Raw genomic sequence first — 45,251 nt, 5'->3', positions numbered from 1 at the left:
TTCCTAATCCCTTCAACTTTTTAGTGGGAATAGTTGCGATCGCACCCTTCCTTTCGCTACGATCTGTAAGCTTTAGGGTGTAGGCAAAGAAGCTTGGAATAAAGCAGTGACATTGTGAGCTATCAAGCCAAACCCAAATTAATCAGATTTTACAGGAAAAACGATGGCGAAACGCGTACAGTTAGTTTTAAATCAAGATATCAGCAAGCTGGGGAAATCTGGCGACTTAGTGGAAGTAGCTCCTGGCTACGCTCGTAATTATCTGATTCCCCAGAAATTGGCAACTAATGCCACTCCTGGTATTCTCAAGCAAGTAGAACGCCGTCGTGAGCAAGAGCGTCAACGGCAATTAGAACTCAGACAACAAGCTCTTGAGCAAAAAGAATCTCTTGAAAAAGTTGGTAGCTTGACAATTGCCAAGCAAGTTGGTGAAAACGAAGCAATTTTCGGTACTATCACCAGCCAAGATGTTGCAGATGCAATTAAGGCAGCCACCGGTCAAGAAGTGGATCGGCGTGGAATTACCATCCCTGATATTAACCACCTTGGTACTTATCAAGCCGAAATCAAGCTGCATTCTGATGTAGCGGCACAAGTCGATATTCAAGTCGTCGCTAGTTAACTCAGAAGGGGGACGAGGGAGCAGGGGTAATAATTCCTAACTCTGCCAATTTTAGATTTAGAATTTTGGATTTTTGATTGAAGAAAAAATCTAAAATCTAAAATCTAAAATTGCATAACTCCCATACTCCCGGCTAGCAAAATCGTCAAAACTAAAATCGTTTATGGCTGAAGAACTGAATTTTAAAGGCGATGGTAGCGATCGCCTCCCCCCACAAAATATTGAGGCCGAAGAAGCGATTTTGGGGGGTATTTTGCTAGATCCAGAAGCGATTAGTCGAGTTAGCGATCGCCTCCTTCCCGAAGCTTTTTATATTAGTGCCCATAAAGATATTTATCAGGCAGCTGTAAGGCTCCACACCCAAGGGAAGCCCACAGATTTGCTTTCAGTCACAAGTTGGCTGACTGACCATGAGATGCTTACCCGCATAGGCGGCAGAAATAAATTAGCAACTCTGGTAGACCGCACAGTGTCAGCCGTGAACATCGATGCCCTCGCAGGGTTGGTGATGGAAAAATACCTGCGGCGGCAGTTAATTAAAGCTGGCAATGAAATTGTACATCTTGGTTACGAAACAGAAACCGAGTTACCAACTGTTTTAGATCAGGCAGAACAGAAAGTATTCGGTGTAACTCAAGAGCGTCCCCAATCGGGTTTAGTTCACATTTCTGATACTCTAATTAATAATTTCCAGGATATTGAGGATCGAAATCAAGGCATCGCCTTACCTGGTGTTCCCTGCGGATTTTACGATTTAGATGCCATGACCAGTGGCTTTCAGCGTTCTGATTTGATTATTGTCGCGGGCCGCCCATCAATGGGAAAATGCCTTAGCCATGATTCAGAAATAGTTTTAGCAGATGGAACAATTACCACAATAGAAGAATTATATAAACAACGTAATGTTTCGACTCCGGTTCCATCGAGCGGAGCCGAGATGCTCAACACAAGTGGTTCATTATTGACGTTAAATAATGACTGGAAATTTACCTTTACTCAACCCTGTGCATTTGTAGATGATGGTATCAAACCAGTTTTTCGGGTAACAACTCGCTTAGGTAGGTCTATTGAAACTACAATCACCCACCCGTATTTGACTATTAAAGGCTGGCAAAAACTAGAAAATCTGAAAGTTGGTGATAAAATCGCTATCCCGCGAAAAATAGATGTGTTTGGCTCACATTCTATGCGCGAGTGCGAGGTCAAGTTATTAGCTTATTTAATTGGCGATGGCGGCTTAACTAACTGCACTCCACGATTTACAAATGGTAATTCATTACTGCAAACCGATTTTTTGCAAGCAGTTGCGGATTTTGGTGGTTTAACAGGCGAAATTTTACAATTAGAATCAGAAGAGTTTGTATCTCATGGATTTGCCTGCATGAGCAAATCTCGGAAGAATTCGCTAACGCTTTGGTTAGAAGAATTAGGTTTGTGGGGTAAAGATGCTCATTCTAAAACTATACCAAACATCGTTTTTAAGTTAGAGCGATCGCAAATAGCCTTATTCCTTAATCGTCTCTTTGCTACTGATGGATGGGCTGCACTGCTTACTAGCGGTCAATCACAGTTAGGCTATGCAACAGTCAGCGAAAAACTAGCAAGACAAATTCAACATCTTTTATTACGATTTGGCATTATTGCATCTCTCAAAAAACGGTCTGTTATGTATAAAAATACCCGCAGACTAGCATGGCAATTAGATATTACTGATGCCTTATCTATTAAAACTTTTATCGCCGAAATAGGTATCTTCAGTAAAGAAGAAGCAATAGAAAAAGTTGCAGCAGCAATATCTCAAAAAAGATATCAAACTAATCGTGACTTGATACCTGTAGAGATTTGGGAACAAATAGCATTAGCAAAAGGTAATGAAACTTGGAGCAATTTAGCTAGATATGCAGGGATTAAAGGGCCAACAAATATGCATGTTGGCAAACGTGCTTTAAAACGGGAAAGACTTTGGATACTGGCTACAGCTTTAGATAATTTACCACTTCAACAGTTAGCAACCAGTGATGTTTATTGGGATGAAATAGTTGCGATTGAGTCGGTGGGTAATAAGCAGGTTTATGACTTAACAATTCCCGAAACACACAATTTTGTTGCTAATGATATCTGTGTCCACAATACAGCCTTTTGCTTAAACCTTGCTCATAATATTGCCGCTTCTTATAAATTACCAGTTGCTTTTTTCAGTTTGGAAATGTCCAAAGAGCAATTGACCCAACGTTTATTAGCTAGTGAAGCGCAAATTGAAAGTAGTTATTTGCGGACTGGTCGCCTCAGTCAAACACAGTGGGAACCTTTAAGCCGTGCTATTGGTATCCTTTCCGAGATGCCAATTTATATTGACGACACGCCGAATATTACAGTTACGCAAATGCGTAGTCAGGCAAGAAGGCTGCAAGCGGAAGTTGGAACTGAATTAGGATTAATTGTCATAGATTACTTGCAATTGATGGAAGGAGCAGGCGATAATCGCGTACAAGAATTATCAAAAATCACGCGTCAACTCAAAGGTTTAGCTCGTGAATTATCTGTACCAGTTATTGCTTTATCTCAGTTAAGTCGGGGGGTGGAAGCGCGTACTAATAAGCGTCCGATGTTGTCAGATTTGAGAGAATCAGGTTCGATTGAACAGGATGCGGATTTAGTAATAATGTTGTACCGCGATGAATACTACTCTCCCGATACTCCCGATCGCGGCATTGCAGAAGTAATTATAGCTAAACACCGCAACGGGCCTACAGGGACAGCGAAACTTTTGTTTAATCCACAGTTTACAAAGTTTCAAAATTTAAAAATTTAGCCGTTGAATTGGGGACTGGGGATTGGGTACTGGGAAAAGCCAATGCCCCATACTTCGACTCCGCTCAGTACAAGTGCCCAATGCCCAATGCCCCAATTTTTACTTAACTCCTAGCAATTCCACATCAAAAATTAGAGTTGCATTGGGTGGAATCACGCCACCAGCACCACGAGCGCCATAGCCTAACTCAGATGGGATGATTAACTTACGACGACCGCCTACTTTAATCGTGCTAACTCCCTCGTCCCAACCTTTGATTACCTGTCCTACGCCAATTTTAAAGCTGAAGGGTTGGCCGCGATCGCGTGAACTATCAAACTTAGTACCATCTTCTAGAGTGCCGACATAGTGAACTTCAACCGTTTGTCCTGGTTGAGGAGTCGCCCCAGTCCCTTCTTTTAACTCCACATACTTCAATCCAGACGGAGTAGTTACGGCATTAGCGTCAGACATAGTATTACTCGCAATTAAGATATTGTTTTCAGTTACAGTTGTGGCCGCTGGCGGCGTTTGGGTTAACTGGGCAGCAATGGCAGTATTCTGTTTACTGCCTACTTGCCCCACAGCCAAAAGCACAACACACACCAGCATGAACGCCACGCTGAGGAAAATTGGTTTCAAAATCAGTTCTCCTTACTTAAGTATCCTGGCAAAAAGATTACCAATAGGACACAATTAGTTTAAATCAGAAAGGACATCTTAACGCCAAAGCTTATTTTCCAAATCGCGCAATTGCCGCTCTAAACGGTCAATTCTACCCCGTAGTTCGTCCACTTCGGACTGTCGAGCTACCCCTAAATCTTGCATCATATTTCGCATTTGTCGTTGCATTTGGACATCCCAGTTTCCCTGCTCCGACTTTAACTGCTGGGCAATATCATCTATAACTGCTTTAGCTTGCTCAGGATTGAGCTTACCATCTTTAACTAAGTCATCGCTGACTTGGCGCAGTTTTTCTGCTACTAAAGACGTTGTGCCAAGACCCATCATCATTAGCTGTTGTAACCAGTTGTTGTTATCCATATTCCCTTCCTCTTACTTATGCCAAAGCAGCTGACCCTTGCTCTTGAGTGTAGGCAATGAAGCTATGCGAAAAGCGTAGTTCTTCTAGCCTACATCTCTATTTTGGCAAATTAGCAAACACAGGATCGTAGGGTGTGATTATAGAACTACTCAAGTTTCAGCTTGCCCCGTATTTAAGGGAAAATTTTATCCAGAAGGACACGCAAATTTGAACAACAGCGCTGGCTGAATATCCTGGCTTTCTCAGTAAAGAGGTCTGGATTCAACCTCAAGATCCTATATTAAGTTATGGCGAACAGTCTCAATTAACCAAAACAAGGGGCAAAATCCCCTTATTTGAAGGTAAGTAAAATTCCGTCACAGCCACTAATAAAGTACAGCGTAAATTCAGCCACCATCCCAATTAACTAGACAAATAGAGGCAATATCCTGCGGAAAGCCGCTTTGCCCCTACTTGTTGAAGGTAGTTAAACTTTTGTCACAGTGATTAGTGAAGCGATCGCCCCAAAAATTATCAGAATCAGACTGGAATTTTAGTTAAATTTGTGAACGCCATTTCTGAAAGGCAATCTCGTAATCGTCTGACTTACTATGATAAACGCCCCACCAATGAAAAAATAATCCTAAACCCCATCCTAATGCTGGGAAAATAGCCCAAAAATAACCAGGACTAGTGATTAAATTCAAGAGAATGAGGAATAAATTCACTGCCAGGAAGGAAACAAGATGCCCCAAAAAAGCTCTGCGTCGGAAAGTATTAAATGTGCGTCGTGACCGTTCTTCTTCTTGCTGAACTAACCACTTTTTTTCAGTTTTTTCCAAAATATCAGAAGAAATGCCTAACTCAGATGCCATTTCTATAAGCTGTTCTCGTGAAAATTCACCTTCCTGTTTCCGGGTGAGTGCTATTTCAAGGATTTTTTGCACATCTTCTGAATCGTAAGTCATTTTAACTACCTTATAAGTTTGTGTGTAAATGCGCTTTTGATTTCACGAAGTTTTCAATAGGCTTCGTTCAATTCAGTTAGCGAACGTCTCCACATTTTGCACCCAATACTTAGTGACATTCACAACCTTATTATTTTCTCATAACTGATTTAGAGCTACTGTATTTGTCAATACTTAAACCTTTGGAATAATTCATGAATTGCCCTTATAATGTATGGTTTTGCGTTGATAAAAGAGGAATAAAACTAAGTATATTAAGAAGACTTGGAACTTAAGCCCCTTATTAAGAGTTAATGCTTAAATCCCAAGTCTTGTTATTCCAAATCTAAAATTTGGTGATTGAAAATATGATTTTCAATTAGAAATCAGGAGTATAATGTTCGGCAGTTCAGAGATTTATGGAAGTGTAGATATCATCCGAGTTTGCATTGAGGTAAGGACGTTGCAATTCAATTTCCCATAATGAGAAATGCCGCAGAATTGCTGCTATTCTATCTTCTGGCGTATCATTCCCTAGATGCCAAGCCTCAAGCAAACCATTAGCAACAATTTGGCATCGATGTGTACCAAAACTTTCTTGGTCGCCAAATTTACGGTCTGGTTCTTCAGCGATCGCTAACCCTGGTGCTATAAACTTGGTAAATAAAGGTACTTGCTCTTGAAAATGCACTTGATTTTCTTTATATACCCTCTCTAAGACTGGACGAACAAGTTCATAATCTTTTTTGTCAAAATAAAGCACTGCTGAGTCGTAGCGCCCATAATCAGAAGGGTTGTACAATGCTTTAAATGAGAAGGCAATGGATATAGCATTGAGTTGGCTAGTCAAATCGTTCATGACTACAACTGAGCCTTCGGGGGTCAAATTGAAGTAGACACGTACCAAAGTTTGATAATTTCGAGCCATAGCTGCATTAGCAATTGCCATATAAAATCCGTTTTGTACCAGATTCTTAGGCATTTTGATTGCTATTGAGTCACCAATATTAGCAGGTTGTTGTAAGCTATCGGGTTCAACGTGCAGTCTCAAACCGTTCTTATGCACCACCAGACTACCATCTACGTCTTCTTTTAGAAGCAGCCAATTATCATTCCAGTAGCCTACACCTCTGTTATTTTCATGCAAGCGATCGTAAAAAGCTATATCTACGCCAAATAGTGTATTGTTTTCGAGATTTTGGTTTAAAGCCAAATTCGCTGCTTCTTTATTGGATGACGGAAGACTTTTCGATGAGCCATTGTAGTATAAGGCGTAAAGTAAACTACGTAATTGATGACTCAAAAACTTATTTTGAAAATCTAAAGATAATTGTTGAAAGTGAGGGACTATTGATTCTGGTACTTCCACCGGGCCAAAGTCTGGATGTCTAATACAATAGTGAGACTGGATTTCAACCTTATAAACGATATCTTGTAGTGATGTCTGCAATGACTCTGGAATATCTGACAGTTGATTTGCCAGCGAATCTAATAATTGCATAAAAACTTGCCTGTCAATAATGTGGAGAGATAGGGACAGACAAACAAAAAATGTTTGCGTCCCCTTGTTGACTTGGAATTTATTTTGAAGCGGGAGATAAGTTAATAGGAGAGAGGGCTGATGCATCTACACCAAAAATTGTTGGTATCGATGCTTCTGGACGACATAATAAACTCTTAGCAACCTGGAGTATGCAAATACCTTTATTACCAAAAGTTTTTTCGTGCTGGAGTTTGGCTTGAATAGATTTAATCAAAGCGAAACCGCAAAACTGCATAACTCTCGGTAAAAAATCAGGACGATGTTCTATAATTTCGGGGAAAACAGAGAGATAAGCAATTACCAACTCTCTAATGGAAGGTTGCAGCAAATGTAGAGGAGTTGTTGCTAGACGTAAAGACTCTTGAATCGCCATTGTTTTACTAGTAATCATGCTGTGTAGCCAAAGTTGTAGATAGCTGGCTATCAGTGTTCCTAAATCACTAGCTGGATCTCCCCAAGCGCCACGTTCCCAATCAATCAATCGAATAATACTCTCATCTGAGGACGATTCATTAAAAGCAGCTTCTTCCCAATTCAGAGAAAGGAGAATATTGTTTAGTTTCAGATCGTTATGAGTTAAACAACAGGGAGTGAAGGCATTACTCAACTCTGCGATCGCCTGCCCTAGACTATCATAACGTTGATAAAGAGACAAAAATTTTAGTCCATCGGTAGGCAACTTGCCAAAAACTGCCGGGGAAACTCTATCCATTCCAAGATTTAGGTTAGGAGTTCCTTGACCGAATATATTGTTATTTAGGAAAAAGTCTTGATACTCTTGACGGCCAATAGATAGGCGATGGATAGATGCCAAAGTAGTTCCAACTACCATTGCAATCTCTACAGGAAATAAATTCAAATTCCTTTCCACATAAAAATCCATTAAATCCCGATAGTTAGTTAGATAATTGAAAACAAAGACTGAATTTTCAGGATCAAAATGTACTGCTTCTGAAAAATATGAACGAATGTCGCTTAGTTCTGGGAAAGTTTGCAAAAATTTGTGAACTCGCCATTCTTTTAAAAACTCGCCAGCAGTCTTTCCCTCTCTTTTGTGAGGCTCTTGCTTAATTAGGAATTTTCGGTTATCTGGTAAGCTGATTAATAAGTTAAAGTTCTTAGCAGGTATTAGCTCGATTTTGCTTAAAGACTTTTCATCTTGAGTACATAATCCTTGAAGAATCAGATAATCAAAAGCATTTTGAGAACTCAATACAAATAATGTCATGGCTTCAGAAAAGTATCAATGTTAACAACTAAAACTTCTTGAACAGTTAATATACTTAATATATTAACAACCTATTATCCCTACTAACTATGTGTGGATTATCATACAAAACCTATTATTTTCGGCTGTATGAATTAATCAATAAAATGTTAAAAGAACTCTAGGAATGTTTCATGTTTTGAATCGATGCACTATTTATTGAGTATTGAATGATTCTGCTAACTCTGCAATTTCATAGATAGTAAAGGCTAACAATGCAAAATGAAGATTTTTCAACCCATAGTTAAGAATCTGAGCAAGAGCGTCATCTGCACCTGCATATATAGAGATGTACTCTAGGTTGCTAATATCTATAAGCAACCCTTCTGAATCATCGAGATGCAAATCAGAAATGGTAATTTTTGACATGAATTTAAATTCCCAAAAATATTGATCAATTAGTCAAGGCGAGCATAATTAAGCATCAATTACTTAATAATTTGGCTCGGTAGTCAGGAAAAAATTAATAAAATTGATCAACTGCTATAATCAAGCTTTAAATTGCTTAATCCAATCGGCTATCCTGATTTTAATAACCAAAAAAGCTGATTTTTAATCAGATCAGTTTATTCAAAGCTCTTTATTGCACCAGAATTTAGCAGCGATTAAGCTAGGGATTGCTTAATCGCTAATTCAAAAAGTTACACAGAGCAATATAGCTCAGTGGTCAACTACAAGAAAGTATCAGATTCGCTAAATGACTTAACTATGTGTGCAGTCAAACTTGCTCCAAAACCTAACAATGCGAACTCTTGTCCTTTAATGCCATAAGCTAAAAGTGGCTCTATGCCATGAGCAACGCTAGAAATCTCATAACCACCATAAACAGTGATGGAATCTACATTGTTCAGGTCGTTGAGGAAGCTTTCAGAATCTTGAAACAGTTCAGAACCAGTGGTATTTAGTTGCGAAAGAGCAATGCTAGCCATAATTTTACCCTAAAATAATTGTCACAGTTGAGCAGATTTGGCAGCGATTAAGCCGTGTATTACTTAATCGCTAATTCAAAAACTTACACAGAGAAATGTAGCTCAGTAGTCAATTACAAGAAAGTATCAGACTCGCTAAATGACTTGACGATGTGTGCAACCAAGCTAGCTCCGAAGCCTAACAATGCGAACTCTTGCCCTTTAATGCCATAAGCTAAAAGTGGCTCGATACCTTCGGAAACATTGGAAACATCACTATTACTACCACCACCATAAATAGTGATGGAATCTACATTGTTCAAGTCGTTGAGGAAGCTTTCAGAATCTTGAAACAGTTCAGAACCAGTGGTATTTAGTTGCGAAAGAGCGATACTCGCCATAATTTTCTCCTAAAATAATTGTCACATCTCAACAGACTTAGGCAGCGATTAAGCTATGTATTACTTAATCGCTAATTCAAAAACTTACACAGAGCAATATAGCTCAGTAGTCAATTACAAGAAAGTATCAGACTCGCTAAATGACTTGACGATGTGTGCAGTCAAGCTAGCTCCAAAGCCTAACAATGCGAACTCTTGTCCCTTAATGCCATAAGCTAAAAGCGGCTCGATACCTTCGGAAACATTGGAAACGTCACCACCATCACCACCACCATAAATAGTGATGGAATCTACATTGTTCAGGTCGTTGAGGAAGCTTTCAGAATCTTGGAACAGTTCAGAACCAGTGGTATTTAGTTGCGAAAGAGCGATACTTGCCATAGTTTTCTCCTAAAACAATTGTCACAGTTGAGCAGATTTGGTAGCGATTAAGCCGTGTATTACTTAATCGCTAATTCAAAAAATTCTACAGAGCAATATCGCTCAGTAGTCAATTACAAGAAAGTATCAGAGTCGCTAAATGACTTGAGGATGTGTGCAGTCAAGCTAGCTCCGAAGCCTAACAATGCGAACTCTTGTCCCTTAATGCCATAAGCTAAAAGTGGCTCGACACCATCGGCAACATCAGAAACATCACCACCATCACCACCACCATAAATAGTGATGGAATCTACATTGTTTAGGTCGTTGAGGAAGCTTTCAGAATCTTGGAATAGTTCAGAACCAGTGGTATTTAGTTGCGAAAGAGCGATACTCGCCATAATTTTCTCCTAAAACAATTGTCACATTTCAACAGACTTAGGCAGCGATTAAGCTGTGATTGCTTAACTGCTGATTCCATTTTTATTCATAAATTTTCTAAAAATCAAGCTTGTAAGCCTGATTTGTAAGACATAAATAAATGGATTGCGTCTTTATTGATGGCTTTACTTTTATTTAAAAAATCTTTAGAAAACATCCTATATTTTTTGTAAAAATTAGCGAGCTAAAGATTAACAAATTCTTTGATAAGTCGAGAGTCTAACTTTTCATAAATCATTACGCTTGGGTTAAGAAGAATAGTAGTGGCATGGCAAAACTAAAATAATGCATTAGACGTAAGTTGGGTAAAGCGGAGCGTAACCCAACATATATCAGAATATTGGGTTACGCAAAGCCTCCACCCAACCTACACCTACACCATTTTTAGTTTTTAGCTTTAACTGAACCCCATTGATAGCTGATTAGTATATTTCAAGTTTGTGAAATACAAAAATACTCTACCTGCTCTGTCACGAACCTTGGAGACGAGAGGGGTGTATTTCATCAAAGTACTGTATGAAAGTTTTGAGACTCGTGAAGTCCTGTGTAGATAAGCATGATATTCGGTAGGGCTAGATTTTAATCTGTCAAAAAAATCGTGCGCTCTTGATTAATCAAGAGCGCACGAGCCTAATGGCTATAAAATTCTTATTGCTCAAAATTATTGTAAATCAGTCAGTTGTTGTCGTAGGTCTACTATTTGCTGTTCTATGTTGCTTAACCAATTATTAACAGTCTCTTGTATATTTTCTGTTGAAAGCGTGCCAGAAGTATCTTCATCGTCTCTTCTCGATCTTCTTCTTCTTCCACCTTCTACAGTTCTCATTTCCCAATCGGTTAGTTCGGTGAGCAGATTCACGTCACTATTAGGATGCAGGTTAGATATTAAGATCATGACTATTGATATACCTCACAAAATCTAGTGATATTAATTGATCTAGTCTGAGATAACATTAAGCTAAAAATCCAGACTCCATCACTTGTATTTTGCAATAAAATCTTAGTCATTTAACTTTTTAAGGCTAATTTTCAAGACATAACTAAAGGATTTTCGTCTTTAAAAGCGATGATTTATATTCTGAACTTGTTTGTCTTTCTAAATGAGTAGAGACGCGATTTATCGCGTCTCTACTTATCGTTACGATCGCAATTTGGATTAATTCTTCGCCTGTGGTTGCGAACCAGGAATCGTTACATCTATTGGTGTCACCGTTGCTGCTAGCTGCGTCAATGGTGGTTGAATGGCGGTTTGATTCCCCACCACTAGAGTCACAAGCTTTTCTGGCTTGAGGTATTCTCGCGCTACCCGTTGCACGTCAGCAGCTGTGGTGCCAGCAACGGCTTTTTGATAGCGAAAGAGAAAATCAGCCGGATAGCCGTAATATTCGTATCGCATCAACCTTGATAAGGTTTGGCTAGGATCTTGAAAGTTGAATACAAAGGAGTTGAGTGTAGATTCTTTGGCAAAAGCCAGTTCTTTTGCTGGCACTCTTTGAGTTTGAATGCGTTTAATTTCAGCTTGTAAGGCTTTGACAAACTGCACCGTAGCATCCGATCGCGTTTGTCCACCAGCAATAAACATCCCAGGATAATCGTAGCGGGGGCTCCACTCGCCATAGACAGAGTAAGCTAAACCTTGGCGCGATCGCAATTCATTAAATAATCGTCCACCAAATCCATTTAACACCCCATTCAATACATCCAGCGCCGCATAATCGGGGCTGTCAAACCGTCCGCCTAAATGGCCGATAAGCACACTACTTTGGGTTAATTGTGGCTGATTGACAAAAAACACTCCACCTGTATTAGCTGGCGAAACCGATGGTAATTTGGGTTTCGCAATACCTGGATTGCGATTCCAGTCGCCAAACTTAGCTTGAATGAGCGATCGCATTTTCTTAGAGTCAAAATCCCCCACAATCCCCAAAATTATATTATTGGGGTGGAAATATTGCTGATAAAAATTGAGCAAATCCTCACGCTCAACTTTATCCACCGTTGCATACTCTATGGTGCGAGAGTATGGACTATCTTTCCCATAGATCAATTTCTTAAATTCTCTAGTCGCAATCCCATCTGGATTGTCATTGCGACGAGCAATACCACCTTTGGCTTGAGTTTTCGCCAAGTCTAGCTTTTCTTGAGCAAATGCTGGCGATCGCAGCACCTCGGCAAATAGCCCAAACACCGTTTCTAAATCTTCACTCAGGGCATCAAAGCTAGCACTACCAGAACCTTCACCAATACTAGCTTCTACAGATGCCGCCCGTTGTTCCAACATCTCATTGAGTTCATCAGCCGAATGTTGCTTAGTTCCCCCAGTTCGCATCACTGCGCCCGTAAAACCAGCTAACCCAACTTTCTCCATTGGTTCCAAGCGATTTCCTGTCCGCACAAATGCCGTCCCATTTACCAACGGCAATTCGTGATCCTCCATCAAATAGACAACCAAGCCATTTTGGAGAACAAACCGCTCATACTTGGGTATCTTAATCTCAGGTAGCGGTGGCAACTGCAACTCACTATAATGCTTTGCCTCAGTCGTCGCCGCCAAAGAAAAATTACAAGTTAAAAGTAAACACGCAAAAACAGCAACCAAAGCATAAATTAACCCCTTTCCATTCTTTATTTTCAACCCCATCCGCCTTTTACCCTTCACCTTATATCTCTGCATATCTTTCTTCCTTAGCGCCCTTTGCGCCCTTTGCGGTTCGTTTTTCATCCTTCTTTCGACAGCAACTTCCCAATCGTGCGATTCCCCGGCGTAAAAGTCTCCTTCGCCACTCTTTGGATATCAGCCGTCGTTACCGCCGAAATATCATCCAACTGCTTAAACAAATTCCGCCAAGAGCCAGTTTTCACCTCATATTCCAACAATTGTTGAGCCATCCCCATATTTGAATCGAGAGTACGTAACAAACCCGCCCGTGCTTGGGTTTTCACCCGTTCCAAATCAACTGCCGCTACAGGCTCAGTTTTTAATTTGTCAATTTCTTGGCGCAAAGCCACTGCCACTTCATCAACTGTATGACCAGGAGCCGTGAGAGCATAGAAAAATATCAGGTTTGGGTATTTATCTCCAGGAAATCCACTGTAACCTTGAGCATTTAACGCCAAACGCTGTTTTTCTACCAAAGACTTATACAAGCGCGACGTGCGTCCATCACTTAATAAACTGCCAATGATTTCATAGGTTGCATTATCTGGATGAGTAACTGCCGGACGATGATAACCTTCTAAATACCAGGGTTGAGAAGGTAGTTGTAAAGTAACTTCCCGTGTTTGTTTTTGTGGCGGTTCCACTGGAATTTGTTCAACAGCTTTGGTTTTTGCTTTATAGCGGCCAAAATAAGTTTGCGCTAGTTTTTTCACCTCAGCCGGGTTAACATCTCCGACAATAGCGATCGCTAAATTACTTGGTACGTAGTGAGTATTAAAGAAATTCTGGACATCATCTGGTGTCAAATTGCGGATATCTTGGTCATAACCAATCACTGGACGCTTGTATGGATGGACTTTATAAGCAGTATCGACAAATTTTTCCACCATTTGTCCAATGGGTGAATTCTCTATCCGCATCCGTCGTTCTTCTAAAATTACATCTTTCTCTTTATAAAACTCACGACGAATTACCGGATCGAGAAATCGTTCCGACTCCAACGACATCCACAGTTCCAGCTTATTGGCAGGAAAGCTGTAAAAATAACGAGTAGCTTCGGTTGAAGTATTGGCATTTAAACCCACACCTCCCGCTTGTTCGACAATTTGTCCCAATTCATTTTGCTTGACAAGCTTACCTGCTTGTGATTCTACTTGCTTAAACTCAGTTTCTAACCGCGCAACCTCATCTTTTTTGCCATCGGCTTTCGCTGCTTTAATTAGAGTATCTAACTGCTGCAATCTCTCTAGTAACGGTTTTTCTGCTTTGTAGTCTTGTGTACCAATGCGCGTTGTACCTTTAAACGCCAAATGTTCTAGAAAGTGAGCTACACCAGTTTTACCATCTGGCTCATCCACACCACCAACATTTGCATAAGTCAGGAAGGAAACCACAGGCGCTTGATGCCGTTCTAAGACAAGGAATTTTAGACCATTGTCGAGGCGAAACTCCGTTAACTGTTTAATGACTCGATCCAGATAAGGTTGGATTGAACTTTGAACTGGTGGAGTTTGAGTTTTGGTTTCTTGAGGAGGTGCAGTTTGAGTTTGAGCCAGAGCAATTTCTGGTAGTAATCCCCACCAGAAAACGATCAAAGCCAACAAAGTGACAAACAACCGCCGTAATAAATCCAAAATTGACCGACTGATCTGGTTCATAAGCAAAAATTAAGATAAAGTTACACTACCTGAGAAACAGGATACTTAGCAAAAGGACGTTAATCTTGTATTAAGCTTGTTGAGCTTTTTTACTTGACGTTAGACAATAATGCTACAAATCGTGTTCCGCACATTTCACCATAACTGTTATGCGAGTTTTTAATTCTTCCCCACCTTCAGAGGCTCAGACGCGCACCCGGATTTTACAGGCAGCACAAAGGTTGTTCGCCTCTCAGGGATTTGACGGCACTACCACCCGTGATTTAGCGCAGGCGGCAGGTGTAGCTGAAGGCACTCTATTTCGTCATTTTCCCAATAAAAAAGCAATTTTAGTAGAAGTAGCCACGAGTGGCTGGGTAGAAATTTTAACAGATTTGCTAACAGAATTAAGTGAAATGGGCAGCTATAAAGCTGTAGCTCAAGTGATGCGTCGCCGGATGTGGAACTTTCAAAAAAATGCCGATTTGATGCGCGTTTGTTTTATGGAAGTGCAGTTTCACCCCGATTTGCGCGATCGCATTCAATTAGAAGTCATTACCAAAATGACCGATGTGGGCGAAGCATTCTTTCAAACAGCAATGGATAAAGGCATTTATCGCAAAACCGATGCAAAGCTAGTTGCGAAAGTTTTCTTAGGAATGTTTGCGATCGCAGGTTTTTCTAACAACACCATTATCGAACCTGACGCTTCCCCCCAACAAATGCAAGAAATGGCCGAAGGACTAGCTGATATTTTCCTCAATGGTGTCTTGGTTAAAGATTAGGAGATTGGGCATTGGGCATTGGGGAAAAACTTACTGTAACTTCCCCCCATTCCCCATTCCCTACTTACCATTCAACACTATTTTCGCTTGCTGACTCCACTGTTGTACTAGCTCAATTGCTGGACACAAATCTCGTCGCTGCATTGTTGCTACTTGCAAGCGCATAATTTGTTGGTGCAATCGGTGAGTGGGAGTCTGTGCCAACTGTGCCACAGAACCAATACCTGCGTGGAGCAATAAACCACAATATTGCACGCCTACGCTGGGAATACGCGCTAAGTCAGCTAAAGCCATCCATTTATTTACATACTGAAGATGAATTTGTAATTTATTTGCTAACGCTAACCGTGCCTCTAGAGTCTTTCCTTGTTTGACTAGCGCTACTGTGCTAGTAATCCCACAATTTTGCAGTTGTGATTGTTCGTCGTGGCTCAGTCCAGGTAATTGCTCGATTGGCCAGTCACGAGATGCGAACAGATTTCGATTATTTGTATTTTTAGTAGACATTTTAAAACTAAATATAGGCTTCTTCACTTACGTCTACAGCCATCCTAAATCATTCATGAAGAACAAGATACCCTCATCCTCTTCAAAGTCGGGTATTTAAACCTTATAATTTTGGCGTTTTTTCCTGCTACTCTGCGGGAATGTTTCACATCTAAATGTAACTTACTGCAATGCCATTGTATTGACTGACAATGCTATTGCATCAACCGACAATGCTATTGTATCGACTAGCAATGCCATTGTATTGAATGACAATGCTATTGCATCAAATAATAATGCCATTGTATTGACTAACAATGGCATTGCCTCAAATAACAATAACATTTCACAGTAAATGCTGTTGTTTTACTTAGAATAAAGTGGTAAATAACTCACCTCGCAGAACAGTTACTGCTTGTCCGGCGAGAAAAACGCGATCGCCTCCGGTATAGCGTACTTTTACCACTCCACCGCGACGAGATGCTTGATAAGCCAATAACTCATCTTTGTGTAAGCGATCGCGCCAGAAGGGTGCAAGACAGCAATGGGTAGCACCAGTTACAGGGTCTTCATCAATTCCTAAACCTGGTGCAAATAAACGAGAGACGAAATCATATTCAGAATCAGAGTCGGTGGAGCTGGTGACAATGATCTCAGAAATAGGCAAAGTTTTTAATATTTGAAAATTTGGCTGTACTTGCCGTACCAAATCTTCAGATTCCAATTCCACTAAATAGCCAAAAGAATTTAAGAAAACGGATTTGTAAGGTACACCCAAAGCAGCCTTAAGTTCTCGCGGGGCAATTGTTTCTTGTGAATGATTAACAGGAAAATCTAACTCAATCCACTCATCTTGCAATTTAGCAATCAGCAATCCGCTTTTGGTGTAGAACCGCGCAACTTCATTCTGCGACAAATGCCCCTCTGACCAAAGTACATGGGCACTAGCTAAGGTTGCGTGACCACAAAGAGGCACTTCTATCGTTGGCGTAAACCAACGCAGATTGAAGCCATCATCCTGTCTAAATAGAAAAGCTGTCTCAGATAAATTCATCTCCTGCGCTACATTTTGCATCCAGCGTTCATTTTGGCGAGTAGGCAAAACACAGACAGCAGCAGGATTTCCTGCGAAAGGTCTATTGGTAAAAGCATCAACCTGAGTAATGATTTGTCCCATTAGAGTCACCTTAAAAATTAGACAGCAATATACTTATCAGGAGTGTGTTAGAGATTTATGCAACTAATTAACATTATTTTTAAGCCTATTGCTACGCGCCTATAGCGCACTAAAATTCATTTAAGCATTTATTGTTTCTCTGTGTATCTACCCTCTGCGCCTTGTTCCAAAGACAAAAATTTATAGCTTTAACCCAAGCGTATTAGTCTATAGGGATTCTCGATGTGAAATACAGTCAGTGGTTCATAAGGACAGACAGCCATGCTGTTACAGCAACAGGACTTACGCAATAAAATAGCCCAAACCTTTATTCTTCGGTAGAGGCAATTCATGTAGACGCAAAGCGGCTTCCCGCAGGGTATTGCCTCTACCGCGTGTAGTTTTGCGTAAGTCCTAATCAAAATGGAAATCGCCATATACAGTACCTTATAAATTAGGAATACAATCTCCACAAACTAGGGTAAATGTTCAAGGAAAACCGAAACATGAGCATAAAAATCTTCAGAAGCATCTTTGCTGCTGTCAACTTAGCGCTAATTTCTGGAGGATTAGTTAGTTGTGCTGTTGAAGTACCACAGCCACTTGCACCAACTGAGCAACAAAAACCAGTTCTGCAACCTAACCAGAACGACAATGATGATGATGGCGATCGCAAAAATCGCAAAGATGATGATGATGATGATGGCGATCGCAAAAATCGCAAAGACGATGACGATAAAGAAGATAACGACTAAATAAAGGCAAAACTATAACCTTGGGTTTCCATTTATGCTTATCCCTCAAACTTCTACTTCCTTCGCCGATTGTTTACGCCTCCGACGGCAAAAACTAGCAAACTTCATTAAATTTCCCGTAATTCTGTGGTCAGGTAGCAACAGTCCCCGCAACTTTCCAGCAAATCCTTTTCCATTTCGCGCCAACAGTCATTTCCTCTATTTTGCCGGACTGCCATTATCAAATGCAGCAATTCGTTTAGAAGCCGGCAGGCTAGAACTATTCATGGACGATCCATCGCCCAGTAGCGCCCTTTGGCATGGAGAAATGCCAACGCGCAATGAAATAGCCCAGAAGATTGGGGCAGATGTGGCAAGGCCAATGGCAGAATTAGAGTCTTGGGTAGAAGATGCTGTTACACTTGCCGTACAAGATGCAGCGACATGGACGCAACAATCGCAGCTATTAAATAGATGGGTTTTACCCCAAAGTCCTCCCCAAGGAATTGATTTAGATTTAGCGAAAGCGATCGCTTCTATCCGCCTCACTCACGATGAAGCTGCATTAACCGAGTTGCGAAAAGCTGCTGCTGTAACTGTTGAAGCACACAAAGCTGGGATGGCAGCAACACCTCAAGCCAAACTAGAAGCAGAAGTTCGCGCCGCGATGGAAGGGGTAATTATTGCCCACAATATGACCACCTCTTACAACAGTATTGTCACCGTTCACGGCGAAGTTTTGCATAACGAACACTATCACCACCCCTTGCAACCAGGTGATTTACTACTTGCCGATGTTGGCGCTGAAACTGAGATGGGTTGGGCAGGTGATGTCACTCGCACATGGCCAGTTTCCGGCAAGTTTTCATCTACCCAGAGAGATATTTATGATGTAGTGCTGGCCGCTCATGATGCTTGCATTGCCAGAATACAGCCTGGTGTAGAGTATGAGGATATTCATCTATTAGCTGCCACAGTTATAGCTGAAGGTTTAGTAGAGTTAGGCATTTTCCAAGGGAATCCCCAAGATTTAGTAGAGATGGATGCCCACGCGCTGTTTTTCCCTCATGGTATTGGTCATCTACTGGGTTTAGATGTCCATGATATGGAAGATTTGGGAGATTTAGCAGGGTATGAAGAAGGACGGAAAAGGAGCGATCGCTTTGGCTTAGGCTACCTTCGTTTAAATCGTCCTTTGCGTCCAGGAATGTTAGTTACAATTGAACCTGGTTTTTATCAAGTACCAGCAATTTTAAATGATGCCAATGTTCGCTCAAAATATCAGAATGTGGTGAACTGGCAACGTTTAACCGAATTTGCCGATGTGCGCGGAATCCGCATCGAAGATGATGTTTTAGTTACCGCAGAAGGTAGCGAAGTTTTAACAGCCGCATTACCAAATGATCCTGATACTATAGAAAATTTAGTAGGTTCCTAATCTAATTGATAGCGTAAACACATAGGATGTTATCTTAATGATCAAAAAACCCATAGGATTACTACTCAACGGAGTTATTGTCAGCTTCGGACTATTGCCATTATTAGCTCAAGCACAGCAGCCGGTTTCTGATACCCAAGTTACGGCGATGGTAGAAGCATTGCGACAAGCTGCACCGCAAACAAAGAATCCCAACGATGGATATTACAGCGAATGGCAAGTGAAACCAGAAACCCTCAAAGGCTGGGCAAGAACTTGTCTCAAACGAGAACTGACACCGACACAGTTTGAAAACAATCCTGCGATCGCTCGCCAAGTTGTGTCCTGCATTACCCGCCGTGAATTAACCAATCAGTTCCGCGCCACCAATAATAATGAAATTGCATCTGTGCGCGGTGCAGCTTGTTGGTGGATGACTGGTAGCTATACAGGTTGTAACAAAGGTTTCACTGCTGAGTATGTGCAAAAAGTTGTCCGCTTTTATCAACAACAGCGTTCAAAACCAGCAACAACTCAATCGTAAAAAGAATTCACAAGTCAGGAGCCAGAATTCATAATTCTGCTGGTCAATGTACAGAGTTTGTGATTGAGTTGCCTATTCGTCAGGTCGCAGCTAGAAAATCAGTATCTAAAGTTAATGTGTTAGACCAGGTATAAACAAAGAGGCAATAATATTTAAGTCTGTAGATGTAGTGAATAACTCATTTATCGGTAGCGATAATATGTAAATCTATTTTTTGATGCCTAATTAGCTCCATCAATCTTTGTGTGAAGGAACCTTTGAGCCATCTTTTCCATGAAGACTGCTGGCTCTCACCAATGATAATTTGAGTAATGTGATAATCTACTGCAACTTGAGCAATTTTATTGGCGATATTTTGGCTCTTGAAGTGTAAAAATTCGCCACCAAACTCTCGACATAATTTCTCGCATGTATCGATATGTAAACTTTCTTCTTTAGTGAGGAAACGTTCGGGATCTGCTACGAACACAGTATACAGTCGCGCATTCATATAATTGGCAATGCGTGCGCCTCGACGTAGCAACTGCACGGAATCAGGGTAAGTAGATACACATACTAAAACTCGTTCATGAACATTGCAATTTTGTCCTACTAAGCTGGAAGTGTTTGCTTCTTCCTCAACTGTATCTGCTACTTCTCTTAATGCTAGTTCCCTTAAAGCAATAAGATTACGACGCTGAAAGAAGTTTTTCAGGGATTGCTCGATTTTTTCAGGAGCATAAATTTTCCCTTCTTGTAAGCGCTCTTCTAGAGTTTCTGGAGTAACATCAATGACAACCACAGCATCAGCTTCATCAAGTACATAATCAGGAATACGCTCTCGCACCACCACACCTGTAATTCTTGCCACTAGGTCATTTAAACTTTCCAAATGCTGAATATTGACAGTGGAATAAACATCAATTCCAGCGGATAAAATTACTTCCACGTTCTGATAACGCTTTTCTCGTTGAGAACCAGGAACGTTAGTATGAGCAAGTTCATCTACTAGAACCAGTTGGGGAGAGCGTTGCAAAATTGCGTCTGTATCCATTTCCTGTAGAGTGACGTTCTGATGGATGCAGGCTTTTTGGGAAACTACCTCTATTCCAGCAGCTTTCATTGCCGTATCTTTGCGTCCATGAGTTTCTAAGACACCGATAACTACATCAATTCCATCTTGTTTGAGTTGATGTGCTTCTTCTAGCATTTTGTAAGTTTTGCCGACACCGGGAGCCATACCAATAAAAATCTTATGTTTCCCGCGTCGGTTAGGACGAATATAAGAACTATCGGGAGATGAGGTATGAGAATGAATCATGAACAAGATATTAGGTAAATTGGCAATAGTTAATTTAGAAAGCTGGGAGAGAATGATACGGTTACTTTTTTTGAGTTAATCGTTTATTGGGACTGTAATCAGAGCAATTAATTGCTTTTTTGATTGACTCCCTCAAGAAGTTAACTTGCAGGCTGTAAAGCATCCAAAGCCATATTTAGCTGCAAAACATTGATTCCAGGTTCACCAAAAATTCCCAGGAATCTGCCATCGATGTTTTGAGATACTAGAGTTTGAATTTGGGCTGGATTCAGATTACGGGCGCTGGCGATACGCCGCACCTGTGTTTGGGCTGCTGCAATACTGATGTGAGGATCTAAACCGGAGCCGGAAGTATAAACTAAATCAGCAGTCGGTTGTATATTGGCTTGTTTCAGCCGTGCTACTTCCACTTGAATGCGTTTGAGGAGTTCAGGATTGCTGGGTGCGAGGTTGCTAGCTCCTGACACCCCAGTTTTTGCAACTTCTGGGGCTATGCTGTATTTTACAGTGCTGGGGCGACTCCAGAAATAGCGATCGCTATTAAAGGGTTGACCAATTAAGGCAGAGCCTACAACTGTACCTTGACTGTTAGTGATTAAGCTGCCGTTAGCCTGAAAAGGCAATGCTATCTGTCCACAAAGTAGCATGAATAAAGGATAGAGGAAGGCTGTTAGTAACCACAAAGCTAAAGTGGAACGAACAGCTTTATTTAGTTGGCTCATTAGAATTTCTCCGGTTGAAAAATGACTACGAACAAATAAATACTCACACTCAAAGTCATGAGTCCTAAAAGGGCAATAGCATAAGATGCAGAACGTGATATTGCAAACGGTGTTGCGGCTTGTACTGCTGGTGCTAAAAGTACATTCAAGCAAAGCAGTAAAAATAGAGATAAAGAAATGCGATTTGGTTTTTCGCCAATAAAGTCAAATACATTCTTCATAATTAAAATAGTGAATTGGAATGCAGAGTTTTGGACTAAGCTAGACCGATGGACACAATCAAAACATCAATTATTTTGATGGCAATGAAGGGAATCAGAACGCCACCAAGTCCATAGATAAAGATATTGCGTTGCAAAAGTTTATCTGCGGTTAATGGTCGGAATTTAACCCCAGTCAGTGCTAAGGGGATGAGTGCTGGAATCACTAAAGCGTTGTAAATCAAAGCTGATAAAACCGCAGATTGGGTACTTGCCAAACCCATAATATTGAGAGTGCCAACACCAATGCCCGAAAATATAGCAGGAAGAATGGCAAAATACTTAGCAATATCGTTAGCAACAGAAAAGGTGGTGAGTGCGCCACGGGTAATCAGTAATTGTTTACCAATAGTGACGATATCAATTAACTTGGTAGGATCAGAATCAAGGTCTACCATATTAGCAGCTTCCTTTGCCGCTTGAGTGCCTGTATTCATTGCCACACCTACATTTGCTTGAGCTAAAGCTGGAGCATCATTAGTACCATCCCCAGTCATGGCTACGAGTTTCCCTTGGGCTTGTTCTGTCCGAATCACCTCAATTTTGTCTTCAGGTGTAGCCTCGGCAATAAAGTCATCAACTCCTGCTTCTTCGGCAATCACAGATGCAGTAATACGGTTATCTCCGGTCAGCATAATGGTTTTAATTCCCATTCGCCGCATTTGGTCAAAACGTTCTCTAATTCCCGGTTTAATGATGTCTTTGAGATAAATTACACCATAGATTTCATCATTTTTACAAAGTGCTAATGGAGTACCGCCTAATCGAGAAATTCGTTCAAAGGTGGTATCAAGTTCAGGGGTTAATTTTCCACTTCGCGAAGTTCCTGCGGAACCACTTCGCGATCGCACAAATCCTTTAATCGCGTCCACTGCACCTTTACGAATTTGCACCTCGTTGGCTAAATCAGTACCACTCATCCGCGTTTTGGCAGAAAATTCGATGCCTTCTGCTTGTTTAGGGTCAAAATCTAATCCTGCCCCTAATTTTTCCGCCAGTTTAACGATGGATTTTCCTTCTGGAGTTTCATCAAATATGCTTGATTCTAGAGCAACTTTTGCTACCTTCTCCATAGAATGACCGTTAACGGGAATAAATTCCTCTGCCAAACGGTTTCCCAAAGTAATCGTACCTGTTTTGTCCAATATCAAGGTGTTGATATCCCCGCAGGCTTCAACCGCTCGTCCAGAAGTAGCAATTACATTAAACTGGGCAACTCTATCCATCCCAGCAATCCCAATAGCACTTAATAATCCGCCAATAGTGGTAGGAATCAGTGCCACAAGTAAGGCTATGAGTACGGCAATACTAATAGGTGAGTTGACGTACACTGACACCGTAGGTAAAGTGGCAATCACAACCAAAAACACCTGAGTAAGAACTGCCAACAAAACCGTCAAGGCGATTTCATTAGGTGTTTTGCTGCGAGAAGCTCCTTCTACTAAACTAATCATGCGGTCAAGAAAGCCTTGTCCAGGGTCAGCAGTGACCCGAATTATCAGTTCATCAGAGTTGATACGCGTCCCTCCAGTCACGGAACTAGCAATATCTGAACCTGGTTCTTTCAATACTGGTGCTGATTCTCCCGTAATAGCAGATTCATCCACAGAGGCAATACCTTTAATTACCTCCCCGTCAGCAGGGATAATATCCCCAGCAATTACCTTGATTTGGTCGCCACGACGTAAGGCTGTGGAACTAACCTCTTGGATGGAACCATCAGCAAGAAGTTTTTTGGCTTTAGCATCGGATTTTGCCGATCGCAAGGCATCTGCTTGAGCTTTGCCTCGTCCTTCAGCTACAGCTTCAGCAAAGTTGGCAAAGACAACGGTTAAGAACAGAATCAGCGTAATTAAACCATTGAATAATCTGGGGTTGTCACCAGGTGCTGGCCCAAATAAATTTGGTGCAATTGTAACCAGTGCTGTGATGATCGTACCCAACCAAACTACAAACATCACTGGATTTTTCAGCATATTACGCGGATGCAGCTTGATAAATGCTTGCTGAAATGCACGCATGTAAAGTCCGCCTGATTTGGCTTTGGGTGTATGTTTGCGTTCTTGTCGCGGTTTTGTAGATGGTGTCATTGGTGATTAATTAATTTAAAAAAATTAGGCACAGGCGCAAACAAGAGAATATTTCGCGTTGCATAGTTACGGGATGATTTAGCAACTTCCAAAATTTTCCCCCTGCCCCGGTTGTTGAGCGTAGTCGAAACACTGCTCCCCCTGCTCTCTTCATCCACCTTTAGCAATCAGAAATGCCTCTGCTATGGGGCCTAAAACAAGTGCGGGAAGGAAGGTAAGAGCGCCAAGAATTAAAATCACTCCGCTTGTAACTCCTGTGAAGAGTCTAGTGTCAGTTCTGAGAGTACCGATGGTCATAGGAACAGGTTGCTTGCGGGACATACTATCCGCCAAAAGTAGCAGTGCAATAATTGCGATATAACGCCCTGCCAAAATACTGACACTGGTGCTGAGGTTCCACCACAGAGTGTTATCGTTTAATCCTTCAAAGCCAGAACCGTTGTTGGCGGCGGCGGAAGCGTATTCGTAAACTACCTGGGAAACACCATGAAAACCTGGATTGCTAATGCCTGAAAGGGTATTGGGAAAACCGAAGGTAATAGCCCAAGGAATGAGAATAGCAAAGGGGTGAACTAATAAAACAACACTGGCTAGAACAATTTCTGATTTCTCGATTTTGCGTCCTAAAAATTCTGGTGTCCGTCCCACCATTAACCCAGTCAGGAACACCGCCAAAATTAGATAGATAAATAGGTAAGCTGTGCCAGTTCCCTGACCTCCCCAAATAATTTGCAAAAACATATTAAAGAGAGTAGCAAATCCACCTGGAGGCATTAAAGAATCGTGCATACCATTAACAGCACCACACATAGTTGCTGTGGTCATGACTGCCCATAATGCTGTTTGTGCCCATCCAAATCGAACTTCTTTGCCTTCTAAATTGGGTTGCTGTTCTCCTAATAGTGAGTTAACAAGGGGATTTCCTTGAAATTCACCTACTGCCGCAATACTTATTAAAAAGACAAAGATGACAAAGACCATCCAAAATACTAGCCATGCTTGTTTACGGTTATTAGCAAATATGCCGTAAGTGTAAATCAGTGCTGTGGGAATAGAAATCATTGCCCACATTTCTAATAAGTTTGTAAAGCCGTTGGGATTTTCAAAAGGATGGGCTGAGTTGATCCCAAAGAAGCCACCACCGTTTTCTCCTAATTGTTTAATAATTTCAAAGTGGGCAACTGGGCCACGGGCAATTACTTGAGTTGCACCTTCTAAGGTGGTTGCTGTGGCTGGGCTTGCCAAAGTTTCTGGCACACCCGCCAAGATTAATAACAAGCCACCAATCACAGATATCGGTAACAAAATTCGCGTGATTGACTTAACCAAATCGCTGTAAAAGTTGCCTAATGGTCTACCAGTTAAACCACGAATAAAGGCAATTCCTACTGCTAAACCAGTCGCAGCTGAAGTAAACATCAAGAACCCAAGGGCGAAAGTTTGACTAGCATAGCTAAAGGTTGTCTCACCAGAATAATGCTGCTGGTCTGTGTTGGTGAGAAAAGAAAGTGTAGTGTGCAGTACTAAATCCCAACTTGGCGCACCTAAATTTGTCGGATTTAGCGGCAACCATCCTTGCAGCATCAGGATTAAACAAACTAAAATCCCCATGACAAGATTGCTATACAGTACTGCTTTGGCATACTGCCAACCTGTCATTTCTTCTTGGGGACGTATACCACTAAAGACATAAATAGCTTTTTCTAGGGGATTTATTACTGCATCAAGGAGTATTTTTTCTCCCATGAAAACACGAGCTATATATTTCCCCAGTAGGGGAGTAGTTGCTATGACTATCAGTAATGTCAATGCAATTTGTATCCATCCTTGTAACATGAATTTAAAAAAGCTCCTGATACATTTTTATATTGTCGAATTTTTGATGAAACACTCTTTCGCTGAATAGCGAACTGGATGCTTTTTGTTAAGGACAAAATTGAGCATAGGAACTGAGGCTGAATTTAAAGCTACAGCTAGTACATAATCTCCATGCCAGATGATCGGTTCAGCACTTGCGAGTATGACTTGATTATTTCTAACAATGCCGATGAATATGCAACTTTCTGGCAAGAATAAGCTAGTTAAAACTTTGCCGCAATGGCATCTGTTGCTCACAATTTTTACACTTGTTAAACCTAATGCAATAATGCATTCTTACAACTTAAGAGAACAATAGGAACAATGTTCTCTAGTTGTTACTAATTAATATAATTAAATATATGAGCTAAAACAAGTAATAGAAGGATATAAAACAGCGTTTATTTTTTATTCATGGTGTTTATTGAGCAATATATATTAAGCGTTTAGGACGTTTGTTTTTAGGTAAACGCTTCATTGATTGGTTAATAATCTGGTATAATTTATTTAGGTAATATGATTTTTAGTTAAAATAATAAAAAATTAACCATCATGCCCTAAATGGTAGATTTCAAAGTTAGATTACTTCATAAAGAATCGCCTTTAGGCAAATCTTTGCTAATTGCAGGTCTATTTGTAGTTGCATTAATTCTGGAGTACTCTACACCTACTGAATATGTGTTTGGCTATCTCTACACAGGGCCGATTTTGTTAGCAAACTCCTGGTTAGGGAGACGTGGCACTTTTCAAGCTACCTTCGTTGCAGTATGCCTAACCATGCTAAATCTTGTAATGCCAGGTGGTGAAGTCGTGAAGGCTTCTACGATCGCCAGTAGAGCGATCGCAGCGCTGGCATTGATTGTCACAGGTGTTTTGAGCGATCGCCTACGTCGTTCGGAAGAAGCGATCGCCCTGACTCGTGCCAAGCTAGAAGCTCAAGAAGAATTGTCCAGAGTGCGTGAAGATTTTGCTTCTACTCTCACCCACGATCTCAAAACTCCGTTGCTGGGAGCAATTGAAACTCTCAAAGCCTTTGAACAAGAAAAATTTGGTGCTGTCTCATCGGCACAGCAAAAAGTTTTAGCCACAATGACGCGTAGCCATCAAACTTCCTTACAACTGCTAGAAACTTTGTTAGATATTTATCGTAATGATACAGAAGGCTTAAAACTGAACTTAGCACCTGTAGATTTGGCTATTTTGGCAGAAGAAGCTGCTAGCACTCTCTCGGAATTAGCAGCCAGCCGCCGCGTTTATCTTTCACTTAACTATGGTGACTCTGATTGGCGGCGATCGCTATGGGTTAAAGGTGATGCATTACAACTTCAACGAGTTTTAACTAATCTTTTAGTTAATGCTATCAACCATTCTCGGCGCGGTGAGCGTGTGGAAATAGTATTAGAACCCCAAGCTTCTTATCAAGTAGTAAAAATTTTGGATACGGGTGCAGGTATTGTACCTGAACAATTCTCCCATTTATTTGAACGATTTTACCAGGGACATAGCCAACGCCAAGCTAAAGGCTCTGGATTAGGGCTTTACCTATCTCGGCAAATTATTGCAGCCCACGGCGGTATAATTTGGGCAGAGAACAGAGTACCTTTTGGGGCGATGTTCGCTTTCAAGCTTCCCGTTTACCCGTCTCAATCTTCTGTTACTGTGTGAGATGCCATCTACCCCAATCAAAATTCTCCTAGTAGAAGATGATGAACTTTTTCGTTTAGGTTTGCAGGTGCGATTGCAACAAGAAACTGGCTTAGAGATTATTGCTGAGGCCGAAGATGGAGAAACAGCTATTGAGTTAATTAACCAAAAATCTTTCGATGTAGTGCTACTAGATGTAGGATTGCCAGGAATTGGCGGAATAGAGGCCTGTCGCCAAATTAAGCAGCAAAATCCTCAGTTACCAGTTTTAGTTTTGACTTCCCACTCCCAAAAGTCTCTAATTGCCCGATTAATTGAAGCAGGCGCTCAAGGCTACTGTCTCAAAGGAGTAGCAGCAGAAAAATTAATGCTGGCACTTCGTTCTGTCGCTGCTGGGGCATCCTGGTGGGATGAAACTGCAACCAAAGAAATTCGTTCTACTTTTGCATCTGATCCTGGCGAACCTAACTCAGAAAATATCTCAAAACTTTCCAATCCCCTAACCCAACGCGAACAAGAAATTTTGTCACTGTTGGCAGCCGGAAAAACTAATCAAGAAATTGCTCTGGTACTCTACATCACACCTGGGACTGTGAGGGTGCATGTTCATGCGATTTTGCAAAAATTAGAAGTGCGCGATCGCACTCAAGCTGTTGTTGTTGCTCTACAAAAAAGTTTAATAAGATAATTGCTTTACCTTTTCAACAACCCAATCAACGCGATCTTTTCCCCAAAATCTCTCGCCTCCCACTACCCAAGTCGGGACTCCGGGACAGCCAAACTGTTCGTATTCAGCTAAGGCTGCCACTGCTGCAAGTTTTGCTGCTTCGCCGTGAATTAATTCAAGAATGCGATCGCCATTCAACCCAACATCATTTGCAATTTTCCTAATCACAGACTCATCATTAACATCAAGAAGATCGATGTACGACGCTCGAAAAAAAGCTGCATCCAGCAAATGCTCCTTTCCAGTTCCACAAGCAGCGTAATAAGCTCTCGCCGGAAGTTCTTCCCGACCAAATTTCATTTTCTCCCAACGCTTGACCCACCTAGCAAATTCTTCAAGTTCTTTAAGGCGAATTTCAATGCCGTACTTTTTCGCCCACCGCAAACAATCCTCTTTGTGATACGACGATAACAAAGCGTTTTCACTTCGTCCTTGTAAATCAACTACCTTTATACCTCGCTCTTTCGGTATATAGATTGGTCTTCGTTCAATATCAACAGGTAAACCCTGCAATGCTTTTTCCGCAAGAGCAATACCAATATATGAATTTGACGAGTGGTATATCGAGTATGAATATACTTTGATTCGTTGTGACATTTGTCTAATTAAATCGCTATTTTGATCTTAAATTTGGCTTCTAACCCATTGGCGAAATTCTTTAACTAATTCCAAATAATCTTTTTCTCCCACCTGCGCTAAAAAATTAGAAATCTCTGTTAATGGCAAATTTGGAAATGCTAAACTCCGTTCCACAGATATATATTTCTGATTTTCTAAAATGTTAATACTAAAATCATTACCATCATATCGCCAGATTTCAGGCACACCTATATCAGCATAGACTTGAAAGCGATTTATAGAACTGCTAGTAATATCAATTTCTACTACCAAATCTGGCGGCGGATCTTGGGCTAAATCTATTCTTTTTTTGCCTTTTATGAAATTAATATTTTCAATGTAAAAGCATTCATCTGGTTCTGCACCACTCAGTTCTGGGCGCTTGAAAGTAGTAGAACCAAGGCAGTCAATTCTAACTTCTAGTTCTTCTGCGAGAGTTTCAACAAATCGACCCGCAATTCTTTTGTATCGTTCATGTTCAGGTGAAGGAGCCATGATTTCTAGACTACCTCGATTGTAAGTAAGCCGGAGGCGACGACTAGCACTAAGTTCAGTTAGCAAGTTTTCATAAGTTTGCCAACTAATACCCGATAAGTGGATGATTTCTGTGGGTTGAAGCAGTGTGTTGCTAGTCATAGCGATATGTAATGTAGGTTCTCGCTGTACAATAGCCTTTCTTGCCCTCATTGTACTTTAAGCTCAATCTTCTATAAAGCTAGGTATCTGGTTGCTACAGTCGCGGTGAAAACTACTAAGCTGGTAAATAGCACGTTTAAAATTTAGCGGAAATTCGGAATCGCATTCATCGGCGGTTCAAGATTCCTCATTGGCGAACTACCTGTAATTACATTATGTTTGATGCTCTATCTGACCGTTTAGAAGCCGCCTGGAAAAAACTGCGGGGACAGGACAAAATTTCTCAATCCAACATTCAAGATGCATTGCGCGAAGTGCGCCGCGCCTTGTTGGAAGCAGATGTTAACCTCCAGGTAGTCAAAGATTTTATTAGCGAAGTTGAAGCCAAAGCCCAGGGAGCCGAGGTAGTTACCGGCGTGCGACCTGACCAACAGTTCATCAAAATTGTTCACGATGAACTGGTGGAGGTGATGGGAGAAGAAAATGTTCCCATTGCAGAAGCCCAAGAAAAGCCTACTATTATCTTGATGGCTGGGTTGCAAGGTACTGGTAAAACCACAGCTACGGCTAAGTTAGCCTTACATTTGAGAAAATTAGATCGTAGCTGTTTGTTGGTGGCGACAGACGTATATCGCCCAGCCGCGATCGACCAGTTGCTGACGTTGGGTAAGCAAATTGACGTACCAGTATTTGAACTAGGAAGCGACGCAGATCCCGTAGAAATTGCTCGACAGGGCGTAGAACGCGCTAGGGCAGAAGGCGTAAACACAGTAATTATTGATACTGCTGGTCGTCTGCAAATTGACGAAGATATGATGGCGGAATTAGCCCGCATCAAAGCAACTGTCCAACCCCATGAAACTCTGTTGGTGGTGGATGCGATGACTGGTCAAGAGGCTGCAAATCTGACTCGCACCTTCCACGATCAAATCGGAATTACTGGGGCAATTCTCACCAAAATGGATGGTGATAGCCGTGGTGGTGCAGCCCTTTCAGTGCGAAAGATTTCGGGAGCGCCGATTAAATTTGTGGGCGTGGGTGAAAAAGTCGAGGCACTGCAACCCTTTTATCCCGATCGCATGGCATCCCGAATTTTGGGAATGGGCGATGTGCTAACCCTGGTAGAAAAAGCCCAAGAAGAGTTCGATTTAGCAGATGCTGAGAAAATGCAGGAGAAAATCCTGTCAGCAAAGTTTGACTTTACAGACTTTCTCAAGCAGTTGCGGATGCTGAAGAACATGGGTTCTCTGGGAGGCTTCATCAAGATGATCCCAGGGATGAACAAGCTCTCAGACGACCAACTCAAGCAGGGAGAAACCCAGCTTAAGCGCTGTGAGGCGATGATTAACTCCATGACTCGCCAAGAACGCCACGACCCCGATTTATTAGCCAGTTCTCCCAGTCGGCGGCGGCGGATTGCTTCTGGCTCCGGCTATAGAGAGTCAGATGTGACTAAACTGGTGGGTGATTTCCAAAAAATGCGATCGCTCATGCAGCAAATGGGTCAAGGTGGTTTCCCTGGAATGCCAGGAATGTTCGGCGGTGGCGGCGGTATGGGCAACGCCTTCGCAGGTGCAGGTAATCGTCCCGCAGCCCCCGGATGGCGTGGCTATGGTGGCGATGCAGGTGCGAAAAAGAAAAAACCCAAAGAGAAAAAGAAAAAAGGCTTCGGCAATCTTTAATTATTGGGCATGGGGCATTGGTAATTTACAAATGACAAATGACAAATGACTAATAGCAGCAAATGCTAGGCAGTGCTAAAATTAGCATTTCGACCTCAGAATTTATCAGCAGAGGAAACTAACCCTCAATTTCTCGGCAACAGCCAGATTGAGGTTGCTTCCTCACCTACTAGTTGGTAACTAATATCTAAACAGGAGAATGATTCTTCAACATGATCAAACTGCGCTTGAAGCGATTCGGTAAAAAACGGGAAGCAAGTTACCGCATTGTCGCCATTAACAACCTCGCTCGCCGCGATGGCCGTCCCCTAGAAGAATTGGGATTTTATAACCCCAGAACTGATGAAGTGCGATTAGACGTTCCCGGTATCGTCAAGCGACTACAACAAGGCGCTCAACCCACTGACACCGTACGTCGCATTCTAGTAAAAGCTAATGTTTTTGAACAGGTCAGTGCAACAACAGCCGCATCATAATTTCGGAACAAAATTGCCAACAGCCAGTCCCAACTATGTTGATCTGGTTCGGTTTTTGGTGCAGCCATTTTTGGAATCTCCAGAGACTTTAAGTGTCGATTGTGAAATTTCTCAGGCCCTCAACCGGGTTTGGGTTCGCATCGCCTTTGAAAGCACAGATAAAGGGAAAGTGTTTGGTCGAGGGGGACGCAATATTCAGGCGATTCGTACAATAATTGCCGCAGCCGCAACTGCAGCTGGGCAATCAGCATACCTGGATATCTACGGCAGTACCACTCCGGGCCGCGAGGGTATGTCTTTTGATGAAGACACAGAAGAGCGATCGCCACCACCGACTAGAAGAGAAGTGCGTGGAAATGATGGGCCTAAACCCATTGTTAAACCCCGCCTCCGCTAGGTTAAAACTAGAGAGCAAATCTGAGCGGAGGTAACTACAACCGCTCAGAATCTTTGTAAAGATAGAAAGTAGAAAAAAGATTTTTGGATATTTTTTTGAACTCTTTAGAAGTAGGGACGTACAGATTTACGCCTCTACGGCCGATTTATTTGTTGCAAATATTTTTCTAAAATGTAAGTAAAAAGCGTAATTTCGCCTTTAGCGAAAAAATATTAACCTTTGTCAAAAATAGATCCTTACGAATTAAAAAATACTATGGCAGGTGCTTTAACAATTCAGCTGCCTAATGTTGCTAGTGCGATCGCTCTTGGGGGAGATGGAGAAGAAAATCTCAAAACCCTATCTCGGCAAACAGGAGCCAATTTAGTGCTACGCGGACAGGAATTAGTGATTTCTGGTACTGAGGGGCAAATCGATCTGGCTTCTCGATTAGTGCGATCGCTTGAAGACCTTTGGATTAAAGGCAATACCATCACTAGTGCCGATATTTTAACAGCCCGTCAAGCCATAGATAGCGATCGGCAAGGGGAACTGCAAGATTTACAGCGAGATGTCCTTGCCAAAAGTCGCAGGGGCGAAGAAGTCCGTGCTAAAACCTTCCGCCAGCGTCAATATATCGACGCACTGCGTAGGCGCGATCTTACCTTTGGGATTGGGCCTGCTGGTACTGGCAAGACTTATCTCGCCGTTGTTGTCGCCGTACAAGCACTCTTGGCTAATCAAGTTGAAAAGCTAATTTTAACTCGCCCTGCCGTCGAAGCCGGTGAAAAACTCGGTTTTTTGCCTGGAGACTTACAGCAGAAGGTTAATCCCTATCTTCGCCCACTTTACGATGCTATCTACGAATTCATCGACCCAGAAAAAGTACCCAGTTTAATGGAACGCGGTGTGATTGAAGTCGCGCCACTTGCCTATATGCGAGGACGCACCCTCAATAACGCCTTTATCATTGTCGATGAAGCTCAAAATACTACACCCGCTCAGATGAAAATGGTTTTGACTCGTTTGGGTTTCCGTTCGCGGATGGTGATTACAGGTGACATGACACAAACTGATTTACCACTTCACCAACAATCGGGTTTAGGAGTGGCTTTACAAATTTTAAAACACGTTGAAGGTATTGCTTTTTGTGAATTTTCTCAAAAAGATGTTGTGCGCCATCCTTTAGTTCAGCGTATTGTTGCGGCTTATGAACAATATGAAAAATAGAAATTGGGAATTGGGCATAGGGCATTAGTTAGGACTCATCGTTTAACCAACGACAAATAAAAAATGACAAAGGAGAAATGACAAATGACCACAACATTGAAAGAATTTTTAGAAGCTTGTGAGACTCTTGGAACCTTGCGCTTAATTGTCACTAGCAGTGCGGCTGTATTAGAAGCAAGGGGCAAGATTGAAAAGCTATTTTATGCAGAATTACCAAAAGGTAAGTATGCGAATATGCACACTGAAGGCTTTGAATTTCACTTGAATATGGATAGAATTATTCAAGTAAAATTTGAAACTGGTGAAGCGAAGAGAGGCAATTTTACAACCTATGCTATTCGGTTTTTAGATGATAAACATGAGCCTGCTTTAAGCCTATTTTTGCAATGGGGTAAACCAGGAGAATATGAACCAGGTCAGGTAGAAGCTTGGAAGACTCTAAAAGAAAAGTATGGAGAACTTTGGGAACCTTTACCAGCAGAGATTTAATATAGATAAATGGTAATTGGCGAAACCGTCAATTACCATTTTTTATTTAGATAATACAATGTCACGAAACTGAATATCTCTAAGCGATTTAGGTGATTCAAATCCTTCTGCCTCAATATTAAGTACTTGGATTTTATTGACTTGTAAAGGAATTTCGATAAAACTCACACTCAACCTAACATTAGCATTTTGGATAAGTTGTGTACTAACGTAATAATTATTTTTAATCGCATCAATTTCAACTGAGTCAGCAGGATATGTAATACCCTCTAAATCCAAAAGCTTGCTTCTTTTAGAGGTATAATTACCATATAATCTCAGTTCTCTATCCTTGAGGGTATTTGTTATTAATACATCACATTTTACATTTTCATTTAATCTTTTGCAGCTTTTAAGTTTAAAAATAAACCCTTCTACTTCGACCGATTGTTGAGATGCTGTTTCTTGTTGAATACTTGGGTTATTCTTGTCAGTGAGTGTAGGCGCAGGAGTTTTATTTGGTAAAGGATTTTCAATAATAGGCTGAGGTGTTGGTGTTGATTTAATCGGATTTGGCAAATCAGTTTCAGTAGGTGATTGTGAGGTAACTTCAGAAGACTTTATAGTTTTTTCGCTAGATATATTCTCAGGACATTGTAGTTTTAAAAAACATCTAACTTCTGGAGTTGTGATAGCAATAATTACACTTAATCCTGTTAATACTAGACCTAAAATAGCGACAAATTGATTAAAACCTACTTTTTTACTACGATATTTCAGAACTTTGTCTTGGATGAGTCTCCAAAGTTTGACAATTTGTTCGTTTTCGTGATCTCCATCCCAATTTAATAAATAAGCTGGTTGAATATCTAAAAATTCTCCAGGGATTTTAATATTTTCAATTAATACAGGAATCAGAATCTTATTATTTTTTTTGCTTCCGAAGCCAAGCTTTTTAATAAGGCAGATTTTACAGAATTATTTGACCATAAAACTATGACAAATTTAGCTTTATCTAGCATTTCTGTTGTTTGATTTATGATTTTACTTCCTATGGAAATATTTTGTGCTTGCCAAACATTAATACTATAATAATTTAAAGCATCTTCTAGGAGACTTGCTATAGCTTTATCCGATTCAGAGTAGAGCAAACAAACTTCATTTTGACGTGCATTCATTTATTATTTTCCTAATTTTGCAAATTACTTAGCTTTCACCAAAATTTATGGTATTGATATATTGATATACTATAAATTAGATAATCAGCATTTTATGGAATTGTACACTAGTAATAATTTACTTTTCAAACACTCAATTATGATAACTTATGTAAAAATTTTATGTACTACATATCATAGCTGAATGTGTGATTAGCTAGCTGGATAATGAGCAATACCTTAAATGCTTTATTTTCCTGGAGATAAAATTTTATTCCATAAAAAATAAATATTAAACAAACACTACCGATGCTTACAAAGAAGGCGATTTGGAGTTTTTGCTTAGTTGTTTCGTTCCTACTATGGAGTAGCGAAGCTCTTGCAGGAGAGTTGTCTCAACGGTTAGCAAATTTTCCTCAGTGGGAAAAATTAACTTCAGTGCAACCGGCTTTGGGTGATTTGATTTACCCTGAATGGATGGCTGGTTCTTGGCAAGTTACCAGTACTTTAGTAGATTTAGCCGCACCTTTAGCACCAGATATCATAACTCCAGGGTTTGAAGGTAATCGCCGACAATTAAATCAGCCAGTGAGTTTTGTAGTAAGATTTGTGAAACAGCTACCACCTATTACTAGGTTAAAAATATTTCCTCGGATAGATAACAAATCCCCAATTTTAGTAGCAGATAGATCGTTTAATAGTTTGAATTTGGCACGGGCTTATTTAGGGGATGAAGCAGTGTTATCAGTCAAAGTAGATCCAGATTCACCTAATCGTCAGATTACATTCTTGCGTAGCAGTCGCCAACTAGTTTCTATTGTGACTGCACGGACTACAGAAACTCTTCCTGATGGCAAGTTCATCACCACAGAAGTGTTTCAACAATTATTCAAAGGTGGTTCACGCCCCTATTTAAACTCTGTAGAATCTACCACTGCTTATCATAAACTTCCAACAGCGAATCCGGTGATAGAGGCAGATCAAGTTACTGCTGTCTATCTTTCACCCCAAGATCCAGATTACTTTAAAGCTGGTTCTCGACCAGTTGCTCTTTATCGCTATCGCCTAGAATTTGTCCCAGCGCAAATGTCTAGCACTCAAAAGCCATGATTTCAACCTAATAGACCTTGACTAACTTGTATTACACCTGTAGCATATAAATTCCAAGCTCACGATCGCGCTCTTGGACGGTGTGCATCATGGCCAAATTTCAAGATATTGTCAATTACTTTCGTTCTGACTGGAAACTGAGTGTTTTCAGTATTACAGCATCTAGCATTTATGAAGTTATTGATTTAGTTGTACCTTACGCGATTGGGCAGATTTTAAACGTTTTGTCTGCTCAACCTTTAGATAAACCACTTCAAAGTGTGATCGCAACTTTTTCTGACATCACTAATTACCCAGTTAATCAAACTCTATCTTTGAGTGTATTACTGGGGTTAATTTTCGTTGTCACAGTAGTCAGAGCGCCTACACAACCTTGGTTAAGCAATTGGTTTCATTGGGATATAGCCTTCAGGTCTCGTCGAGAGAAAAACGAAACAGCGATCGCTAAAGTTCTTACTCTCCCACTAGAATTTTATGATGAAAATAACCCTGGACGCATTGCCGGAAGAGTAGCTAGAGGTATTTCCAACCACACTTTTAGTTACCCTGAAATTGCCGGACAGTTGATTCCTAAACTGGCTCGTGTGCTGGGGATTTTTGTGTTTATCTTGTTCATTGAGTGGCGGATTGCAATTTTATATCTAATTTCCTTTGTAATTATTCTTAGCTTCAGCTTGAAAAGTTTACAACAGCTAATTAGGTATGAAAGTCGTCTGGATAAATATGGAGAGGACACCGAAAGCCGCACTTCTGAATTAATCACCAATATCAAAACGGTGAAAGCATTTGCGACAGAAGCTAGGGAACTGAAGCGGCAAAAGCAACGTTTGGATCGTGAACTAACGGTGCTTGATTATCGCATCCACAAAGGTTATACGATACTGGGTACTTGGCAAAGAACCGTAATTCAGTTTTGTGTATTTACAATTCTGGGTTTGACTTTAGCAGCAACAGTGAATGGGAGAATTTCTCTCGGTCACTTTGTCATGACCTTAACTCTTTCTAGCATGGCTTATGCCGAATTAGAACCTATTAGTAATTTGGCAGAAGTTTTTGCCCGCCGTTATTCTCCTATGCTGCGGTTTCACGAATTTTTGCAAGAGCCAACTGCATCTGATTCAGCTAGTCTTTTAGAAGAGAGGGACCAGACAGAATCACCTTATAAATTTACTGGAAAAGTTGAGTTATCGCACCTCAGTTTTGGATATGATGCCAAGCGTAAAGTTTTGCAAGATATTAACTTGTTGATTGAGCCATACCAAACAGTGGCATTAGTGGGGCGTTCCGGTTCTGGTAAGTCTACTTTAGTGAAATTGCTGTTGCGATATTTCGAACCTCAACAAGGCCAAATTTTGATTGATGGTCAAGATATTCGGACTTTGGATGTGGGTAAATATAGACGGAGATTAGCGATCGTTCACCAAGAAGTAGATGTTTTCAACGGTACGATATTGGATAATCTCACCTACGGCAGACCAAATGCTAGTTTGGAGGAGGTTCAGGAAGCTTGTAGAATTGCCAGAGTCGATGAAGTAGTGCAGCACTTACCTAAAGGTTATTACACTGTCGTGGGAGAACGAGGTGTCAGATTATCTGGAGGACAAAGACAACGGTTAGGAATTGCGAGGGCGTTGCTAGTGAAACCAGACGTGCTGATTTTTGACGAAGCCACCTCTAGCTTAGATTATGAGTCTGAGCGTTCAATTCAGCTAGCGATGCGATCGATTCAGGGTACTTGCACCACTATTGTGATTGCCCACCGTTTAAGTACAGTGCGAGAAGCAGATAAAATTGTAGTTTTGGAGCAAGGAAAGATTGTAGAGGTGGGTAGCCACGATGAACTCTTGCATCAAGAAGGCATTTACCGCCGCTTGCACTCCCTACAAGAAACAGGAGAACTCCTAAGTTAGGGGATGATACCACATTTTGGATTTTGGATTTGAGATTGACTCCATGAATTAATCCGCTTGATTAAATCGACTTTATTAACAGTAAGGTCGATTTTTTCAAATTGTAACTAACGGTATTACGTTCCTACTAATTAATGGATATTTAATCGCTAAGATAAAAATTTTTAATTTAATTATATACTCTATAAAATATTAAAATTATCTCATTATAAAATTTACTGTAAAAAGTGGTAATAATAAATTACCAATAGTAGCCTCTTAATAATCATTATAAATTATTGAATATTTAATTGTTTGGTAGTCTCAATTAAAATTAGCTATCCTCACCTTAGTACAAGGAATTGGCTATTTATTGAAGTTGTTATTGAGATATTAAAAACCAAGTACAGCATTTAACTAATTCGTAGCGAGTTAAATTTGGCAAGACTCTGTGCCCCTACCCTGCGCGAAGGCGTACCACTTCGTGGAAGCAAGCTACGCGTAGCGTCTCGTAGAGAAGCGCTTATGCACTTGGCTTTGCTACCTAGTGCGTTTAAAAACGCTACGATTTCACACAAAACGGTACTAAGATTTACTCTTATCGGCTTCTTTCTGCGCCGCCTCACTATATTTCTTATATAGTTGAGTCCGAATTTTAGCTTCCTGATAACGGCTGTGGTTTTGTGGTACTGTACTCATTAAATCTGAAGCTCGTTGCCATTTAGCAGCGATCTCTAGCCATTGAGTTGAGCTTGTGGCTGTTTTACCAGATGCAGAAGCAAGATTTGCAATTCGCACAGATGTTGAAAATGGGTCATCAGCTGGCTCATCAAAGCTATTGTTAGGAACACGAGATGGTGTTTGGGCTTTTCTCTGGTTAGTATTTTCTGTAGTTAAAGATTTGGAAGTTTGTGGTTGAATTAGGTTTTTCAGTTTATCACCTAGCTGGGCATAAACAATCCAACTAAGCAACAGCAGCGAGCATAAACCAGCTGCTGCTAACACTTTGGTTTTAGATTTATTGCTGTGTTTTTCTTTGTTAATAAGTACCAAAGGACGAGAGACTGAAGTTTTAGGAAAATTTGGTTTTCCTAGTTCAGCTTGAGCGTCTGTGAAATCTTTAATTAGTTGCTTTACAATATTGGGCTGAATTAAGGCAATTTCCTGTGACCAAAGCAATTGGTTGTCGCGATCGCTATCTATCTCTTTTAACCATAGTAATTGTTGTTCTCGAACAATCCGACTGTTGATATTGACTCGGCGAATGTGGCGCGGAGCAATAGACTCAAGAATTTGCTGGATTTGTTCTACGAGGGGAGATTGCTCAAGTTGCTCTATCCTAGCCGCCTCGCACAGAAGTTGTAAAACACCATCAGAAAAAATGGCTCTAGTTCTGACACCAGATTTGGCTAGCTTTTCATTTAATAACTGAATAATCGCAGCAACGCTCCCTTGGTGAGCTTGCCAACCGATATCGTTTATTCGGTCTACCATCTGAGGTTTGGTGATAACTCTTCCACCCTGACTGATTAACGTATTCATTAATTTAGGGACTCTTTTCTACTGACCTTGATCTTGTCTTCGATTTTACGAGTAAAAAGATGAGTTGCCAAATAAAATCATAAAAGTCGAGCCTCCCTTGTCGGTTCGGTAAAGATGCTCGATCGCGCTCAGTTAATTTAACACTCCCGCGCTTAAAAAGCGTAGAATTCTTGAACTGAAACTGCGCTTTCAGGTTAACGCCGATGCTGGCGGACGAGCTACCTGTTTGACATACTACATTATGATGTCTTTTGGCGATCGCATGAACTCAAGTTAAGTTAGCTAAATACTATCAGGATCGATACCAAGGGATAAGCCGCTTCTCTGTAAGAGGCTACGCCGACTCCAACGCCTCTACACAACTATTTTCTTCAACCTTTCCACCTGCGATTCTGCATATCTTGCTATTGGGCTTATTCCCTGGTTAATCTTTCCTGTTTCAGAGACTTTCGCTGATATTTCTGGAACTGTCATTCTGTCAGATATCATTCACAAAGGACACAAAATAGCTGTATCAGGATAAATTTGTCAGTCATTCTCGCTTTTTTTGCCTTTTTATCAGAATGGTAAGACTATTTAGTACAGCGATCGCTACATTAGAAGATATATATAAATAAAAATCATTGTTGATTTTTATTCGTTCGCAGTTCACACAAAACCATGAGTGCAAGTACCATTATTTCCGAAAATCCCTTACTCCAAGGCGTTGGCTTACCTCCCTTTGCAGAGATTAAACCAGAACGAGTAGTACCAGCCTTCAATCAGCTGTTGGCAGAACTTGAGCAGCAGCTTGCCACCTTAGAAGCTAGTGTACAGCCTACTTGGAGTAGTTTAGTAGAACCTTTAGAAAAGCTGACAGAACGGCTTACCTGGAGTTGGGGGGTGGTGAATCATTTAATGGGTGTTAAAAATAGCCCGGAACTGCGCGAAGCTCATGAAATCGTACAGCCACTAGTCGTACAATTTATCAACAAGCTGGGTCAAAGTCAACCTATCTACAATGCTTTTAAAGCACTCCGTACCAGTGACAATTGGGCAACTTTAGAATTAGCCCAACAGCGCATTGTAGAAGCCGCCATTCGAGATGCAGAACTTTCTGGTGTTGGCTTACAAGGAGAGGTAAGAGAGCGTTTCAACGCCATACAGATGGAGTTAGCAGAACTTTCTACCAAATTTTCTAACCATGTACTTGATGCCACGAAAGCCTTCAGCTTAACCCTAACAACACAAGCGGAAATTGAAGGTTTACCACCAAGCTTAGTGAGTCTAGCAGCCCAAGTTGCTCGTGCAGCAGGCGAAAGTAACGCCACACCAGAAAATGGCCCTTGGCGGATTACTTTAGACTTCCCCAGCTATGGCCCTTTCATGCAGCACAGCACCCGGCGAGATTTGCGTGAAAAGCTTTACAAAGCTCATATCACCCGCGCTTCTGCTGGCGATTTGGATAACAACCCCTTAATTGAGCGCATTTTGAAGTTGCGCCAAGAACTCGCAGATATATTAGGCTTTAAAAGTTTTGCCCAATTGAGTCTGGCTAGTAAAATGGCTCCTAATGTTGAGGCAGTCAACGCCCTCTTAGAAGAACTACGCCACGCTAGTTATGATGCTGCTGTCAAAGACTTGGTAGAACTCAAAGCTTTTGCCGCAGCACAGGGAGCAGCAGAAGCTGAAGATTTAAAACACTGGGATATCAGCTTTTGGGCAGAACGCCAACGAGAAGCAAAGTTTGCCTTTACTGCTGAAGAATTGCGCCCCTACTTCCCGCTTCCCCAAGTGTTAGACGGCTTATTTGGACTAGTCAAGCGGTTGTTTGGTGTCACTGTCACTTCTGCCGATGGTCAAGCCCCAGTCTGGCATGAGGATGTGCGTTATTTCCAAATTGCTGACGAAACTGGTTCTCCTATAGCCTATTTCTACTTAGATCCTTACAGCCGTCCAGCCGAAAAACGCGGTGGTGCTTGGATGGATGTGTGCATCAATCGGGCTAAAATCACTGAAAATGGTGTCACTACCATCCGCTTACCTGTAGCTTATTTGGTGTGTAATCAAAGTCCTCCCGTAGATGGTAAACCTAGTTTGATGACCTTCTATGAAGTAGAAACTTTGTTCCACGAGTTTGGTCATGGATTGCACCATCTGCTTACTAAGGTTGATTATCCCGGAGCCGCAGGCATCAATAATGTAGAGTGGGATGCAGTGGAACTACCTAGTCAGTTTATGGAAAACTGGTGCTATGAGCGACCCACTTTGTTTGGAATGGCGAAGCATTATGAAACTGGTGAAGCCCTACCTGAGCATTATTATCAAAAGCTGCTAGCGGCGCGTAATTATATGAGTGGTACTGCTATGTTACGGCAGATTCACCTAAGTAGTCTTGATTTAGAACTACACTACCGCTATCACCCTGATAGTAATGAAACTCCGTCAGATGTGCGTCATCGCATAGCCAAGACTACTACTGTTTTACAGCCCCTTCCAGAAGATGCAATTTTATGTGCTTTTGGACATATTTTTGAGGGTGGTTATGCGGCGGGTTACTACAGTTACAAGTGGGCTGAGGTACTTAGTGCTGATGCTTTTGCCGCTTTTGAAGAAGCTGGTCTAGAAGATGAAGAGGCTATAAAAGCTACAGGTCGGCGTTATCGGGATACGGTACTCGCACTTGGTGGTGGTCAGCATCCAATGGAGGTGTTTAAAACTTTCCGGGGTCGTGAACCAAGTACGATCGCTTTACTCAGACACAATGGTTTAGTCAGTGCTGCTGTAAACTAAACAATACCACTGTAGGGAGGTTGCAATGCAATCTCCCTACTCGCGTCAAATCTTTGTTATCTAGCATCTAGCGATCGCAAAGCTCGTTATCTGATACCAGTGGATTTTATCCCAAGTCATGCCCTGTCGGAGTGACAGGGAATGACTTAAACTTTAGACATGAGAAACCTTGATATTTCTGCATGTGCCAACACAGCAGATGGTTCGCGCTGGAGAGCGTTGTAATACTTTCTCTCGAAGGTATTGCCCGTCTCTAACGGTACAATCAGCGTGCGGACATCAGCAATCAACTTTTCAAAATCTTCCAAAGATATCGGTTCATCAGCTTCGAGCATTTCATCAACTTGCACAACTACCTCAGAAATACGATGTAGCCAGGCAAATTGTTCATGAGCGATAACTAGCTGAAGTAATTCTCCGCTTGATACTCGTCCACTAACCTGTTCATAGGCAATGCGTTCTGTTTCCAACAACATCTTATGAAGGTGGAGTAATTTATTTCGTAAATCACGCAGATATTGATGTTGACGTATTCTTTGTGAAAGTGTGTTAGAAGTCAATGTTAACCATCCTCTCGTTACAATAGCCTTCAATGGCTTAAATAATTGCTGCATCCGTATTGATCGCCAATAGACTGTAGCGAACAACTAGCTTGTTGAGTGATACCGTAGCGATGCGTAGACGCTTGCCGCTCCAACTTTCTCCCCACAACACTCTACCTAGTAAGATTCCCGTAGGATTATAGGATCGTCACTCAACATACATCGCCACTTCCGCACCGTCTTATACAAACAGCACCATTAACCATCTGCCCAATCTCAGTTCATGTATTCGGTTCCCTTGTTAAGACGTATGAAAATCAACATATCTTTTTATAACGGTTGTATCTTATATTGGATTAATCATATATTAGCATAAACTTATAAGAAGTAGATAGTTATAGAACCTAGTGAGAAAATGTCAATTATGGGAAAACAGTCTTAATGTCCCTAGCATACGTAATTCTAGGTCTTCTTCAGCAGCAAGAAATGACGGGCTACGACCTCAAAACCAGCTGCTTTGATCAATGCATTGCCCATTTGTGGCCAGCAGACCAGGCACAAATTTACAGAACTCTCGATAAGCTAGTTGAGCAAGGCTGGATTACCTGTACGATTGAGATTCAGCACGATCGCCCCAATCGCAAAGTCTACACTGTGACGGAGCTAGGGAAAGCCGAATTTGCCCAATGGCTTGGGACTCATCAGCCGTTACCAACTGTACGAGAACCAATGCTAGTCCAGTTGCATTTTGCAGATCAGTTATCGGATGAAGCCATCATTCACCTACTGGAACAACAATTGGCGGCTCGAAGCAAAAAGCTTGCTGAATGCGAAATTATTGATTTGCCATCACTTGGTGATGATTCTGCCAACCGTGAGCAGGTAATGCAAAGGCTGGTGCTGGAGTTGTTAATCAAAAGAGAACAGACTTATATTAATTGGTTGAACACAGCGATTAATGTTATCGCTCACCAAAAGCCATATCCATCACATTACCAAATTTTATAAATGCCAACAATAGCAGTCAATCCTTATCTCGATCGCAATTTTGCTCCAATCCGTGAGGAAATCACCACCGACAAATTGCCAGTCATCGGTGAATTACCCCTTGATTTATCGGGGATGTTTGTACGGAATGGCCCTAACCCTCAATGGACACCCATCGGTCAATATCACTGGTTTGATGGTGATGGGATGCTACATGGTGTGCAAATTAGCAACGGCGTAGCTACTTATCGTAACCGCTACGTTCAGACAGCCGGATGGAAAAAAGAACGAGAAGCGGGTAAGGCTCTGTGGAGTGGGTTTTTAGAACCACCGCGAATGGATAATCCCCACGGCCCCCGCAAAAACACCGCCAATACTGCCTTAGTATGGCACGCGGGTCAGATGTTGGCACTGAACGAAAGTGGTAAACCACACGCCATCAAGCTTCCTGAATTGGAAACCATTGGCGAGTATAGCTACAATGGGAAGCTAATCTCTGCCTTCACAGCTCATCCCAAGGTAGACCCGGTGACGGGCGAGATGATATTCTTTGGCTACTCTGTATTTACGCCGCCATACCTGCAATATAGTGTTGTCTCAGCACAAGGCGAAATTTTGCGGACAGTGCCAATTGACCTGTCCATAGGAGTGATGATGCACGATTTCGCCATCACTGAAAACTACACTATTTTTATGGATTTTCCGTTGACTTTTAGCGCCGAGCGATCGCAACGAGGAGAACCTGTGATGATGTTCGAGCGCGATCGCCCCAGTCGTTTTGGCATTCTACCACGTCATGGTGATAACAGTAATATCCGATGGTTTGAAAGCCCATCTTGCTACGTCTTTCATACCCTCAATGCTTACGAAGATGGAAATGAAGTAGTGCTTATCGCCTGTCGTATGAGTTCTACTACTGTGTTGATTTCTGATAATTCGCAATCCGATCCAGAAGTAAATATCCCGCGTTTGTATCGCTGGCGATTTAACCTCAGCACGGGGACAGTGCGTGAGGAGATGTTAGACGATGTAGCATCAGAATTTCCCCGCGTAAACGAAAATCTATTGGGGCGGAAAACCCGATATGGCTACAGTAACAAAATGGCGAATAGTTCATTACCTTTATTTGAAGGCATCATTAAGTACGACTTAAACAGTGGAAATTCTCAAACCCACGAATTCGGACAGGGACGCTATGGTGGTGAAGCTGTGTTTGCGCCGCGTCCTGGTGCAATTGCTGAGGATGATGGCTGGCTTGTGACTTTCGTTCATGATGAGAATTCAAACACTTCAGAATTAGTAGTGGTGAATGCCCAAGATGTAACGGCTGAACCTGTAGCGCGGGTGATAATTCCTCAACGAGTGCCTTATGGATTTCATGGTGCTTGGGTTGCACAGTAATAGCTAAATGGGCGGTTGAACAAGAGGCAAGGGGGCAGGGGGT

44 protein-coding genes and 1 pseudogene are annotated in these 45,251 nt (G+C 41.4%); 19 read left to right on the top strand and 26 right to left on the bottom strand.

The features are described from left to right. Window positions 1-163 precede the first annotated feature (163 nt). Both rplI and dnaB read left to right on the top strand, forming a co-directional pair. Window positions 164-622: a 50S ribosomal protein L9 gene (gene rplI / locus GNF10_RS11070; protein WP_185585640.1), complete on the top strand. Its 459-nt coding sequence runs from the start codon at window positions 164-166 to the stop codon at window positions 620-622. Between the two features lie 163 nt (window positions 623-785). Further along, window positions 786-3,434 (top strand): replicative DNA helicase, encoded by a 2,649-nt coding sequence (gene dnaB, locus GNF10_RS11065; protein WP_185585641.1) that lies wholly within the window; start codon window positions 786-788, stop codon window positions 3,432-3,434. 99 nt (window positions 3,435-3,533) lie between these two features. Here dnaB and GNF10_RS11060 read toward each other — a convergent pair whose 3' ends face one another. Then, window positions 3,534-4,055: an FKBP-type peptidyl-prolyl cis-trans isomerase gene (locus GNF10_RS11060; protein WP_041565406.1), complete on the bottom strand. Its 522-nt coding sequence runs from the start codon at window positions 4,053-4,055 to the stop codon at window positions 3,534-3,536. A 78-nt stretch (window positions 4,056-4,133) separates the two neighbouring features. After that, on the bottom strand, window positions 4,134-4,457 hold the full coding sequence (locus GNF10_RS11055) for a phasin family protein (RefSeq protein WP_012409359.1): 324 nt from the start codon (window positions 4,455-4,457) through the stop codon (window positions 4,134-4,136). A gap of 134 nt (window positions 4,458-4,591) precedes the next feature. Here GNF10_RS11055 and GNF10_RS38505 point away from each other — a divergent pair. Next, window positions 4,592-4,732, top strand: a pseudogene (locus tag GNF10_RS38505) (TIGR03792 family protein); the annotation flags it as partial. A gap of 262 nt (window positions 4,733-4,994) precedes the next feature. On the opposite strand, the gene GNF10_RS11050 reads toward GNF10_RS38505, so the two are convergent. The 11 genes from GNF10_RS11050 to GNF10_RS11000 form a co-directional block, all read right to left on the bottom strand. Next, a complete protein-coding gene (locus GNF10_RS11050; RefSeq protein ID WP_185585642.1) occupies window positions 4,995-5,405 on the bottom strand; it encodes a 2TM domain-containing protein in 411 nt (136 codons plus the stop codon). A 388-nt stretch (window positions 5,406-5,793) separates the two neighbouring features. Then, window positions 5,794-6,885 carry a T3SS effector HopA1 family protein gene (locus GNF10_RS11045; protein WP_185585643.1) on the bottom strand — a complete coding sequence of 364 codons (1,092 nt, stop codon included), beginning with the start codon at window positions 6,883-6,885 and terminating at the stop codon, window positions 5,794-5,796. A gap of 79 nt (window positions 6,886-6,964) precedes the next feature. Then, on the bottom strand, window positions 6,965-8,155 hold the full coding sequence (locus GNF10_RS11040) for a phosphotransferase (RefSeq protein WP_185585644.1): 1,191 nt from the start codon (window positions 8,153-8,155) through the stop codon (window positions 6,965-6,967). Between the two features lie 195 nt (window positions 8,156-8,350). Then, window positions 8,351-8,563 carry a hypothetical protein gene (locus tag GNF10_RS11035; protein WP_185585645.1) on the bottom strand — a complete coding sequence of 71 codons (213 nt, stop codon included), beginning with the start codon at window positions 8,561-8,563 and terminating at the stop codon, window positions 8,351-8,353. Window positions 8,564-8,865: 302 nt separating this feature from the next. Then, on the bottom strand, window positions 8,866-9,123 hold the full coding sequence (locus GNF10_RS11030) for a hypothetical protein (RefSeq protein WP_185585646.1): 258 nt from the start codon (window positions 9,121-9,123) through the stop codon (window positions 8,866-8,868). Window positions 9,124-9,236: 113 nt separating this feature from the next. Next, window positions 9,237-9,503, bottom strand: a complete 267-nt coding sequence (locus GNF10_RS11025; protein WP_185585647.1) for a hypothetical protein — start codon at window positions 9,501-9,503, stop codon at window positions 9,237-9,239. 114 nt (window positions 9,504-9,617) lie between these two features. Then, entirely contained in the window at window positions 9,618-9,884 is a 267-nt protein-coding gene (locus tag GNF10_RS11020) for a hypothetical protein (protein ID WP_185585648.1), read from the bottom strand. Between the two features lie 113 nt (window positions 9,885-9,997). Beyond that, window positions 9,998-10,264, bottom strand: coding sequence for a hypothetical protein (locus tag GNF10_RS11015; RefSeq protein WP_185585649.1), 267 nt, complete (start codon window positions 10,262-10,264; stop codon window positions 9,998-10,000). A 701-nt stretch (window positions 10,265-10,965) separates the two neighbouring features. Continuing rightward, window positions 10,966-11,199 carry a hypothetical protein gene (locus GNF10_RS11010; RefSeq protein ID WP_185585152.1) on the bottom strand — a complete coding sequence of 78 codons (234 nt, stop codon included), beginning with the start codon at window positions 11,197-11,199 and terminating at the stop codon, window positions 10,966-10,968. A 261-nt stretch (window positions 11,200-11,460) separates the two neighbouring features. Beyond that, the gene (locus tag GNF10_RS11005) at window positions 11,461-12,945 is read right to left on the bottom strand and encodes a pitrilysin family protein (protein WP_185585165.1); all 1,485 of its coding nucleotides are present in this window, start codon (window positions 12,943-12,945) and stop codon (window positions 11,461-11,463) included. A 77-nt stretch (window positions 12,946-13,022) separates the two neighbouring features. Further along, window positions 13,023-14,621, bottom strand: a complete 1,599-nt coding sequence (locus GNF10_RS11000) for a pitrilysin family protein (protein WP_185585153.1) — start codon at window positions 14,619-14,621, stop codon at window positions 13,023-13,025. A gap of 149 nt (window positions 14,622-14,770) precedes the next feature. Here GNF10_RS11000 and GNF10_RS10995 point away from each other — a divergent pair, with 149 nt between their 5' ends. Next, window positions 14,771-15,385: a TetR/AcrR family transcriptional regulator gene (locus GNF10_RS10995; protein WP_185585154.1), complete on the top strand. Its 615-nt coding sequence runs from the start codon at window positions 14,771-14,773 to the stop codon at window positions 15,383-15,385. A gap of 60 nt (window positions 15,386-15,445) precedes the next feature. Here GNF10_RS10995 and GNF10_RS10990 read toward each other — a convergent pair whose 3' ends face one another. Then, window positions 15,446-15,892: a DUF4332 domain-containing protein gene (locus GNF10_RS10990; protein WP_185585155.1), complete on the bottom strand. Its 447-nt coding sequence runs from the start codon at window positions 15,890-15,892 to the stop codon at window positions 15,446-15,448. Between the two features lie 349 nt (window positions 15,893-16,241). After that, window positions 16,242-17,048 carry a PhzF family phenazine biosynthesis protein gene (locus GNF10_RS10985; protein WP_185585156.1) on the bottom strand — a complete coding sequence of 269 codons (807 nt, stop codon included), beginning with the start codon at window positions 17,046-17,048 and terminating at the stop codon, window positions 16,242-16,244. A gap of 485 nt (window positions 17,049-17,533) precedes the next feature. Here GNF10_RS10985 and GNF10_RS10980 point away from each other — a divergent pair, with 485 nt between their 5' ends. The 3 genes from GNF10_RS10980 to GNF10_RS10970 are packed head-to-tail and all read left to right on the top strand — an operon-like array spanning window position 17,534 to window position 19,722. Further along, window positions 17,534-17,782 carry a hypothetical protein gene (locus GNF10_RS10980; RefSeq protein ID WP_185585157.1) on the top strand — a complete coding sequence of 83 codons (249 nt, stop codon included), beginning with the start codon at window positions 17,534-17,536 and terminating at the stop codon, window positions 17,780-17,782. 34 nt (window positions 17,783-17,816) lie between these two features. Beyond that, entirely contained in the window at window positions 17,817-19,199 is a 1,383-nt protein-coding gene (locus GNF10_RS10975; protein WP_185585158.1) for an aminopeptidase P family protein, read from the top strand. A gap of 37 nt (window positions 19,200-19,236) precedes the next feature. Beyond that, on the top strand, window positions 19,237-19,722 hold the full coding sequence (locus tag GNF10_RS10970) for a hypothetical protein (RefSeq protein ID WP_185585159.1): 486 nt from the start codon (window positions 19,237-19,239) through the stop codon (window positions 19,720-19,722). A gap of 178 nt (window positions 19,723-19,900) precedes the next feature. Here the strand turns inward: GNF10_RS10970 and GNF10_RS10965 are convergent, their stop codons facing one another. The 5 genes from GNF10_RS10965 to kdpA form a co-directional block, all read right to left on the bottom strand. Next, a complete protein-coding gene (locus GNF10_RS10965) occupies window positions 19,901-21,022 on the bottom strand; it encodes a sensor protein KdpD (protein WP_185585160.1) in 1,122 nt (373 codons plus the stop codon). A 140-nt stretch (window positions 21,023-21,162) separates the two neighbouring features. Next, entirely contained in the window at window positions 21,163-21,744 is a 582-nt protein-coding gene (kdpC, locus tag GNF10_RS10960) for a K(+)-transporting ATPase subunit C (RefSeq protein ID WP_185585161.1), read from the bottom strand. Further along, window positions 21,744-21,965, bottom strand: coding sequence for a potassium-transporting ATPase subunit F (locus GNF10_RS10955; RefSeq protein WP_185585162.1), 222 nt, complete (start codon window positions 21,963-21,965; stop codon window positions 21,744-21,746). The genes kdpC and GNF10_RS10955 overlap by 1 nt, the downstream gene beginning before the upstream one ends. 35 nt (window positions 21,966-22,000) lie before the next feature. Continuing rightward, window positions 22,001-24,094 carry a potassium-transporting ATPase subunit KdpB gene (kdpB, locus tag GNF10_RS10950; protein WP_185585163.1) on the bottom strand — a complete coding sequence of 698 codons (2,094 nt, stop codon included), beginning with the start codon at window positions 24,092-24,094 and terminating at the stop codon, window positions 22,001-22,003. A 150-nt stretch (window positions 24,095-24,244) separates the two neighbouring features. After that, window positions 24,245-25,930 (bottom strand): potassium-transporting ATPase subunit KdpA, encoded by a 1,686-nt coding sequence (gene kdpA, locus GNF10_RS10945; RefSeq protein WP_185585164.1) that lies wholly within the window; start codon window positions 25,928-25,930, stop codon window positions 24,245-24,247. Window positions 25,931-26,512: 582 nt separating this feature from the next. Here kdpA and GNF10_RS10940 point away from each other — a divergent pair. Further along, entirely contained in the window at window positions 26,513-27,616 is a 1,104-nt protein-coding gene (locus tag GNF10_RS10940; protein ID WP_185586805.1) for a sensor histidine kinase KdpD, read from the top strand. A gap of 1 nt (window position 27,617) precedes the next feature. After that, entirely contained in the window at window positions 27,618-28,283 is a 666-nt protein-coding gene (locus GNF10_RS10935) for a response regulator transcription factor (RefSeq protein WP_185586803.1), read from the top strand. Here GNF10_RS10935 and GNF10_RS10930 read toward each other — a convergent pair. Next, the gene (locus GNF10_RS10930; protein ID WP_185586801.1) at window positions 28,272-28,919 is read right to left on the bottom strand and encodes a DsbA family protein; all 648 of its coding nucleotides are present in this window, start codon (window positions 28,917-28,919) and stop codon (window positions 28,272-28,274) included. The two genes, GNF10_RS10935 and GNF10_RS10930, sit on opposite strands and share 12 nt — an antisense overlap. 27 nt (window positions 28,920-28,946) lie before the next feature. Beyond that, window positions 28,947-29,576, bottom strand: a complete 630-nt coding sequence (locus tag GNF10_RS10925; protein WP_185592030.1) for a Uma2 family endonuclease — start codon at window positions 29,574-29,576, stop codon at window positions 28,947-28,949. 215 nt (window positions 29,577-29,791) lie between these two features. Between GNF10_RS10925 and ffh the strand changes: the two genes are divergently transcribed. From ffh to GNF10_RS10900, 5 genes are all read left to right on the top strand, one after another. Next, the gene (gene ffh, locus GNF10_RS10920; RefSeq protein ID WP_185587645.1) at window positions 29,792-31,258 is read left to right on the top strand and encodes a signal recognition particle protein; all 1,467 of its coding nucleotides are present in this window, start codon (window positions 29,792-29,794) and stop codon (window positions 31,256-31,258) included. 212 nt (window positions 31,259-31,470) lie between these two features. Continuing rightward, window positions 31,471-31,734, top strand: coding sequence for a 30S ribosomal protein S16 (rpsP, locus tag GNF10_RS10915; RefSeq protein WP_094328165.1), 264 nt, complete (start codon window positions 31,471-31,473; stop codon window positions 31,732-31,734). Further along, window positions 31,694-32,131, top strand: a complete 438-nt coding sequence (locus GNF10_RS10910; RefSeq protein WP_185587643.1) for a KH domain-containing protein — start codon at window positions 31,694-31,696, stop codon at window positions 32,129-32,131. Before rpsP ends, GNF10_RS10910 begins: the two co-directional genes overlap by 41 nt. 255 nt (window positions 32,132-32,386) lie before the next feature. Then, the gene (locus GNF10_RS10905; RefSeq protein ID WP_185587649.1) at window positions 32,387-33,340 is read left to right on the top strand and encodes a PhoH family protein; all 954 of its coding nucleotides are present in this window, start codon (window positions 32,387-32,389) and stop codon (window positions 33,338-33,340) included. A gap of 84 nt (window positions 33,341-33,424) precedes the next feature. Further along, complete coding sequence (locus GNF10_RS10900) at window positions 33,425-33,829, top strand: ChuX/HutX family heme-like substrate-binding protein (protein WP_185587641.1); 405 nt, start codon at window positions 33,425-33,427, stop codon at window positions 33,827-33,829. Window positions 33,830-33,871: 42 nt separating this feature from the next. Here GNF10_RS10900 and GNF10_RS38500 read toward each other — a convergent pair whose 3' ends face one another. Both GNF10_RS38500 and GNF10_RS38495 read right to left on the bottom strand, forming a co-directional pair. Continuing rightward, entirely contained in the window at window positions 33,872-34,387 is a 516-nt protein-coding gene (locus GNF10_RS38500) for a hypothetical protein (RefSeq protein ID WP_185592032.1), read from the bottom strand. Window positions 34,388-34,722: 335 nt separating this feature from the next. After that, window positions 34,723-34,986, bottom strand: a complete 264-nt coding sequence (locus GNF10_RS38495; RefSeq protein WP_260446295.1) for a toll/interleukin-1 receptor domain-containing protein — start codon at window positions 34,984-34,986, stop codon at window positions 34,723-34,725. A 288-nt stretch (window positions 34,987-35,274) separates the two neighbouring features. Here GNF10_RS38495 and GNF10_RS10890 point away from each other — a divergent pair, with 288 nt between their 5' ends. Both GNF10_RS10890 and GNF10_RS10885 read left to right on the top strand, forming a co-directional pair. Continuing rightward, complete coding sequence (locus tag GNF10_RS10890; protein ID WP_185581157.1) at window positions 35,275-36,075, top strand: DUF6816 family protein; 801 nt, start codon at window positions 35,275-35,277, stop codon at window positions 36,073-36,075. An 89-nt stretch (window positions 36,076-36,164) separates the two neighbouring features. Continuing rightward, window positions 36,165-37,985: an ABC transporter ATP-binding protein gene (locus GNF10_RS10885; RefSeq protein WP_185581158.1), complete on the top strand. Its 1,821-nt coding sequence runs from the start codon at window positions 36,165-36,167 to the stop codon at window positions 37,983-37,985. A 564-nt stretch (window positions 37,986-38,549) separates the two neighbouring features. Here GNF10_RS10885 and GNF10_RS10880 read toward each other — a convergent pair. Beyond that, the gene (locus GNF10_RS10880; RefSeq protein WP_260446124.1) at window positions 38,550-39,506 is read right to left on the bottom strand and encodes a hypothetical protein; all 957 of its coding nucleotides are present in this window, start codon (window positions 39,504-39,506) and stop codon (window positions 38,550-38,552) included. Between the two features lie 660 nt (window positions 39,507-40,166). On the opposite strand from GNF10_RS10880, the gene GNF10_RS10875 reads away from it, so the two are divergent. Then, window positions 40,167-42,278: a M3 family metallopeptidase gene (locus GNF10_RS10875; RefSeq protein ID WP_185580975.1), complete on the top strand. Its 2,112-nt coding sequence runs from the start codon at window positions 40,167-40,169 to the stop codon at window positions 42,276-42,278. 146 nt (window positions 42,279-42,424) lie between these two features. Here the strand turns inward: GNF10_RS10875 and GNF10_RS10870 are convergent, their stop codons facing one another. Then, entirely contained in the window at window positions 42,425-42,838 is a 414-nt protein-coding gene (locus tag GNF10_RS10870) for a hypothetical protein (protein WP_181852856.1), read from the bottom strand. Window positions 42,839-43,261: 423 nt separating this feature from the next. On the opposite strand from GNF10_RS10870, the gene GNF10_RS10865 reads away from it, so the two are divergent. Further along, window positions 43,262-43,828 (top strand): PadR family transcriptional regulator, encoded by a 567-nt coding sequence (locus GNF10_RS10865; protein WP_185580976.1) that lies wholly within the window; start codon window positions 43,262-43,264, stop codon window positions 43,826-43,828. After that, window positions 43,829-45,208 (top strand): carotenoid oxygenase family protein, encoded by a 1,380-nt coding sequence (locus tag GNF10_RS10860; protein ID WP_185580977.1) that lies wholly within the window; start codon window positions 43,829-43,831, stop codon window positions 45,206-45,208. It abuts the gene before it with no gap. Window positions 45,209-45,251: the final 43 nt, after the last annotated feature.

This window comes from Nostoc sp. UCD121 (assembly GCF_014222285.1).
Classification (GTDB): Bacteria; Cyanobacteriota; Cyanobacteriia; order Cyanobacteriales; family Nostocaceae; genus Nostoc.
Note: the sequence above shows the minus strand (reverse complement) of the source record. Positions and strands in the feature narration are given on the sequence as shown.

Bases quoted from the DNA above. Each gene is read 5' to 3' on its own strand.
- GNF10_RS11000 (WP_185585153.1), bottom strand. From the start codon at position 14,621: ATGAACCAGATCAGTCGGTCAATTTTGGATTTATTACGGCGGTTGTTT.
- GNF10_RS38495 (WP_260446295.1), bottom strand. From the start codon at position 34,986: ATGAATGCACGTCAAAATGAAGTTTGTTTGCTCTACTCTGAATCGGAT.
- GNF10_RS10970 (WP_185585159.1), top strand. From the start codon at position 19,237: ATGATCAAAAAACCCATAGGATTACTACTCAACGGAGTTATTGTCAGC.
- GNF10_RS10865 (WP_185580976.1), top strand. From the start codon at position 43,262: ATGTCCCTAGCATACGTAATTCTAGGTCTTCTTCAGCAGCAAGAAATG.
- GNF10_RS11045 (WP_185585643.1), bottom strand. From the start codon at position 6,885: ATGCAATTATTAGATTCGCTGGCAAATCAACTGTCAGATATTCCAGAG.
- GNF10_RS10890 (WP_185581157.1), top strand. From the start codon at position 35,275: ATGCTTACAAAGAAGGCGATTTGGAGTTTTTGCTTAGTTGTTTCGTTC.
- GNF10_RS11020 (WP_185585648.1), bottom strand. From the start codon at position 9,884: ATGGCAAGTATCGCTCTTTCGCAACTAAATACCACTGGTTCTGAACTG.
- GNF10_RS10925 (WP_185592030.1), bottom strand. From the start codon at position 29,576: ATGACTAGCAACACACTGCTTCAACCCACAGAAATCATCCACTTATCG.
- GNF10_RS11040 (WP_185585644.1), bottom strand. From the start codon at position 8,155: ATGACATTATTTGTATTGAGTTCTCAAAATGCTTTTGATTATCTGATT.
- GNF10_RS10965 (WP_185585160.1), bottom strand. From the start codon at position 21,022: ATGATTCATTCTCATACCTCATCTCCCGATAGTTCTTATATTCGTCCT.
- GNF10_RS10975 (WP_185585158.1), top strand. From the start codon at position 17,817: ATGCTTATCCCTCAAACTTCTACTTCCTTCGCCGATTGTTTACGCCTC.
- GNF10_RS10900 (WP_185587641.1), top strand. From the start codon at position 33,425: ATGACCACAACATTGAAAGAATTTTTAGAAGCTTGTGAGACTCTTGGA.
- GNF10_RS11015 (WP_185585649.1), bottom strand. From the start codon at position 10,264: ATGGCGAGTATCGCTCTTTCGCAACTAAATACCACTGGTTCTGAACTA.
- GNF10_RS10940 (WP_185586805.1), top strand. From the start codon at position 26,513: ATGGTAGATTTCAAAGTTAGATTACTTCATAAAGAATCGCCTTTAGGC.
- rplI (WP_185585640.1), top strand. From the start codon at position 164: ATGGCGAAACGCGTACAGTTAGTTTTAAATCAAGATATCAGCAAGCTG.
- GNF10_RS10990 (WP_185585155.1), bottom strand. From the start codon at position 15,892: ATGTCTACTAAAAATACAAATAATCGAAATCTGTTCGCATCTCGTGAC.
- GNF10_RS10930 (WP_185586801.1), bottom strand. From the start codon at position 28,919: ATGTCACAACGAATCAAAGTATATTCATACTCGATATACCACTCGTCA.
- GNF10_RS10980 (WP_185585157.1), top strand. From the start codon at position 17,534: ATGAGCATAAAAATCTTCAGAAGCATCTTTGCTGCTGTCAACTTAGCG.
- GNF10_RS10875 (WP_185580975.1), top strand. From the start codon at position 40,167: ATGAGTGCAAGTACCATTATTTCCGAAAATCCCTTACTCCAAGGCGTT.
- kdpC (WP_185585161.1), bottom strand. From the start codon at position 21,744: ATGAGCCAACTAAATAAAGCTGTTCGTTCCACTTTAGCTTTGTGGTTA.
- GNF10_RS10880 (WP_260446124.1), bottom strand. From the start codon at position 39,506: ATGAATACGTTAATCAGTCAGGGTGGAAGAGTTATCACCAAACCTCAG.
- GNF10_RS11010 (WP_185585152.1), bottom strand. From the start codon at position 11,199: ATGATCTTAATATCTAACCTGCATCCTAATAGTGACGTGAATCTGCTC.
- GNF10_RS11025 (WP_185585647.1), bottom strand. From the start codon at position 9,503: ATGGCGAGTATCGCTCTTTCGCAACTAAATACCACTGGTTCTGAACTG.
- GNF10_RS11055 (WP_012409359.1), bottom strand. From the start codon at position 4,457: ATGGATAACAACAACTGGTTACAACAGCTAATGATGATGGGTCTTGGC.
- GNF10_RS10910 (WP_185587643.1), top strand. From the start codon at position 31,694: ATGTTTTTGAACAGGTCAGTGCAACAACAGCCGCATCATAATTTCGGA.
- kdpA (WP_185585164.1), bottom strand. From the start codon at position 25,930: ATGTTACAAGGATGGATACAAATTGCATTGACATTACTGATAGTCATA.
- GNF10_RS10985 (WP_185585156.1), bottom strand. From the start codon at position 17,048: ATGGGACAAATCATTACTCAGGTTGATGCTTTTACCAATAGACCTTTC.
- GNF10_RS10860 (WP_185580977.1), top strand. From the start codon at position 43,829: ATGCCAACAATAGCAGTCAATCCTTATCTCGATCGCAATTTTGCTCCA.
- rpsP (WP_094328165.1), top strand. From the start codon at position 31,471: ATGATCAAACTGCGCTTGAAGCGATTCGGTAAAAAACGGGAAGCAAGT.
- GNF10_RS11030 (WP_185585646.1), bottom strand. From the start codon at position 9,123: ATGGCTAGCATTGCTCTTTCGCAACTAAATACCACTGGTTCTGAACTG.
- GNF10_RS10885 (WP_185581158.1), top strand. From the start codon at position 36,165: ATGGCCAAATTTCAAGATATTGTCAATTACTTTCGTTCTGACTGGAAA.
- dnaB (WP_185585641.1), top strand. From the start codon at position 786: ATGGCTGAAGAACTGAATTTTAAAGGCGATGGTAGCGATCGCCTCCCC.
- GNF10_RS11035 (WP_185585645.1), bottom strand. From the start codon at position 8,563: ATGTCAAAAATTACCATTTCTGATTTGCATCTCGATGATTCAGAAGGG.
- GNF10_RS11050 (WP_185585642.1), bottom strand. From the start codon at position 5,405: ATGACTTACGATTCAGAAGATGTGCAAAAAATCCTTGAAATAGCACTC.
- GNF10_RS10995 (WP_185585154.1), top strand. From the start codon at position 14,771: ATGCGAGTTTTTAATTCTTCCCCACCTTCAGAGGCTCAGACGCGCACC.
- GNF10_RS10905 (WP_185587649.1), top strand. From the start codon at position 32,387: ATGGCAGGTGCTTTAACAATTCAGCTGCCTAATGTTGCTAGTGCGATC.
- ffh (WP_185587645.1), top strand. From the start codon at position 29,792: ATGTTTGATGCTCTATCTGACCGTTTAGAAGCCGCCTGGAAAAAACTG.
- GNF10_RS11005 (WP_185585165.1), bottom strand. From the start codon at position 12,945: ATGGGGTTGAAAATAAAGAATGGAAAGGGGTTAATTTATGCTTTGGTT.
- GNF10_RS10955 (WP_185585162.1), bottom strand. From the start codon at position 21,965: ATGAAGAATGTATTTGACTTTATTGGCGAAAAACCAAATCGCATTTCT.
- GNF10_RS10935 (WP_185586803.1), top strand. From the start codon at position 27,618: ATGCCATCTACCCCAATCAAAATTCTCCTAGTAGAAGATGATGAACTT.
- kdpB (WP_185585163.1), bottom strand. From the start codon at position 24,094: ATGACACCATCTACAAAACCGCGACAAGAACGCAAACATACACCCAAA.